The sequence below is a fragment of the Sulfuriferula multivorans genome (assembly GCF_003851125.1).
Classification (GTDB): Bacteria; Pseudomonadota; Gammaproteobacteria; order Burkholderiales; family Sulfuriferulaceae; genus Sulfuriferula; species Sulfuriferula multivorans.
On record NZ_BGOW01000020.1, the window covers coordinates 1 to 56571 of the forward strand.

The 56571-nt window shown below is 56.4% G+C and carries 59 protein-coding genes; 23 read left to right on the top strand and 36 right to left on the bottom strand.

Annotation, left to right across the window (positions count from 1 at the left end; genetic code table 11):
• Positions 1-96: 96 nt before the first annotated feature.
• The 6 genes from EI185_RS18195 to dapC form a co-directional block, all read right to left on the bottom strand.
• Positions 97-732 carry a type II toxin-antitoxin system RelE/ParE family toxin gene (locus EI185_RS18195; protein WP_223247794.1) on the bottom strand — a complete coding sequence of 212 codons (636 nt, stop codon included), beginning with the start codon at positions 730-732 and terminating at the stop codon, positions 97-99.
• Positions 733-1226: 494 nt separating this feature from the next.
• On the bottom strand, positions 1227-1400 hold the full coding sequence (locus tag EI185_RS18050) for a hypothetical protein (RefSeq protein WP_189836377.1): 174 nt from the start codon (positions 1398-1400) through the stop codon (positions 1227-1229).
• Positions 1387-1998: a hypothetical protein gene (locus EI185_RS11090; protein ID WP_124705222.1), complete on the bottom strand. Its 612-nt coding sequence runs from the start codon at positions 1996-1998 to the stop codon at positions 1387-1389. The genes EI185_RS18050 and EI185_RS11090 overlap by 14 nt, the downstream gene beginning before the upstream one ends.
• A 71-nt stretch (positions 1999-2069) precedes the next feature.
• Complete coding sequence (locus tag EI185_RS11095; RefSeq protein ID WP_124705223.1) at positions 2070-2888, bottom strand: nuclease-related domain-containing protein; 819 nt, start codon at positions 2886-2888, stop codon at positions 2070-2072.
• A 317-nt stretch (positions 2889-3205) separates the two neighbouring features.
• Complete coding sequence (dapD, locus tag EI185_RS11100; RefSeq protein WP_124705224.1) at positions 3206-4027, bottom strand: 2,3,4,5-tetrahydropyridine-2,6-dicarboxylate N-succinyltransferase; 822 nt, start codon at positions 4025-4027, stop codon at positions 3206-3208.
• Between the two features lie 12 nt (positions 4028-4039).
• Positions 4040-5248: a succinyldiaminopimelate transaminase gene (gene dapC / locus EI185_RS11105; protein WP_124705225.1), complete on the bottom strand. Its 1209-nt coding sequence runs from the start codon at positions 5246-5248 to the stop codon at positions 4040-4042.
• 31 nt (positions 5249-5279) lie between these two features.
• Here dapC and EI185_RS11110 point away from each other — a divergent pair, with 31 nt between their 5' ends.
• Positions 5280-6185, top strand: a complete 906-nt coding sequence (locus EI185_RS11110; protein ID WP_124705226.1) for a DMT family transporter — start codon at positions 5280-5282, stop codon at positions 6183-6185.
• Complete coding sequence (locus tag EI185_RS11115; protein WP_124705227.1) at positions 6182-6553, top strand: VOC family protein; 372 nt, start codon at positions 6182-6184, stop codon at positions 6551-6553. Before EI185_RS11110 ends, EI185_RS11115 begins: the two co-directional genes overlap by 4 nt.
• Before the next feature lie 3 nt (positions 6554-6556).
• Here EI185_RS11115 and EI185_RS11120 read toward each other — a convergent pair whose 3' ends face one another.
• The 7 genes from EI185_RS11120 to EI185_RS11150 are packed head-to-tail and all read right to left on the bottom strand — an operon-like array spanning position 6557 to position 14336.
• A complete protein-coding gene (locus EI185_RS11120; RefSeq protein ID WP_124705228.1) occupies positions 6557-7225 on the bottom strand; it encodes a tetratricopeptide repeat protein in 669 nt (222 codons plus the stop codon).
• A gap of 49 nt (positions 7226-7274) precedes the next feature.
• Positions 7275-9017 carry a BatD family protein gene (locus EI185_RS11125; protein WP_124705229.1) on the bottom strand — a complete coding sequence of 581 codons (1743 nt, stop codon included), beginning with the start codon at positions 9015-9017 and terminating at the stop codon, positions 7275-7277.
• Entirely contained in the window at positions 9011-10888 is a 1878-nt protein-coding gene (locus EI185_RS11130) for a VWA domain-containing protein (protein ID WP_124705230.1), read from the bottom strand. The genes EI185_RS11125 and EI185_RS11130 overlap by 7 nt, the downstream gene beginning before the upstream one ends.
• A gap of 4 nt (positions 10889-10892) precedes the next feature.
• Positions 10893-11879, bottom strand: a complete 987-nt coding sequence (locus tag EI185_RS11135; protein ID WP_124705231.1) for a vWA domain-containing protein — start codon at positions 11877-11879, stop codon at positions 10893-10895.
• Entirely contained in the window at positions 11876-12367 is a 492-nt protein-coding gene (locus tag EI185_RS11140) for a DUF4381 domain-containing protein (protein ID WP_189836378.1), read from the bottom strand. The genes EI185_RS11135 and EI185_RS11140 overlap by 4 nt, the downstream gene beginning before the upstream one ends.
• A complete protein-coding gene (locus EI185_RS11145) occupies positions 12364-13359 on the bottom strand; it encodes a DUF58 domain-containing protein (protein ID WP_124705233.1) in 996 nt (331 codons plus the stop codon). The genes EI185_RS11140 and EI185_RS11145 overlap by 4 nt, the downstream gene beginning before the upstream one ends.
• Entirely contained in the window at positions 13356-14336 is a 981-nt protein-coding gene (locus EI185_RS11150) for an AAA family ATPase (protein WP_124705234.1), read from the bottom strand. Before EI185_RS11150 ends, EI185_RS11145 begins: the two co-directional genes overlap by 4 nt.
• A gap of 170 nt (positions 14337-14506) precedes the next feature.
• Here EI185_RS11150 and EI185_RS11155 point away from each other — a divergent pair, with 170 nt between their 5' ends.
• Together EI185_RS11155 and EI185_RS11160 are read left to right on the top strand one after the other, a co-directional pair.
• Positions 14507-15316, top strand: coding sequence for a polyphosphate kinase 2 family protein (locus EI185_RS11155; protein WP_124705235.1), 810 nt, complete (start codon positions 14507-14509; stop codon positions 15314-15316).
• A 91-nt stretch (positions 15317-15407) separates the two neighbouring features.
• Positions 15408-15980, top strand: a complete 573-nt coding sequence (locus EI185_RS11160) for a cytochrome b/b6 domain-containing protein (protein WP_124705236.1) — start codon at positions 15408-15410, stop codon at positions 15978-15980.
• A gap of 43 nt (positions 15981-16023) precedes the next feature.
• Here EI185_RS11160 and EI185_RS11165 read toward each other — a convergent pair whose 3' ends face one another.
• The 3 genes from EI185_RS11165 to EI185_RS11175 form a co-directional block, all read right to left on the bottom strand.
• A complete protein-coding gene (locus tag EI185_RS11165; RefSeq protein ID WP_189836379.1) occupies positions 16024-18345 on the bottom strand; it encodes a thioredoxin domain-containing protein in 2322 nt (773 codons plus the stop codon).
• 218 nt (positions 18346-18563) lie between these two features.
• Positions 18564-18989, bottom strand: coding sequence for an alternative ribosome rescue aminoacyl-tRNA hydrolase ArfB (arfB, locus tag EI185_RS11170; RefSeq protein WP_124705238.1), 426 nt, complete (start codon positions 18987-18989; stop codon positions 18564-18566).
• Positions 18986-20209 (bottom strand): FGGY-family carbohydrate kinase, encoded by a 1224-nt coding sequence (locus EI185_RS11175; RefSeq protein WP_124705239.1) that lies wholly within the window; start codon positions 20207-20209, stop codon positions 18986-18988. The genes arfB and EI185_RS11175 overlap by 4 nt, the downstream gene beginning before the upstream one ends.
• Before the next feature lie 66 nt (positions 20210-20275).
• On the opposite strand from EI185_RS11175, the gene smc reads away from it, so the two are divergent.
• Positions 20276-23782 carry a chromosome segregation protein SMC gene (gene smc / locus EI185_RS11180; RefSeq protein WP_124705240.1) on the top strand — a complete coding sequence of 1169 codons (3507 nt, stop codon included), beginning with the start codon at positions 20276-20278 and terminating at the stop codon, positions 23780-23782.
• A gap of 20 nt (positions 23783-23802) precedes the next feature.
• Positions 23803-24000, top strand: a complete 198-nt coding sequence (locus EI185_RS11185) for a hypothetical protein (RefSeq protein ID WP_124705241.1) — start codon at positions 23803-23805, stop codon at positions 23998-24000.
• Between the two features lie 534 nt (positions 24001-24534).
• On the opposite strand, the gene EI185_RS11190 is transcribed toward EI185_RS11185, so the two are convergent.
• The 13 genes from EI185_RS11190 to EI185_RS11250 all read right to left on the bottom strand — a co-directional run bounded on the left by EI185_RS11190 (position 24535) and on the right by EI185_RS11250 (position 34410).
• The gene (locus EI185_RS11190) at positions 24535-26364 is read right to left on the bottom strand and encodes a phage tail tape measure protein (RefSeq protein ID WP_124705242.1); all 1830 of its coding nucleotides are present in this window, start codon (positions 26362-26364) and stop codon (positions 24535-24537) included.
• Between the two features lie 177 nt (positions 26365-26541).
• Entirely contained in the window at positions 26542-26865 is a 324-nt protein-coding gene (locus EI185_RS11195) for a phage tail assembly protein (RefSeq protein ID WP_124705243.1), read from the bottom strand.
• Positions 26862-27113 (bottom strand): hypothetical protein, encoded by a 252-nt coding sequence (locus EI185_RS11200; RefSeq protein ID WP_124705244.1) that lies wholly within the window; start codon positions 27111-27113, stop codon positions 26862-26864. Before EI185_RS11200 ends, EI185_RS11195 begins: the two co-directional genes overlap by 4 nt.
• A complete protein-coding gene (locus EI185_RS11205) occupies positions 27110-27631 on the bottom strand; it encodes a hypothetical protein (RefSeq protein ID WP_124705245.1) in 522 nt (173 codons plus the stop codon). The genes EI185_RS11200 and EI185_RS11205 overlap by 4 nt, the downstream gene beginning before the upstream one ends.
• Before the next feature lie 10 nt (positions 27632-27641).
• Positions 27642-28394 carry a hypothetical protein gene (locus EI185_RS11210; protein WP_124705246.1) on the bottom strand — a complete coding sequence of 251 codons (753 nt, stop codon included), beginning with the start codon at positions 28392-28394 and terminating at the stop codon, positions 27642-27644.
• Positions 28395-28402: 8 nt separating this feature from the next.
• Positions 28403-28804, bottom strand: coding sequence for a Mor transcription activator family protein (locus tag EI185_RS11215; RefSeq protein WP_124705247.1), 402 nt, complete (start codon positions 28802-28804; stop codon positions 28403-28405).
• Positions 28805-29057: 253 nt separating this feature from the next.
• Positions 29058-29555 (bottom strand): hypothetical protein, encoded by a 498-nt coding sequence (locus EI185_RS11220; RefSeq protein WP_124705248.1) that lies wholly within the window; start codon positions 29553-29555, stop codon positions 29058-29060.
• A gap of 209 nt (positions 29556-29764) precedes the next feature.
• Positions 29765-30031, bottom strand: a complete 267-nt coding sequence (locus EI185_RS11225) for a hypothetical protein (RefSeq protein WP_124705249.1) — start codon at positions 30029-30031, stop codon at positions 29765-29767.
• Between the two features lie 70 nt (positions 30032-30101).
• Positions 30102-30542, bottom strand: a complete 441-nt coding sequence (locus EI185_RS11230) for a regulatory protein GemA (RefSeq protein WP_189836380.1) — start codon at positions 30540-30542, stop codon at positions 30102-30104.
• 74 nt (positions 30543-30616) lie between these two features.
• Positions 30617-31627, bottom strand: coding sequence for an AAA family ATPase (locus tag EI185_RS11235; RefSeq protein ID WP_124705251.1), 1011 nt, complete (start codon positions 31625-31627; stop codon positions 30617-30619).
• Between the two features lie 84 nt (positions 31628-31711).
• Positions 31712-33868: a transposase domain-containing protein gene (locus EI185_RS11240; protein ID WP_189836381.1), complete on the bottom strand. Its 2157-nt coding sequence runs from the start codon at positions 33866-33868 to the stop codon at positions 31712-31714.
• 30 nt (positions 33869-33898) lie between these two features.
• Positions 33899-34195, bottom strand: a complete 297-nt coding sequence (locus EI185_RS11245; RefSeq protein ID WP_124705253.1) for a hypothetical protein — start codon at positions 34193-34195, stop codon at positions 33899-33901.
• Positions 34192-34410: a DNA-binding protein gene (locus tag EI185_RS11250; protein ID WP_124705254.1), complete on the bottom strand. Its 219-nt coding sequence runs from the start codon at positions 34408-34410 to the stop codon at positions 34192-34194. Before EI185_RS11250 ends, EI185_RS11245 begins: the two co-directional genes overlap by 4 nt.
• Positions 34411-34479: 69 nt before the next feature.
• Here EI185_RS11250 and EI185_RS11255 point away from each other — a divergent pair, with 69 nt between their 5' ends.
• The 17 genes from EI185_RS11255 (at position 34480) to EI185_RS11335 (ending at position 51323) form a co-directional block, all read left to right on the top strand.
• Positions 34480-35094: a helix-turn-helix domain-containing protein gene (locus EI185_RS11255; RefSeq protein WP_189836382.1), complete on the top strand. Its 615-nt coding sequence runs from the start codon at positions 34480-34482 to the stop codon at positions 35092-35094.
• 347 nt (positions 35095-35441) lie between these two features.
• Complete coding sequence (locus tag EI185_RS11260) at positions 35442-35732, top strand: phosphopantetheine-binding protein (protein ID WP_124705256.1); 291 nt, start codon at positions 35442-35444, stop codon at positions 35730-35732.
• Positions 35733-36371, top strand: coding sequence for a COG4648 family protein (locus tag EI185_RS11265; RefSeq protein WP_124705257.1), 639 nt, complete (start codon positions 35733-35735; stop codon positions 36369-36371).
• Positions 36372-36389: 18 nt separating this feature from the next.
• Positions 36390-37733 (top strand): AMP-binding protein, encoded by a 1344-nt coding sequence (locus EI185_RS11270; protein WP_124705258.1) that lies wholly within the window; start codon positions 36390-36392, stop codon positions 37731-37733.
• The gene (locus tag EI185_RS11275; RefSeq protein WP_124705259.1) at positions 37730-38035 is read left to right on the top strand and encodes an ApeI family dehydratase; all 306 of its coding nucleotides are present in this window, start codon (positions 37730-37732) and stop codon (positions 38033-38035) included. Before EI185_RS11270 ends, EI185_RS11275 begins: the two co-directional genes overlap by 4 nt.
• On the top strand, positions 38032-38973 hold the full coding sequence (locus EI185_RS11280; protein WP_124705260.1) for a lysophospholipid acyltransferase family protein: 942 nt from the start codon (positions 38032-38034) through the stop codon (positions 38971-38973). Before EI185_RS11275 ends, EI185_RS11280 begins: the two co-directional genes overlap by 4 nt.
• Positions 38970-39578, top strand: a complete 609-nt coding sequence (locus EI185_RS11285; RefSeq protein ID WP_124705261.1) for a LolA-related protein — start codon at positions 38970-38972, stop codon at positions 39576-39578. Before EI185_RS11280 ends, EI185_RS11285 begins: the two co-directional genes overlap by 4 nt.
• Positions 39575-41950 (top strand): MMPL family transporter, encoded by a 2376-nt coding sequence (locus tag EI185_RS11290; protein ID WP_223247795.1) that lies wholly within the window; start codon positions 39575-39577, stop codon positions 41948-41950. Before EI185_RS11285 ends, EI185_RS11290 begins: the two co-directional genes overlap by 4 nt.
• Complete coding sequence (locus tag EI185_RS11295) at positions 41943-42746, top strand: polysaccharide deacetylase family protein (RefSeq protein WP_124705262.1); 804 nt, start codon at positions 41943-41945, stop codon at positions 42744-42746. The genes EI185_RS11290 and EI185_RS11295 overlap by 8 nt, the downstream gene beginning before the upstream one ends.
• Positions 42747-42784: 38 nt before the next feature.
• Positions 42785-43474, top strand: a complete 690-nt coding sequence (locus EI185_RS11300) for a phosphatase PAP2 family protein (protein WP_223247796.1) — start codon at positions 42785-42787, stop codon at positions 43472-43474.
• 157 nt (positions 43475-43631) lie between these two features.
• A complete protein-coding gene (locus tag EI185_RS11305; protein WP_124705264.1) occupies positions 43632-45701 on the top strand; it encodes an ATP-dependent nuclease in 2070 nt (689 codons plus the stop codon).
• A gap of 322 nt (positions 45702-46023) precedes the next feature.
• Positions 46024-47223 carry a beta-ketoacyl-[acyl-carrier-protein] synthase family protein gene (locus EI185_RS11310; protein ID WP_124705265.1) on the top strand — a complete coding sequence of 400 codons (1200 nt, stop codon included), beginning with the start codon at positions 46024-46026 and terminating at the stop codon, positions 47221-47223.
• Positions 47220-48014, top strand: coding sequence for a beta-ketoacyl synthase chain length factor (locus tag EI185_RS11315; RefSeq protein ID WP_124705266.1), 795 nt, complete (start codon positions 47220-47222; stop codon positions 48012-48014). The genes EI185_RS11310 and EI185_RS11315 overlap by 4 nt, the downstream gene beginning before the upstream one ends.
• Entirely contained in the window at positions 48008-48481 is a 474-nt protein-coding gene (locus tag EI185_RS11320) for a hotdog family protein (protein ID WP_124705267.1), read from the top strand. The genes EI185_RS11315 and EI185_RS11320 overlap by 7 nt, the downstream gene beginning before the upstream one ends.
• Entirely contained in the window at positions 48478-49197 is a 720-nt protein-coding gene (gene fabG, locus EI185_RS11325) for a 3-oxoacyl-ACP reductase FabG (protein WP_124705268.1), read from the top strand. Before EI185_RS11320 ends, fabG begins: the two co-directional genes overlap by 4 nt.
• A gap of 14 nt (positions 49198-49211) precedes the next feature.
• Positions 49212-49985 (top strand): class I SAM-dependent methyltransferase, encoded by a 774-nt coding sequence (locus EI185_RS11330; protein WP_124705269.1) that lies wholly within the window; start codon positions 49212-49214, stop codon positions 49983-49985.
• Positions 49986-50000: 15 nt separating this feature from the next.
• A complete protein-coding gene (locus EI185_RS11335; protein WP_124705270.1) occupies positions 50001-51323 on the top strand; it encodes a cation:proton antiporter in 1323 nt (440 codons plus the stop codon).
• On the opposite strand, the gene EI185_RS11340 is transcribed toward EI185_RS11335, so the two are convergent.
• The 7 genes from EI185_RS11340 to EI185_RS11370 form a co-directional block, all read right to left on the bottom strand.
• The gene (locus EI185_RS11340) at positions 51282-52046 is read right to left on the bottom strand and encodes a glycosyltransferase family 2 protein (RefSeq protein WP_124705271.1); all 765 of its coding nucleotides are present in this window, start codon (positions 52044-52046) and stop codon (positions 51282-51284) included. The genes EI185_RS11335 and EI185_RS11340 overlap by 42 nt on opposite strands.
• 219 nt (positions 52047-52265) lie before the next feature.
• Complete coding sequence (locus EI185_RS11345) at positions 52266-53063, bottom strand: lysophospholipid acyltransferase family protein (RefSeq protein ID WP_124705272.1); 798 nt, start codon at positions 53061-53063, stop codon at positions 52266-52268.
• Positions 53064-53065: 2 nt separating this feature from the next.
• Positions 53066-54127, bottom strand: a complete 1062-nt coding sequence (locus tag EI185_RS11350) for a chorismate transformation FkbO/Hyg5 family protein (RefSeq protein WP_124705273.1) — start codon at positions 54125-54127, stop codon at positions 53066-53068.
• Positions 54127-55470, bottom strand: a complete 1344-nt coding sequence (locus EI185_RS11355; RefSeq protein WP_124705274.1) for an NAD(P)/FAD-dependent oxidoreductase — start codon at positions 55468-55470, stop codon at positions 54127-54129. Before EI185_RS11355 ends, EI185_RS11350 begins: the two co-directional genes overlap by 1 nt.
• A 222-nt stretch (positions 55471-55692) precedes the next feature.
• Positions 55693-55902 (bottom strand): hypothetical protein, encoded by a 210-nt coding sequence (locus EI185_RS11360; protein ID WP_124705275.1) that lies wholly within the window; start codon positions 55900-55902, stop codon positions 55693-55695.
• Positions 55886-56029, bottom strand: a complete 144-nt coding sequence (locus tag EI185_RS18435) for a MerR family transcriptional regulator (RefSeq protein WP_223247808.1) — start codon at positions 56027-56029, stop codon at positions 55886-55888. The genes EI185_RS11360 and EI185_RS18435 overlap by 17 nt, the downstream gene beginning before the upstream one ends.
• Before the next feature lie 125 nt (positions 56030-56154).
• On the bottom strand, positions 56155-56511 hold the full coding sequence (locus EI185_RS11370) for a copper-binding protein (RefSeq protein WP_124705276.1): 357 nt from the start codon (positions 56509-56511) through the stop codon (positions 56155-56157).
• Between the last annotated feature and the right edge of the window lie 60 nt (positions 56512-56571).

Consider the following 56571-nt stretch of genomic DNA (forward strand, 5'->3'; position numbering starts at 1 on the left):
CGGGCTGTACTACTTTGCGTTTGGTCATGGTTTTCCTTTGGAGGTGGCAGTCTCCTGCCTAATGACCGTTTACACAAAATTATTTACACCCTCTGGTTAAGTCCCGCTCAGTTCGAAGCGCATCTGTTTACCCAAAGCCGCTGCTGCGCTCGCCAGTGTGGTGAGCGTGAGGCTGGTGTCCGTTTCATCCAGTAAGCGATTCAGTGCAGCCCGGCTGGTGTGCATTTTTTTGGCCATCGCCGTTTTGGTCAGTTTCTGAGCGGCCATCTCCTGCGCGATTTGCCAGGCGATTACCCGCTTCACGGCGACTGCCGTCGCTTCATCAAGCATCGCCTCTTCGGCAAGGAAGTCATCGAAGGCGCTACCGACGTGTGCATTACTCATTTCTGTCTCCCTTAACTGTTTCAATCGCTCTTGTGCGAGGTTCAACTCTGGCTTGGGTGTTTTCTGCTGCTTTTTGATGAAAGCGTGCAGCAGGATCATCATCCCGCCTTCTGTCACGAACAGCGTTCTGGCAATTCTGCCATCCAGGCGCGTTCGCACTTCCCAAATGCCACCTTCCACATGAGCTACCAAAGGCATCCCGAGTGTCCAGCCAAACTGCACCGTCTTGATGTCCTCGCCAATCGCTTTTTTGCCCGTGGCTGAAAGTGTTCGCAACCAATCCCGGACGGGCTCCGTACCGGCTTCAGTTCTGAAGAACCGGACGTCGAGGCTGGGTTTTTGGCTCATACGAAAATGTACCATTATTGATACGAAATCACAAGGAAACGCGGCGGAGTAAAGCAAGCAACCGACAGACCGGATGCCTTACCTGAGCAAACACTACATTTCGGGCTGCGCAGCGATTCACCGGATGGCAACTCGTGCAGCAAATGCTATTACTTCGACAATGACACCTGTAAACGCGGCCTACCCGCAGCCATCAGCACACATTAAAAAGAGGCTAAACGCCCATTTTTTTGTACCTGTTATCTAAATCAGGATTTCGGCGAGAAGTAATCGCAGTAGCCATTCGGGCTGACCGGGCCGATTAGGATGGTTAATTTGTTGGAATGTTAGACCTGACAACGCCGTTCGCTGGCTTATGGTTAAGGCAAAAGTCAAGGCCTGACCCTGCGGTGCCTGCCTGTGCCATATGGCGTTGCTGTAGTTTGAATTAACCGGCTGGCGCGCTTTTGCGCCAGTCCGGGTTGAATGATTTGTTGGGCATAAATCTGATATGACTAGCGTTTTTTGATTTCGCTCACACAGGCAGGACAAGCTGCTCCTTTCGGGTACCGTATGTTGTGAGTAGAGCACAACATAAATGTATCTCGACTTTCAATGAGTCGCTCAGGGCGTTTCTTGATGTCGGTTGGTGCATTACCTTTCCCTTTATTGTCTTCATTGGTGGCCATTTTTATATCTCCTCTTAGATGAAAGAAACTCAACCCACATACTCATTCGATGAAGAAAATCTATACTCCACATCAGAGTACAGACGGCAATTACGATAAACTTAAGGCGATCTGAGAATTGAGATACCCACATAAGCGTAGCGATAGATGCCAATAAACTGAAACGACCAGCTTCCTCTAAGCCTAAACACAATTGCTGCTGCCACCGCCTGTGTTTGTAGGCCTCGATAGAGAATGCCCCGAATAATCCGACAGAGCTGATTAGCATGAAATATGTCGGCAATTCGATATCTATATGCTTATCTACGAATGTAGGGTTTGTGGCAATCAGCACAAAGAATGCAGAAACAGAAAATCCACAGAGTGTAAGGCTGAGAATCCTTCCAGACTCAGTGTCCCTTTCCCCCTCAGAAAGTACTTCGGACCAAAACTCATAAAACCACCAAAGCATAATAAGACGCAGAAACAGAGGAATGCTTGGCAGAGACCACAATATCCATGTCTGATCAAGTTCTGGCATTTTTAGATCGAGGTAACCATTGGTTCCAAAATAAACGATGTTAAATGCAACGAGATAACTGATAAAACCTTGATGCATTCTGTTATGCCCAACGTAAAAGTAAGGGGCTGCGCGCTTTTGCGCAGTCCCGCTTGACTGACAGGTTAGAGCTAGGCGACAAGATTGAACTCCTTTTCCAACTCTTCAAGACTGAAAATTCGAACCTCAACTGGGAATGGGGTGATTCCAATGAGCGAGTGCAATCGTTTGACGAGTTCATCGTAATCAGAACTTGGTGCATCGGTAGCCACTGCTAAAACTAATGTGAAGTTATTGCGCACCGAATCCGGCAGACGCTCTGCAGCATCAAGGATGCTATGAAATACCTCTCTAAATCTTGGTGAGATGGAGCGGGCACTTCTGAAGTACTTGACCTCGATGGCAGTGACTTTCTCGTCGTTCATTACAACGCCATCAAATATGAAAGTACGGCCAGGGGTGGGGAACCTCACATCTCGGCGCACTGACTGCCCGAACTCTTTGGAAAGTTTGTTAAGTACTAACTCCTCAGCCAACAGGTAGCGACCGCGAATGTCGCGCTGTGCATTTGTGGAGATTGCTGCGGCATCTCGCTCTGGGAGCAATGGTGCAGCATCTTTTGTTTCTTGTGCGGATTCGTTCTCAATCTCACGAACTTCATTCCTGAGTTTCTCAGCCTTCTCTGTGGGCGATGCATTGCTAAGCGATTTAAAGAAGTTTTCCTCGTTCTTAAAGTCGGAGGGTGCGTACAAAACCTTGTGATTGAAATTTAAGGTGACAAAAAACAGAACTATCAACAGTAGTGGAAAGATCATGAGGAACCAAACGTAAGTTCCTTGATTCGCATCTGTGATGAACGGCAATACGGCTGTACCGCTTATCTCTGCGATCGCCGCAAATATTGCAATGATAGTCAGAGGGTTTCGTATTGTTCCAATTTTCTCAACCATTCGTAACTTCCTCAAAAGCTCTAACGTGTTCGAGTTGAGCGACACCCCGAAGGGGCGTTAGCCGGGAGCGCAGCGAGCGGTGTGTAATTCAAAAAAATTATTGCAAATATTTGTTTTTAAATAGATTAAAATAATTCCGCCCCCTAATTCTGTCGATAAAAACACCACAGGTCAGCCACCTCGACTGCTTGATCAAGTTCGAGGCAAGCTGCGGGTGAAACACTACAGCATTCGCATGTGGACTGAATCAATGAACGGGCTCAGGCACGATTAACTTCTTCCGATAATCGCCCCCAACCCTTCAACCAAAATCAGCCTTAAATCCCCCGCAGCAACTCATTAATCCCCACCTTGCTGCGCGTCTTTTCATCCACTTTCTTCACAATCACCGCGCAGTAGAGGCTGTAGCTGCCATCCTTGGAAGGCAGGTTGCCGCTGACCACGACGGAGCCGGCGGGGACGCGGCCGTACATGACTTCGCCGGTTTCGCGGTCGTAGATCTTGGTGCTCTGGCCGATGTAGACGCCCATGGAAATCACCACGTTGTCTTCGACGATGACGCCTTCGACCACTTCGGAGCGCGCACCGATGAAGCAGTTGTCGCCGATGATGGTGGGGTTGGCCTGCACCGGTTCAAGTACGCCGCCGATGCCGACGCCGCCGGACAGGTGGACGTTCTTGCCGATCTGGGCGCAGGAGCCGACGGTGGCCCAGGTGTCGACCATGGTGCCTTCATCGACATACGCGCCGATGTTGATGTAGGACGGCATCAGCACGACGTTTTTGCCGATGAATGAGCCGCGCCGCGCAGCGGCGGGGGGCACCACGCGGAAGCCGCCGTCACGGAAATCGCGGCTGTTGTAGTCGGCGAACTTGGACGGCACTTTGTCGAAATAATTGGTGAAACCGCCCTTGATGAAGTAATTGTCTTCCAGGCGGAACGACAGCAGCACGGCTTTTTTCAGCCACTGGTGGGTGACCCATTCGCCGTTTTCCTTGGACGCAACGCGCAGGTGCCCCTTGTCGAGTTCTTCGATGACGTGGGCGACGGCGTCCTTGAGTTTGGCATCGGCGTTGCGCGGGTTGATGTCGGCGCGGCGCTCGAAGGCTTCTTCAATGAGTTGCTGGATTTCGGTCATTTTTGTTTCCTTTTAATTGGTTGAAGTGTGTTGTTCGAGTAGTTGATAAATTCTTTGTGCAGCGTCAATGCACTCGGCCAGCGGGGCGACCAGGGCAATGCGGATGAAACCCTTGCCCGGATTTACCCCGGCAAAGTCGCGCGCCAGGTATGAACCCGGCAGCACGGTGACGTGGTAATCGCGGTACAGGCTGCGGGCGAAGGCGGTGTCGTCGCCACCCGGCACCTGTGCCCACAGGTAGAACGCAGCATCGGGCATCGGCGCCGGCATCACTTGCGCCAGCAACGGTTGCACGGCGGCAAATTTTTCCGCGTACAGGCGGCGGTTCTCGATCACATGCGCCTCATCGTTCCACGCAGCCACGCTGGCCATCTGGATGGTCGGCGACATCGCCGAGCCGTGGTAGGTGCGGTAGAGCAGGAATTTGGCGAGCAGCGCCGCATCGCCCGCGACAAAGCCGGAACGCATGCCCGGCACGTTGGAGCGCTTGGATAGGCTGGAGAACACCACCAGATTTTTGTAGTCGCTGCGCCCCAGTTGCTGCGCGGCCTGGAGCGCGCCCAGCGGGGGCAGGGTTTCGTCAAAGTAGATTTCCGAATAACACTCGTCGGCGGCGATAATGAAACCGTGGCGGTCGGACAATTCGAACAGTTCGCGCCAATCGTCCAGGTCCATTACCCGGCCGGTCGGGTTGTCGGGCGAACACACATAAACCAGCTGGGTGCGTGCCAGCACGGTTTCCGGCACGCTGGCGAAGTCCATGCGGTAACCATTTTCCGGTAGTGTCGGCAGATAATGCGGTTGCGCGCCGGCCAGCAATGCCGCGCCTTCGTAAATCTGATAAAACGGGTTGGGCGAAATTACCACCGGGCTGGCGAAGCACGGGTTGATCACCGTCTGCGCAAACGCAAACAGCGCCTCGCGGCTGCCGTTCACCGGCAATATCTGGGTGCTGGCATCGGGTGCGGGAATGCCGTAACGACGGGCAATCCAGGCGGAAATCGCGTGACGCAAGGCTTCCACGCCCGCGGTGAGCGGGTAGCTCGCCAGTCCGTCCAGGTTGGCAATCAGCGCATCCTTGATAAACTGCGGCGTGGCATGCTTGGGCTCGCCGATGGAAAGATTGACCGGCGTATATTGCGGGTTCGGCGTGATGCCGTTGAACAGCTCGCGTAATTTCTGGAACGGATAAGGCTGGAGGCGGTCGAGGTATGGGTTCATGGCCGCAAACGATGGAAAAAGCGTAATTATAATGCAGCACACAACCAAGCACTCAAACAAAAACTCGTTTTTACCCGTTCTCGCGTTGCTTGCCAGCGCCACTTTGTGGGGATTGATCTGGTACCCCTACCGCCTGCTGAGCGAGGCGGGGGTGTCCGGCCTGATGGCGTCCTTCATCACTTACGGGCTGGCGCTGCTGATCGGTGTGCCATTTTATTTCAAGGCCTTGCGTACCTTGCGCGGCAGCATGGGGTTATGGCTGGCGATTGTGTTCAGTTCGGGCTGGACCAATATCGCGTATGTGCTGGCAGTCATCGACGGCGAGATCATGCGCGTGATGCTGCTGTTTTACCTGGCGCCATTGTGGACCATCGTATTCTCACGGTTGATTCTGGGCGAGCGTCTGGGGCGCGTGGGTTACCTGATCATGCTGCTGTCGCTGGGGGGTGCCGTGATCATGCTCTGGCAGCCGGACGGGCGTTTGCCGCTGCCGGCGAATTGGGCAGAATGGATGGGGCTCTCCGCCGGTTTCAGTTTTGCTCTGACCAACGTGTTGTCGCGCCGCGCCAGCCATATCAGCATCGAGGCCAAATCGCTCGGTGTATGGCTGGGTGCAACCCTGATTTCGTTGCCGTTGCTGTTGCTCAAGCCGGATTCTTTTGCAGGCTTGACGCACTTGGGCCCGATGATCTGGGGCGGCCTGGTGCTGGTGGCTTTTGCCATGCTGGGCGTCACGTTGTTGATTCAGTATGGATTGATGCACGTGGCAGCCAACCGCGCCATTGTGATACTGCTGTTTGAACTGGTGGTAGCGGCGCTGTCTGCCTATTTTCTGGCGGGCGAATTGCTGCACGGCAAGGAATGGCTGGGCGCCGCGATGATTGTGGTCGCCAGCCTGTTTTCCGGCCACATGGAACACAAGGAAGAAACGGTATGACGATTGTTACGCGCTTGCTGCATGCGTCGCTACTGGTCGATGACCTGAGCGACGCTCGGAATTTTTACGAAGGTGTGCTGGGGTTGAGCGCCAGTCCTCAGCGTCCGGAAATGAGTTTTACAGGGGTCTGGTACGACATCGGTGCATGTCAGATACATTTAATCTGCCTGCCCAACCCTGAGACGGGTCTGACGCGCCCCGAACATGGCGGGCGCGACCGCCACATCGCGCTTGCCGTCACAGATATTTCCCAACTCAAGGCACGTCTCGACAATGCCGGTGTGGCCTACACCACCAGTCAGTCCGGCCGGTCCGCGCTGTTTTGCCGCGACCCGGATGGCAATGCGCTGGAATTTGTCGAGAGCTGAGTTTCAGTGCGCGGCGATTTCCTGTTTATGCGCCATATTGATTTTGGCCAGCAGTTTGGTTGCTTCATCGCGACGCCCGCTATCGGCATCTTCACGGCCCGTGCGCGGCGGGGTTTGCAAAACCAGATGCAGATGAGAAATGGCCTGGGCATATTCGCCTTGATCGGCCAAAAAATCGGCGTAGAAATAATTCGCATCGATGCTGCCCGGATCAATTTTTAATGCCTTTTTCAGGTACTTGCGGGCTTTAGCCTTGTCGCCGAAGGAAATTGGCCAACCCGGTACCTTGGCGTACAAACTGCCCATACATGTGTAAACAGCGCCATCCAGTGCCTGCGGGTTGATTTTTTCTGCATGCAGCAGCAATTCACGCGCTTGCCTCACTTTGATCAGCGCATCCACACCGCCTTCGACTGCGGCTGTGCTGGACAGGATCAGTGCGTCCATGATCATGGCTTCGGGTGCATCGGGATAGGTCTCGAGCAGGCTGTTTGCCTGACTGATCAGCGGCTGGAATGCGGCTGCCCGTGCCTTTTTCGGCGTTTGATAATTGACTTTGGCCCAACCATGACTCAGCGCGTCAATGGCGTTCATCAGGCTGGCGTCGCTGGCAAGGGCCGGAGACGCCATGCCAGACAAGCAAAACATGGCAATGATGAACCTGGTTTTCATATTGTTATTCATAGTCCGGGCACGAATTACTGGCTACGTTAACCCCTCATTATGAATTTCTGTATAGCGGCTCCAGAGAATCGGTGTTTTTTGTTTTAACCGGTTTACCGCCCGGTTTGTGCTGGTTAAATAAACTCCACAAGACATCCCCATGCCACTGCGCCTGCGTTTTCGCATATAGCGCACCATCCAGTTGGGTAATGGCATCGGCCAGTTCAGGCTCGCACAGGCGTGCCAGGGCGGTCAGACTGGCGGGTGGCGCCTGGCGCCAGCGCTGTTTTGCCCAGGCGAGCAATTGCGTTTTCGCCTGCGCTGCATTGTTCTCCATGCAGGCTTTCCTGAATTGTTTTTCCAGCTTGCCGAGCGTTTCTTCCGATGCCGCATCGGCCCCGGCTGAAGGCGTTTTCTGGTGCGCCCGCCACCACCAAGCGAGCAGTGTGATCAGCCAGCCCAAACCGAGCAACAATGCCAGCCACGGCCACCAGCGCTGAGAACCGCTGACGAGCGCGCCGGAAGATCGAGGGACATTGCTGGATAAAGTCGTTGATGCAGGTGCTTGAGTCACGAGGGGAGCCGGGGAGGGCGGCGGCGCGGATACCTGATTCGGGCTGCCGGGGAGAACGGTGATGCTGCGCGCAGGCAAACGTGCCACCTCCGCTTGATTGGTATTGACGTTCCACCATTTGATTTCGATGGCCGGCAGGGTGACATTGCCGGCACGCGTGGGAATGTAGGCGATTTTCTGCTCGCGCGTGCCGATGATGCCGTTGCCATCCTGACCGTTTTTCAGTGTGGGTTGATCCGGGTAGAGCTTGAGGCCGTCAATTTTTCCGCTATCCATTGCCGGCAATTGTGTCGCGGTCAGGCCGTTCGCTGTAATCGTCAGCGTGCGTGTGATCGGCTCGCCCACGGTAAATTTGGGCGGATTTTCCGACCATTGCTCGGTCAGTTGCAGATTGCTGGCCGGCAGCCATTGGCGAATGTCGTAGCCGGGAGGAACCGGTTTCACCGTGAACGCGACGGATTTGGAATCCAGGCGCAGCTGGCGCGTGCTCTGGCTGAAAGGGTTGAACATGAAGCCGCCGCCATTCTGATTCGCTTCGACGACACTGCCGTCAAAGACGATTGGAGCACTGCTGAATTGCCCGCTCTTTTGCGGAAAAACAGCGTAACGCCGTTCAATCACCGAATAGGCCTGACCATTACGCATCACCTCAAACGGATGGTCGGCGCCCAGTCGTTCGACCACCGCATCCATGTTCGGGAAGGTGGGGTCGCTCAGGCTGCTGCCTTCCCCCAGACTGAGGGCGCTATACAGTCGTACGGTAAAGATGATCTGTTGCTGCACATGCACCGTCTGCGGGGTTGCGCTGACTTCCAGAAACAGATCTCTGCTCTGTTGTGCGGTGCCAGCCTGATTGGCGGCGGAGACAGTGAGATTGATCGGTGCACTGGATTGTCCCCCGATGGGGATCGCCGGAATCTGTAGCTGTCCGGCATGTTTCGCCACGAGGCTGATCTGCCACTGGGTATTGTGAGAGATCTGGCCATTGATGATCTGAAAACTGCTGCTTTTACTTTGCCCGAGCACATCGAAGTCGCGCTTCAATGCGCTCAGATCGGGTTCTCCGCTACTGCTGTCACTGCTTAGCGTGAGGTTGAACGATTCATTCATGGCGACCGGATTGCGGTCCACCTGGGCCTGTAATGAAGCCGATGCCGGTGTGCAGGACAGCACACACAATGCTGCGATCAGGAAAATCAGAAACTGATTAAAACGAGCTTTTACCATGGCTGTTTTTCACTCTGTTGAAATTGCTGGTGCTGTTTGTACTGATAAAGAAACTTGCGCCGCCACAAGCCGCCTGGGTCATCCGGGATACGCCGCAGCCATTGTTCGTCTGCCTGTTGCAATTGCTTGCGTTGCTGCGCATCGGTCGCGACTTGCGCATTGCCGGAAGACGCCGGGTTCTGGTCCGCCGCCTGCGGCAATGGCTGTGCCTGACCCTGAGCCTGTGCCGGTGCGGCCTGGTCCGGGCGCTGTGTTCCTGTCTGCCCGGATGTATTGTTCTGCTGCTGCCCGGCACCTGGCTTCTGTTTGTCCGTGTTGCCCTGATTCTGTCCGGACTGACCAGATTCATTTTTAGACTGCTGATTGCCCTGCGCCGATTGCGGCGATTGGCCTGAGGATTTTCCTTGCTGTCCGTTCTGCGAAGAGTGCTGCGGATTACCGGCGTTTTGCTGACTCTGTTGCTGGTTTTTCTGTTGGTTTTTTTGTTGTTGTGTTTTCAATAATTTTTCAACCAGATTGCGGTTGTAGCTGGCATCGCCCAGCTTGGGGTCGCGTTTCAAGGCTGCATCATAAGCTTGCAGCGCCTCGGGCAGGCGCCCCAGCTGCGCCAGCGCATTGCCGCGATTGTAATCAGCTTCGGCGGTGTCGATGCCTTTCAGGCTATCCAGCGCAGCCTGGTAATTGCCGGCGCGATAATCGGCCGCCGCACGCCACTGAGGATCATGGAAAAGTTTGGCGGCAAGTTGCGGTTGTTTGGCATCCATGGCCTGCTGCCCGCGCTGATCGTCGCGCTGCCACAGGCTGCTCCATCCAGACGCATAAACCGGGTGCGTCTGCGGCAGGATGATCAGCAGCAACACAACGAGATAGCCACGGCGGAAAGCCAGCGCGCCGAGCAGCAGTAGCGGCAGCAGCAGCCACGGGCCTTCGTCGCGCCACTGATCGCTCATCAAGCCGTGGACCTTGATATCTTGCTGCTGGCCTAGTGGGAGCTTGAATGGCGCCAGTAATGCGTGAAAATCGCTGTCGTCGGGACTCAGACGCCGGTAGGCGCCGTGGCCCTGGTGTGCAAGCGTGGCCAGGCGGGCATCGTCCAGCCGGGGAATGACTATGGCACCGCTGTCGTTGGTCACAAATCCACCCGCAGGATTCGGGATCGGCGCGCCAGTAGGGGTGCCGACACCCAATACCGACAGCCGGTGCCCGGCCTCGACCAGATGGCTGATGGCAGTTTTGAGCGAATCGGATTCGCTGCCGTTGAGGCCATCCGTAATCAGCAGCACACCGCCGTGGGCAACGCCGGCCTGCTTCAACAGTTTCTGCGCCAGGCCGATTGCACGACCGGGGTGAGAGCCCTGTGCCGGCATCAACGCGGGGGTGAGGACCTCCAGCTGGCTGACGATGGTCTGTGCATCGGTGGTCAGCGGGCTGACCACAAACGGCGCGGCTGCATAGACGATCAGCGCCGTTTCACCTTCCTTTTGCTGGTTGAGAATATCGCGCAATTTCAGTTTTGCGCGTTCCAGGCGGCTGGGTTTGATATCGGTGGCGTCCATCGAGCGCGACAAGTCGAGCACCAGCACCAGCGCCGACTGCTGGCGGAATACCGGTTGCGCCAGTTTCTGCCATGCCGGACCGGCCAGCGCAACAATCGCCAGCACGCCGCCGAGGCCGACAGCAACCATGGCCCATGGGCCTTGCCGGGCATTTTTCCCGATCAGCAGATGCGCCAGCAAACGCGGATCGACCACACGCTGCCAGCTGCGGCTGACCAGGCGCCGACGCCACATCAGCCAAAGCAACAGGATCAAGGGAAGCAGGGCGAGCAGCCACAGGGGACGCAAAAAGTGAAATGCCGAAATCATTTCCATGGCTTCATCTCCTTCGCGCAATTGGCAGCACGAGCAATCCGGCCAGCAATAGGCTGAAGGCCAGAGGCCAGTAGAACAATGTCTTGTGCGGACGGAAAGTCTGCTTCTGCTGATCGAGCGGTTGCAGCTTATCCAGGATGCTGTAGATCTGGTTCAGCTGTTCGGTGTCGCGGGCACGAAAATAGCGCCCGCCGGTTTCCTTGGCGATAGCGCGCAGCGTATCTTCATCGAGGTCGCTGGACGGGTTGACGCTTTGCATGCCGAACAACGAAGGCACCTGCATCTCACTGGCACCGATGCCGATGGTATAGATCGTGACGCCTTCCTTGGCAGCCAATTCTGCCGCCTTGAGCGGTGTCAATTCGCCCGTGTTGCTGACGCCGTCGGTGAGCAGGATCAGCACCTTGTTGCCCTGCTGCAGTTCGCGCAGGCGTTTTACCGCCAGGCCGATGGCATCGCCGATCGCCGTTTGCTCGCCGGCCAGACCGATGGCGGCCTCGTCAAGCATGTCGTGCACCGTCTTGCGGTCGAAAGTCAGCGGGGTTTGCAAATACGCTTGGGTGCCGAACAGGATCAATCCGATGCGGTCGCCGACGCGCCGGTCTATGAAGTCGCCGGCGATCTCCTTGATGGCATCGAGGCGGCTGACGCGCTGCCCGTTAATGGCGAAATCTGGGGTTTGCATGCTGCCGGAGAGGTCCACCGCCAGCATCAGGTCGCGTCCGCCGACTGGCAAGTCGATGGGGTCGCCCACCCATACCGGCCGCGCTGCAGCTGTCACCAGCAGCAACCAGGCCAAGGCGCCGATCCATGCACGGCCGCGCCACAGCGCCAGCCTGGCCGGTTTTGAAGCGCTTTCCAGGGCAAACGGATCAAGCCCGGGTACGCGCAGTGCGGCTTCCTTGACTGCATCGGCGCGCGGCAGCAGAAAACGCACCAAAAGCGGCAGCGGTAAAACGAGAAAAAGCCACGGCCATTCGAAGCTGATCATTTCTTGCCTCTCGGCAGCTTCTTCAGCCAGCGCTCGGCCAGCGCAAACAAGGCGCTCAGCGTGCCCGAATCGATAGCCATTTCCGGGCGATACGGAATGCTGGTTAACAGACACCCGGCGTCCGATTGAAACGCGGCGTTTTCACCCAGGCCGCGATCTAGGAAGACAAGCCATGCATCACCGCTGAGTGCCGCCACCTCTGCGCGGGGAAACCGGCTCACCGCTACACGGCGCAGCAGGATAGACAGTTCGCTCACCACGGCTCGATGCGTGGATTGTTGCGACGCATGCTGTTCACGCAGGCGGGTCAGTTCCATCAATGCAAAACGGCGCCAGTGGTTGCGGTTACGCAGCCGATGCACGGCATATAAAATACCCGTCACCAGCAGGACAATCGCAAGCAGCAGCCACCATCCCGGTGCCGGCGGCCACCAGGAGATGCGCGCGGGCAGATGAATATCATGCAGCTGGCTCAATGCCGGATTCATCTGCGCATCCCCAATCCGCCTCGAAGTGCTGCCAGCGGGTTTTCGGCGGTGGTCAGCGACAGCAGGGTCATGCCATAGCGGCGGCATAGCTGTTGCAGCACAGCCTGTTGCTGGATAAAACCCTCACGGTAGCGCTCGCGCAACTGCGTATCCTCGGTTGCCAGGGCCAGGAAACGCTCGCCATCGCTCACCCGGTAATGTCCGGGCGGCGGCAGCTCGGCCTCCAGCGGATCGTGGATGTCGGCGAGAATGAGATCGCTATGTCGGGATAGCCGGGCCAGATGCGCGCTTCCCTGTCCATTGAGGCGAGCAAAGTCACTGATCAGGATAATCAGGCTGCCCGGCTGCGCTACCCGGCGCAGCCGCACCAGCGTCTGGTTCAGGGCATTGGCAGCCGACAGTGCATCATTGGGAGCAGCGCGCTGTTGCCAGGCGGCATGCTTGGCAATCTGGCTCAGCACGTGCAGCAGGGCAGCTTTGCCGCGCTTGGGGCGCAGTTCGATATGCGTTGTTTCGGAGAACAGCAGGGCGCCGAGCCGGTCGCCCTGGCTCACGGCACGCCACCCCAGCAGGGCCGCCGCCTGGGCAGCGCGCACCGCCTTGAATGCGCCCTGGGTGGCAAAAAACATGGTGTGGCGCAAGTCAACCCAGAGCAGCACGGCACGCTCGCGTTCTTCGCGAAACAGCTTGGTATGCGGGCGGCCGGTACGAGCGGTGACGCGCCAATCGAGTATCCTCACATCGTCGCCCTGCATGTAGGGGCGCACCTCATCGAACTCCATGCCGCGTCCCTTGAATGGTGAACGGTAGCCGCCGCTGACTGGGGAACGAATCCGCCCGGGCTGGAGCACTAGGGATTCTGCATCGTGATGCAGGGCAATCAGGGAAGACAGGCTGACCCGTACCACGCCATCGTCTGGACTTGGCGTGCCTGCAGGAATGGAAGACCGATCAGCAAAGGCGGGCTGGTGGCGCCCGAACGCGGGAATCATGGTACCGGAATCAGGTCGATCAGTTTCTCGATAAAGTGATCGGGGGTGTGACCGTCGGCCTCTGCCTCATAGCTCAATAAAACGCGATGGCGCAGCACATCGAAAGCCAGCGCCTGGATATCTTCGGGCCCCACATAGGTGCGTCCCGCCAGCCACGCATGGGCGCGCGCGCATCGGTCGAGGGCGATCGTGGCGCGCGGACTGGCCCCCCACTGCACCCAGCTGCCCAGGTCGGCGCTGTAGGATGAAGGGTTGCGGGTGGCCAGAATAATCTCGACCAGATAACGTTCCAGATTGTCGGCCATGTAAACCTCTAGCACCTCCTGGCGCGCAGCGAGCAGGGTTTGCTGACTGAGTCTGGTCACCGGAGGCGCTGTCTTGCGCAGTTGTTGCACTGCTTCAGCGCGCGCCAGTTGCAGTATCTGTCGTTCGGCTTCGGCCTTTGGATAATCGACCTTCACATGCAGCAGGAAACGGTCGAGTTGCGCTTCCGGCAGCGGGTAGGTGCCTTCCTGCTCGATGGGATTCTGGGTGGCCATGACCAAAAAAAGTGTGGGCAACGGATAGGTCGTGGTACCCACGGTGATTTGCCGCTCCGCCATGGCTTCCAGCAGCGCCGATTGCACCTTTGCCGGCGCCCGGTTCACCTCGTCGGCCAGCACCAGATTGTGGAACAGCGGACCGCGCTGAAACTGGAACGAACCATCCTGCGGGCGAAAAATATCGGTGCCGGTGAGATCGGCGGGTAACAGATCGGGCGTGAATTGCACGCGATGAAAGTCAGCCTCAATCCCTTCACTCAGGACTTTAATGGCGCGCGTTTTGGCAAGACCGGGTGCACCTTCGACCAATAGGTGACCATCGGCGAGCAGCGCTATCAGCAGCCGTTCCACCAGGATTTCCTGACCGATGATGTGTTGCGAAACATGTTGTTGCAGTGACTGAAACGCCTGGTGAGCAAGTGAATTTCCCGACATGGCAATGGTGTCCAATTTGGTGGTGGATGCTATGGATAGCAGGACTCACGAGTTTTTAGATAGTTCCGTAACCTCGATGCAATTCGATTGCCGTTAAAAAGCTCAAAGTCCATATTTATGGCTATTATTGGGATATTCAGGCGAAGCAGAATTTTAAAAGACACTCACAAATGAACACCAAACTCTACGAAATAAAACCCGGCAACAAATTCAAGCTGAGTCAGTTCGAATCCGACGACAAGTCGCTCATCAATGGCGACAAGGATAACGCCAGGGAAGAGCTGGAAGCCTTGCGCGTCAGGCTCGAATCCCTGCAGGAATTGCTTTACGCGGAAAGCAAACACAAGTTGCTCATCGTGTTGCAGGCAATGGACACCGCAGGCAAGGATTCCACTATTCGCATGGTGTTCGATGGCGTCAATCCGCAAGGTGTCAAAGTCGCCAGTTTCAAAGCACCTACAGCGGAGGAGCTGGCGCATGACTTTTTGTGGCGCATCCACGCAAAAACACCCGCCAGGGGCGAAATCGTCATTTTTAATCGCAGCCACTATGAAGACGTGCTGATTACCCGCGTCAACGGCTGGATTGACGCCGATACCTGCAAGGCGCGTTATCAACAGATCAATGAGTTCGAAAAATATCTTGTCGAAAATGGCACCACGATACTGAAGTTTTATCTGCATATATCCAAGGATGAACAGAAACAACGCCTGATCGAGCGCCGCGATACGCCGAGCAAACAATGGAAGTTCAATCCCAGCGACCTCGCCAGCCGAGCCCAGTGGGGTGACTATATGGATGCCTATACCGATGCTATCTCCGCCACCAGCACCAGGCACGCGCCGTGGTTTATCGTGCCTGCCAATTCGAAATTGCAGCGCAATCTGGTTATTTCCAATGTGATTTGCGATACGCTGGAAGGTCTGAAAATGGAATATCCGAAAGCTGCAGAGGGGCTGGAGAAAATCGTTGTGGCGTAACATCTGGATTTCGATGCCACCCAGCATGTAACTCCCCGCTCATTCATTTGAATGAAAATCGAAAACACCAATCTATCAATCAGGAGTACGCATGACTTACAGCCGCACAACACGCATTCTGCATTCATTGATCGCTCTGACCATTACCTTTCAGCTTATTGTCAGCCTGGTGATGGAACATCCGGCAAACAAGCGACCGATGAGTCAGGCCGGCGCATTCTGGTTCGAATGGCATGAATGGGTGGGTCTGGCTGCAATGGCCGTCTTGCTGGTGAGCTGGATTTACCGGCTGGCGAATTTCAAACGCGAAGGACAAGGACAGCTGTTTCCATGGACGAATGCTGCAGGTCGCAAGGCGTTGACGACCGAAACCGGCCATTTTCTGACGTTGAAATGGAAAGCACTGGCGGATACCGGGCCGCTGGCCGGAACGATACACGGTCTGGGACTGTTGATTGCCACGGCCATGGCAGTCACCGGCAGCATCCTTTACATCGGCTTATGGCCTGATGATGTCGTGACCCCCAATGTGCACACTATGATGGAAGTTCATTCGACCCTGGCAACCGTCATGTGGATTTATCTGTATGGCCACGTGATCATAGCCTTATGGCATCAGTTCGCCGGTCATGCCAGCATCGCCAAAATGTTCAGCTGGCGTTGAGTCTTTTGTCGCATGGCTCATGATCATGGCAAGCCCATTCTTTTCACTGGACCGGTACCGCCACGGTTGCCGGAGCCAGGCACACCTTGTCGTTGCAGGCCTGGATACGCAGGCTTGCGCTAACTGGTTGTCGAAGCGCTTTTTGCGGCAATTGTCCGAATAGCGTGATACGACCCTCGTACACCGCGATACCTTGCGGCGCAAACGGGGCCTTGAACATCTGCGCTGCCGGGTATTTTATTTTCAGCTCCGGATATTCCGCGAGCAAAAATTGCGTGGGGATCAGATTGGGGTCGGAAGCCGGATTGGCATTGATGTGATAGCCCGCTTCGATATCAATGGTCACAATCAGATCGGCGCCGGTACTGGATGGCACAAGACGCGCCGTGGTGCTTACATGATCGGCGGAATTCGGAAACCCCGGCGTCGCTGTTTTGGCTGTATCTGACGAAGCCGTTTTCTGCAGCGCAGTAATCAACGGCGGCTGGTTTAGCGGAGCCAGTAGAGCGCCCCAATTGAAGGGATCCGCAGCGACTTGCGCCGACAGCGATGAGAGTTCCCGGCGCGCGGCACCTGCATAACGAGCATCGCCGGTGGCGATGGACAACTCCAGTAGCAGCACGATGGAAGAAGACTGCCCCGACGGCAGCACTGAATCCCCCTCCGCCGGAGGAGAGAGCAGTAAATCGCTCTGATCCTGGGTTTCTACAAACTGGCCATCGGGCCGGGCAAAGCGTTGCAGCATGGCATCGGCAATCTGGCGGGAACGTGCCAGCCACACGGCATCGCCGGTTTGCTGGTGCAGCGTCAGGCAGGCCTGTCCTAGCAAGGCGTAGTCGTCCAGGAAGCCGCTGCCGCCGGGGCGGCCTGCAAAGAATTGATGCTTGAGATCGCCTGTTGCCGGATCGAAAGTGTGTTGCCAAAGCCAGTCGGCATTGTGCTGTGCAACCTTGGTCAGCGCAGGATCGTGCAGCCAGTGACCGGCTTGGGCAAAACCGATGATTGCCAGCGCATTGATGGCGGTGACGATCTTTTCGTCGCGGGCGGGTTGAGTACGTTTCTGGCGCGCGCTCAGCAGCTTGTCCCGCAGTGGCCGTAACATTTCGATGGCCGTTGCCAATTGGTTTTTTTGTGCCAATTTCTGAGCCTGGTCGCGTTGCAGGCGCAGCACGTTACCCTCGGGCTGCTTATGTCCTGCTGGCGCCGGCGGCATCGGGACCAACTGATACAGCGTCAGGAAACGCTGCGTATCAGCGACCCCCAGTATCGCTTCGATCTGCTGATGCGTCCATATGTAACTGGCGCCTTCGCTGCCATCTACTTCGGCATCCTGCGCGCTATAAAATCCGCCGCCCGGTGCTTGCATCTCAGTTGTCATGTAGTGTGCGGTGCGCAACGCAACCTGCCGGTACAGCGGGTTTTTGGTGATTGCATAGGCGTGTGCATACAGACCGAGTAGCTGCGCATTGTCGTAGAGCATTTTCTCGAAATGCGGAATGGACCAGCTCGGCTCGATGCTGTAGCGATGGAAGCCGCCTCCCAGCTGATCCATGACGCCGCCTTCAGCCATGGCCTCCAGCGTCTGCGTGGCCATGCCTTGCACTTTGGCATCACGATTGAGCGTGCCGGTACTCAATAGCATCGACAGCAGCGGCGATTGCGGGAACTTGCTGGCACGCACGCCGACACCCGCATCAAATACATCGAAGTTGCTTGCGGCCTCGGCAATCGCCCTATCCCGCCATTGCTGCGGCGCCAGGGCTACCGAGCCTGCCGTAGCGGAACCGCGCTCGGTTTGCTGCAAAGCCAGATAAACCTGATCTGCCAGTGCCACAACTTCGGCGTGATCTTCAATCCAGGCATGGTGCATGCTTTTCAATAGCGCCGGGAACCCGGGCAGCTTGCCCTGATCCTGCGGCGGGAAATAGCTGCCCGCATAGAAGGGCTTGAGATCCGGGGTGAGAAATACATTATTGGGCCACCCGCCGCCACCGGTCATGATCTGAGTAGCCAGCATGTAGATGCGGTCGATGTCCGGACGCTGCTCGCGATCCACCTTGATGTTGATGAACCATTGATTCATCAGTTTGGCGATCTCCGGGTTGGAATAGATTTCACGCTCGGCCACATGGCACCAGTAGCAGGTGGAATAGCCGATAGAGACGAAGATCGGCTTGTTCTCGCGCCGGGCTGCTTCCAGCGCATCCGGCCCCCACGGGTACCAATCCACCGGATTGTGCGCGTGCAGCAGCAGATACGGATCACGGCTGTGGATCAGGCAGTTGGTATAGGTCTTGCCGTCAAACGTTACAGCGGGGGTAGTGGGTGACGGCGATGCTGTCGGCGCCGCATTTGCGCGCGTCATCCAAACTCCTGTCCCAGTCAGCAGCATCGCTAACATGAACCCGAACAGCATCAAACTGCGTCTCTGCCATATCAGTGAGCCTTGGTTATGCAACCGAACCGCATTCTGTAGGGCAAGTATCATTTTTCGCCTCGACCTGATTCTATTTATTAGCGACAGCTTAGCAGCGTCAAATCCGCCTGTTAATTATTGAAGAGGCCGGTTAACAGATCCGATGATCACCCATCCGATGGTCCCACTGACCTGCGTTGTTTTTTAGTATCGCCGTGCTTCTGCTTGCTTTCCAGCCGGCGTCTTTGCGAAGCCCGGGTCGGCTTGGTTGCGCGGCGCAGTTCGGGGACTTCGGTGGCGCGACGGATGAGTTCAACCAGGCGCACCCGTGCGTCGTCGCGGTTGCGGCCCTGAGTGCGAAAACGCTGGGCTTCGATGGTGAGTATGCCTTCCTGATTGATGCGCCGGCCAGCCAGCACGGTCAGCCGGGCGCGCACCGCCTCGGGCAGAGAAGGGGAACGAGCGACATCGAAGCGCAACTGTACCGCCGACGATACTTTATTGACGTTCTGACCGCCCGGGCCGGAGGCGCGGATAAATTGTTCCTGGATTTCGCTGTCAGGGATCGAGAGTGTGCGGGTAATGTGGATCATGGGAAGGATTTTACGCCTGCCTGGGCCAGCCTGGCCGCGCCGAATGCGGCCTCACCCTGTTGAGCCGTTTCGACGGGCACTCCCAGCTGCTTTTCGCGGATGTGGCGCCAGACTTCATTTTTGCTACCACCCCCGGCGCTGATCACGCGCCGCAATGGCGTTGCACCCAATTCGGCCAGTCTGGCATAGCCCAGGGCTTCGATGCGTGCGATGCCTTCCAGCATGCCGTGCAGGAATCGCACGTCGTCCACCGGGCGCGGTTCCAGGCGCGGCAGCAACGCCGGGGCGTGAACGGGAAAGCGCTCGCCGGGCCGGGGCAAGGGATAGTAGTCGAGCCCGCTTGGCTGGTCGGGATGGATTTTCATGCTCAGTTCTACCAGAGCGGCATCGGTGAAAAATTGGCGCAACACACCACCGCCGCTATTGGATGCGCCGCCCGCCAGCCATAAATTGCCGAAGCGGTGGCTGTATACCCCATATTCGACGGATTCGACCCGCGTCGTCGAGAGCAGCTTCAGTACCAGGGTGGTGCCCAGCGAAGTGACGGCGTCACCGGGTTGTGCAACGCCAGTGGCAATGAAGGCGGCAATGCTGTCGGTGGTGCCTGCGCGCACGATGCAGGCAGGATTGACATTGAAATGGCGTGCCGGGTGGCGGTTGATGCGGGCTAGCGGGGTGCCGGGTGGGACCACGCGCGGCAACAGTTGCGCTATCGGCAGCGCCTGTATCCAGGCCGGCCAGTCCAGGGTGCACGGGTCAAAACCGGTTTTGAGTGCGTTATGGTAATCGCTCATGCCGCCAACGCCAGTCAACAGCGCGGCCAGCCAGTCGGCCTGGTGCAGGAAATAGCGTGCGTGAACCGTGCCTGCCTGTTGCATCAGCCACATGCCTTTGGCGAGGCTGCCTGGTAATGGCACGCCATCCGTCCCCGCACTGGCACGCGTATCGTTATAGAGCAAAGCCGGTGCCAGCGGCTCCAGTGCGTCATCGGCCAGCAGCACGGTGCCGGAGGTGCCATCTACGGCAATGGCGGCCAGCGCTGCCCGTTGCGCACGTGGTATTTGCGCCAGCAGATCGAACAGGGCTGCGCGCCAGTCAGCAGTATCCTGTTGTTGCGGAACAACATATTTGACGCTTGCCTCGAAAGCCACGCCGCCGGCAGCATTGATGACACAGGCTCGCGCACCCGATGTGCCAAAATCCAGTCCAAGGTAAAACATCAATCGCGTCCGATTCAGGTAAAATTACAAAAATATAAAAACCATTCTCGCATCACTTCGTAAAAATTGCGTTTAACCGCCATCAAACTTGCCGGGTTCAAATCCTTTGTTGACCCCACTCACATCCCCATTGTCGGCCAGATGGTCGGTGTGGTGGGACCGAATGGCTGCGGCAAATCCAATGTGATCGACGCGGTACGCTGGGTGCTGGGTGAATCGCAGGCCAAGCAGTTGCGCGGCGAATCCATGCAGGACGTGATTTTCAACGGCTCCGGCACGCGCAAGCCGGTGTCGCGGGCGTCCGTTGAACTGGTGTTCGACAACAGCTTGGGGCGCGCGGCCGGACAATGGACGCAGTATGCCGAAATATCGGTCAAGCGCGTGTTGAACCGCAACGGCGATTCCAGTTACTACGTCAATAACCAGCATGTGCGGCGCCGCGACCTGACCGATATTTTCCTCGGCACCGGCCTCGGCACCAAGACTTCCTACGCCATTATCGAGCAAGGCATGATTTCGCGCATCATCGAAGCCAAGCCGGATGAGTTGCGCGGCTTTCTGGAAGAAGCGGCAGGCATCTCCAAATACAAGGAACGCCGCCGCGAGACCGAATCCCGGCTGAAGGACACACGCGAAAACCTGCTGCGCGTGGATGACATCCGGCGCGAACTCACCGAACAGATAGTCCGTCTGCAGACGCAGGCGCTGGTGGCGCAGCAATACCTTGCACTGCAAACCGAACTGAAAAACGCGCAGCAAATGCTGTGGCTGGTCAAAAAACGCGACGCGCAGGCCGCGCGCGAACGCTTTACGCGCCAGATCGAGGAGACGGGCAGGCAAATCGAGGCGCAAACTGCGCAATTGCGCCAGACCGAGCTGCAAATCGAGGAAACCCGCACCGCGCACTATGCCGCCACCGATGCACTGAACACCGCGCAGGGTGATTTTTACGCTGCGTCTGCGGAAGTCTCGCGACTGGAGCAAAATTTGCGCCATCTCGCCGACACGCGTGCGCGCCTGGCTGCCCAAATCCATCATCTCACCGAACAGCGCGACAGCCTGGAAAAACAGCACAACGACATGGCTGCCAGCCTGACGCAATGGCAACAACGTTTGCAGGACACGGACGCCGCGCTGGCAGACGCCGAAATCGAATCTGCCGAGGCCAGCAACACGCTGCCCGAGGTGGAAAGCCTGCTTGCCGATACCCAACGGCGTGTTGCCGATTTGCAGCGCGAACTATCGCTCAGCGAACAATCGCACCAGATCGACGAAACTCATCACCAGCACAGCGCAAAAACCCTGCAGCAGCTGGAATCGCGCCATACTCGCCTGACTCACGAGCAGCGCGGCCTGCCTGAGCCCGACCGCGTGGCGCTGGGCACCGCCGAGGCTGAGCTCGAAACCATTACCGAGACATTGGAAAATCTGCGCGAACAGACTGACGCGGCCCAGCAGCATCTTCCAGCGCTGGAAGCTCAGCGCCAGCAACTGCGCGCGCAACTGGAAAATGTCACGCGCCGCCTGCATCAGGCCGAAGGCCAACTTGCCGGCCTCAACAAGATTCAGGCGCATCTGGATGCCGATACCAAATTGGATGGTTGGCTCAATCGACACCAGCTCGCCTCGCTGCCGCGTCTGTGGCAACAAATCGAGGTGGAAACCGGCTGGGAAACCGCTCTGGAAGCGGTTCTGCGGGAACGCATCAATGCACTGGCGGAACCCGGCTCGAATGTATCCAGTGTCCTCAATGACATTCCTCCCAGCCGCGTGAGTTTTTATGATCCGCACACAGTGCCAGCCACTTCCGCCAGTACCCTGCTGCCCACACTTGTGGATAAAGTGCGATGGAAAACAGGGCAGGGCGGGGCACTGGCGGACTGGATAGGCGAAGTTTATGTGGCCGACACCGCAGCGGCAGCGCTGGCGTTACGCGATCAATTGCCTGCCCATGCTCAGCTGGTATGCCCGGAAGGCCACATATTCACGCGTCATACGCTGAGCTTTCATGCCGAACAGTCCGCCGTGCAAGGGGTGCTGGCAAGACAGAAGGATATCGAACGGCTAACCGTCGAGACGGAAGAATCGGCGCTGCAAAAGGAAGCACTGGCTGAACAACTGGCACAAAGCGAAGATGCGTTGCGCCATGCGCAACAAAATCTCAGCGTCTTGCGCAACCAGTTCAACCAGACCCAGCAACGCCAGCATCAATTGCAGATGGACACAATGCGCGCGCAACAGGCGCTGGAGCGCGTCACCCAGCGCAGCGCACAAATTACCGCCGAACTGGCCGAAGTAGAAGCACTGATGGAACAGGAGCGTATTGAACAGCAGGCCGCCAGCGAACGCTTACACGAGCACCGCACCCAGGCTGGCTTTGTACGCGAGCATCTGGATGATGCGCGACGCGCGCGCAGTGATGCTGAAAACCTGCTCAACCAGAAACGCGAAGCGCAGCGTTTAAGCGATCGTAAATTGCAGGAAATTCGCTTTACGCTGCAATCATGTGACAACAAAATCAATGACCTGAATAACGCAATTAAACTTAATTCAGAGAACAAAAACCGACTCAGCGAACAACTGGCTCAGCTTGGTATCGAGCAAGCCCGCATCGACGAATCGGACCAGCAAGCAGCCCTGCAACAAGCTATTGCCGAGCGCCAGGCACAAGAACATGCGCTGGCCTCGCGCCGCAATGAACTGGAAGCCGCCACCGCCCAATTGCGCACGCTGGAAGAAGCGCGCATGCGCCTCGAACAAGGCTTAACTCCCTTGCGTAACCGCATGGAGGAATTGCGTTTAAATGAGCAAGAGTCACGACTACTTGAAGTGCAATGTGAAGAACAACTGAGCGCTTTGCAGGCAGATGAAGCCAGCCTGCTTGCCAGTCTGGAAAAGGGTGCCAAAGTCAGCGGACTGAATGCAGAAATTGCGCGACTGGGCAGCGCGATCGAAGATCTGGGCGCTGTCAATCTGGCTGCACTGGATGAACTACAACACGCGCAGGAGCGCGAAACCTATCTGATAGCGCAAGGTGACGATCTGAACCAGGCCATCGCTACTCTGGAATCAGCCATCCAGAAAATCGACGCTGAGACGCGCGAATTGCTCAAAACCACGTTTGATACCGTCAACCAGTCCATGTCCGAGTTATTTACCACGCTATTCGGCGGCGGCCAGGCGCAACTGATTTTGACCGGAGAAGAATTGCTCGACGCCGGCGTGCAGGTGTTTGCCCAGCCGCCCGGCAAGAAAAACAGCTCGATACACCTTTTGTCGGGCGGCGAAAAAGCCCTGACTGCGCTGTCGCTGGTGTTCGCCCTGTTCAAGCTCACTCCGGCGCCATTCTGCCTGCTGGACGAAGTGGATGCCCCGCTGGACGACAGCAATACGGAGCGTTACGCCCGCCTGGTCAAGCAGATGTCCGAGCACGTGCAGTTCCTGTTCATCACGCATAACCGCATCACCATGGAAGCCGCGCACCAGTTGATCGGCGTCACCATGCAGGAATCCGGTGTTTCGCGCACAGTGACCGTGGATCTGGAACAGGCTGCCAATCTCGCCGCCGCTTGACCACCCTATGGAATTGACGCATGACCTATGAAGAGTACCTGGACGAAGTCACCACGCTGATTACTGAATTGTTCGGCCTGAGTGATGATGCGGCGATCAAGCTGGTCATGCAGGCTCAGGCGGATGATTTTTTCGTCCAGCACGATGAAGTCCCGGCGCTGCGCAACCAGGATCAAGCTCAGCGCGATGCAACATCCATTTTCAAGCGCAAGGTGTGACAAGCAGCGGTACAAGGTGCGGTAACGCACAGATCACGCCGACTTAAAAAGATAAGCTTGCCAAAAGTTTCGCAAACGAATTTTAATATGCTGAGACAAGCATTGGCGGTATTGTTGAGCGCAGACGAGCCAGGAAAAAGCCGCCCTGTTCGCCATCCATAACTTCGCATAATGTATATTATGTTAAATAATGTAATTTATTGAAGCGATGTGGATCCAGCGAGTAAAATGCGTGACGGCGGACACATGGTCTGAAACATCGGGACACATGGAATGAAACATTCCAAACCGTCTGTCCATGTGCAAAGCTACTTAACACCCTGTGCCAAATAGCGCGCAAATAACAAGGCCGAGAGATACTCGGCCTTTGTTTTACTGCTACCGCCTGCGCGGCTCTGTGGCCGTGGTTTGCGGTTTCCCCATGTGTGCCATATTGCGGGCGCATCCAAGGTTATGGCGCACTTCTCGCCTTGATTGCATAGCCCAGCGGACCCCAGTCCGCTTAAATTCGAATCATTGGTATCGGTTTAACAATCAATGCCGCTTTGCCTGGCTGGCGTTGTGGCCGTTGACCACGGTAGCGACCTGCTTGCCGTCGATGTGGATATTGATGGTTTGCTTGGCGTGCGCAATGCCATCGAGCACTTGCTTGAGCTGCTGAAAATCATAGCCCTTGGTGGCATTCACCAGCGAATCCCCGCCAAACGCGCGCAGCTGCTTGTCGATCTCGGCACGCTTCGCTTTGCGTGCCTCGTCATCCATGCGCTGCTGCTCCTGGAGCTTGGACAAGCGCTGGTATGCCTCATGTGCCTGATAGGCAGAATAGGCGACCGTCGCTGCAACCGCAACGGGTAGGCCAGCGGCCACCAATGGCAGCGCTTTGGCCGCCTTGGTTGCTGTACCGCTGCCGCCAGGCACGCCTGGAATCGCAGGTACGCCGGCGGGCTTCGGCCCCGAAAATAGCCGCCCTATGCCAGCCGCCGCTGTGAATGCGCCAACTGCAACAGTTGCGGCATACAGCGCAGCAGTGAATCCAGGGAAGGCTTCAGCGCCTTTGTTAACGCCGTCCAGTAAAAAACCAAGCGGCTTATCGAGTGCGCCCAATGTATCCATCGCCGCCAAAGCTTTCTTATTGCCTACCTGCTCGGCTTTGTAATCCAGGGTGTCGGCAACCGTGCCAAAACTGGTTTCCCCTTCCTTGCCATTTTCAGCCGTTACCGTTTTTTTGATCTGTCCATACTTGTCTTTTTGCTGAATCATGGCGATCAAGGCCATAAGCGCCTGGCGATCCTGCACGGTGTTACCAATACCTTTTGCCATCATGAGATCGGCCATCGCACCATAAGTATCGCCTTGCTCTGTCCCCGTTTGCTTTTCGGATTTAGCCCGAAGCTCCAGATATTTCTTGTCTTTTTCACCAACGGTACTGACTAACGCGACAAATGCGTCGAGTGGGTTCATTCCTTTCGCACGTGCAGCAGCCAAGCTGCCGGATAGATCAATCCCGAGTTTTTTAAAATCTTTGGAAGTATCTTGGGAGTTGATCTTGGCCAGCAGATTAACCAAATTATTGCCCGCCTCATCAGCACTACCCGCAGTGATGCGCGATACTTGATTGGCAGAAACAAGTGCTTCAAATCCCTTCATCCCCTTCATGCCCTGACCGCCAGCCAATGCCATCTCTTGAGGCAGCCATTTGGCCATGTCATTGAGCTCGAATCCGCCCTCCTGCCCGCCCTTGATTGCCTTTGATAACATCGCTGGAATTTGCGCATCTGTAATTCCCATGCTCTGCTTGGCAGCAATCACGATCTTGGCAAGGTCCTGGGGATCGGCCCCTGTTCCAGTAGCGTATTTTTGCAGCGTTGGCAGCAGGCTAAGCGAGCTGTTAATGCCAGCCTGGCCCTGACCCATCGCGCCCGAACCGATCAATTCATTCAGTGTTTCCGCCGCCTGTTCGGGCGTCCCGCCACCTTGCTTCACAGCACTGCGAATGGCCGCATCCATTTTGGATTTACCAGCAATCCTGCCAGCCACATCACGGTCGGAATAAGCAGTATTGGCCATAATCGCCAGGCGACGGTCATAAGCCATCGGACGTTCAGCGGCGCTTTTCAGTACATAGCCGCCTGCGAATGCAGCAGCACCAACCTGGCCCACTTTTTGTAACACCGAAATAGATGCCTTGGCAGCGCCCTGCATGGAACGCAAGGCTGCTGTCATACGCTCGATCGCGGTGGGTTTGATCCGCCTCGTGGCGTTAGCAATCCTATCCATGGATTTCGCCACGTTGCTGGATTCCTGCTGCACGGATTTCATGGCGGACTTCAAGCCCACGCTCATCTGGTCATTGAGCTTGAGCAATAGCTGCAATTCCAGGTTATTTGACACGCTTTTTCCGCCTTGTACTGGTGTAGGTTTTAGTATTTCCGTCTGATGACGGATTGCTGCGCGGGCCCGACAGCACGTCTATGATCGCTGCCGCGTGAGCCTCGGTTAACAGGTGTGGATCGGGATATCCATGATGACGCAGCACCATCTCTAACTCGGTGTAAGGCTTGAGCTTTGACTCAAGCCTTTCTGCTTTTTTCCAACCTCATCCTGCGCGGCGAAGATCGGTTCGATGTCATCTTCTGGCAACGCCAGCAACAACTCGCCTGTAATCTCTTGCTTTTCCAGCGTACCGAGCGATTCAATCTGTGCGGCCGCCTTGAACATACGCAAGCGCAAATTGGATGATTCGGGTCCGGCGGTTTCGATAGCTTCAATAGCGTCGGCAATCGTCGGGGCACGCATCACAAAATCGCGATGCGTAACGCCGTCGCGCTCTACTCCAAAATTCAGCGAACCATTGACCGTAATCATTCAATCACCTCGCGTAGCCCAGCCGGGCGAATCGTAAATTTCTTCATAGTTAAAGCCTCGCTTACCTTGTTGATGATTTCACAGCGAGTGGCCTTGGAATGCTCCACAGACGCCGCAAGACGATCAGCCAAGCTGGGCCCATCGCCATATAGAAACTTTGATAACGTGGGGTTCCCAAGCTCGGACAGCTGCTTTCCGAGTTGACCAACCGCCGCGAGCTCCAGGTGCAGTCTACGGGTGCTGTTCATGCGACAGCACCCACTGCTTCACAGAAGCTGCACCCAGCCACGGTTTGATAAAGGTGGATGCGTCGGAGATGCCCCAAAGCGTTTTGGCAGGCTTGCCATTCATGCTGCTGTGCCTGGTCAGTCGGCCCATTCATGCCCGCGAGAGATTCAGAGAAACTGGCGTCCCCTTTCGTGTATTCGGCCATATGATCAGGATTCCGCTTGAGGTAATCGAATATGTGTCCCATCGCCTCTTTCACTGGCAATTTTTCATGCGCCGCATATTCGTAAACCCACTCCGCCAATTCAAGTTCTTCCGGCGTGAGTACAACACCATCGGGCAACTTCACGGTGCTCATGTTCCTGGAGCGGCCAAAGGCCCTTCCAATGGCTCTGTCACGTTCCCATGCCGCGTCGATTTCGCTTGGCGAACGGCGTTGTACGGAGGCCAGCTTGTCAGCCAGGGCACCGAGTTTGTCTGCATGCTGGCCTGCCGTGAGTTTCTTCTGCTGGGTCGGCTGGGCAAAGGTCAAGACCATGATCCACTCCTTAAATCAGCGTAACGCCGCTTGCCCGCAACTCTTCCAGCAAGTCATCAGCGGCTTGGTTGGTCGCGCCGCTGACGTATGCCAGGGAGTCGCTAAAAATGGAATCCGGCCAGTTCGGATTGAATTGCCCCTCACAAGCGGGAAGCTGAAACACAGGCAGGTTGATTGGCACGCCGCCACTGATGATTCCTGCCGGTTTCAAGCCCTTGCTCTTGAGCAGCCCATCCAGCGCGGTCAGGCGCAGATAAGCCGCTTTTACCGCAAGCGCTGCCTTAACATATTCACGGCAAGTGGTTTCAGCCTGGTTCATCACCACGGCGCGAAGAAGGCTCGTATCCCTGCTATGCAGGGCATGCAATTTCCCCTGGGCTTCTGCCAATTTGCGCTGGAGGCCGGCAACCGCTTGCGACGCTTCATTCGCAATGCGCTTTGCTGTTGCCAAAGCTTCTTGGTGAGCCTTTTTCTCGGCCTCGCTCTTCGTATCGAAAGCCTGTACCTCGCCGTGAGTTGCCTGGCCGACAGCTACGGCAGCCAATAGGTCTTCACGGGTGCGGGAGAGATGCTCGATGCTCGGCACAGCGGCCGCCGCTTCGCGGACTTCTCGCTGCTTGGTGGCGATCAAGTCTTCGAGGTTGATGATGGTGTTGCCCAGGCATTCGATATCTACCTGGTGAGCCAGCAGCAGGGAAAGCTCGGGCTGCTTGCTGGTGGCTTTCTGGCCGTTATTCCCGGCCGTTTTCGGTGTCATGTTCATGGGGATTCTCATTTTGGTGATTGATTTAAAATCTCTCGGATGCTTCTTTCTGTCAGCCGATACTTGAGGGCAAGTTGGCGGTGCGATATGCCCAACGCGCGATCAGCAAAAATCAGCGTGTTACGCTGCCGGATAAGCAGCTTGACGCCACGGGGAATTTCCACGGACAAACCGCTAAATTCCCCTGCCAATTTTTGCGCGATTTCCTGCCCCAGCAATTGGCACAAGGGATGTTCTGGCTTGATCGTGGCCGGTAGGTACAGGCGTGTTCCGCCGTATTGCGTAACCAGCTTGGCGGTGGCTTCTTCGCCGATAAGCTGACAAACGTCCTGAAAGACGCCAATGTAATTAACTGCCCGGGCTCGGGGTAAAACAAAACTTCGCATGCCGTTCCCATCGCTTCGATTCATGGCGGTATTGTTTCCGCATGAGGGCGTTGGGTTAAGGCGGAAATCCTACCGGGAAGGATTTCCGCCTATTGAGGCGGGGAGGATCGGGAAGAGAATGAGGACTGGCGCGCCGTGTTTCTGTCTACCACCTACCCTTCCCGGAGGCAGAACCGTCAACGGCGCGCCTTCTCAAAGGCTGGTTTGGCGGGGCTACTGCTTCGTTAGATTTACTGGTCATCAATCAGAATATCAAGCAATCCCCCCCGCCGGGGGGTCACCGCTTCCCATCACTGTCACTTGCCATTTCCAGGGCACGCCCAAGATGGCCGTTCACAATTGCCAGCAGCGCATATAAATCATCCCGATTAACCATGTCCAGACCCGACTCATTAGCTGGCACGTACGCGGTCGGGACAAGCAGGCCCTTGATGGCATTCATCGCGCGGTGAGTTTCATGGGCTGCATCAATGGCGTCAATATGGCGTCTATCAGAGCTTTCCTGCATTTTTTTGCGTTCCTGCCACTCCAGGTCGGCTTCTGAATTCATCTCGACCAGTATCTCAAGAAGATCTTGTCGCGCTGCGGGATCTCCGTCCGGTATTGCGCTGGGCTGGATTGATTTGGCTCGCTGCTTGAATTCCAGCAGGTCAGCCAACCCGGTACGGTGGTTGCGGCTGCATTTGTCACCAGCATCTGTAATGCATTCTGGAGATTGGCTGGCAGAATAAACTGGGGCGTCTGTTTCGGGCGTTGTGGTGGTACGGTCAGTCATGGATATTTACCTGGTAAGTGGTTGTATTTTCCGCTTCACGCTATAAAACGGGTGAACGGAACCGTGTAGGTTGGGTAGACCGGATACAGACCTTCCTCGCCTGTTGCGTTAAAAACGCCAGAAAAGCCCATTAAAGCGTTTTTACTGTTCCAGACCATCTCGGCCTCAACCTGTAAAAACACCCCCGTTAACCACCCGTTAAATTGCGTCTAATGCGGTGTTTTATTGGCCTCTTGCCTTGGTCTGGCTATTTCCTTGTCAGCACCCAAACCATGGCCATCTAACACGGCATCAAAAAAGGGCTTGCTGAGGATTTCCAGCAGTTGCGCGATCCCGTCGAAGGTGCTCTCATCGAGATGATCTTTGTCAACGTTGCGCATTAGGTCGCCCAGTGCGGCCAGCCCAGCAGTGGCGTTTTCCATGCTATAGAACAGTTCGCTGTTGATGGATACTTCGTTACGCTTTACTTCACTCATCTTATTTCTCCTTGGTTGCACGTTCGTTTTTTCGTTCAATCCAGTTACCCAATGCTGCAATGACACGCTTTTACTTTTCGCGCTTGTTTTGCTTGTATCTCAGCCACCTTTCCAGTCCGTTCATGATGTTCGAAATGCCGTCACGCGTGAGAAAACGCGGGTTTTCCACCTTGGCGATTCTCTTGCAGAAGGTGACAAAGGCGGGATCATCGGGCTTGCCGGTCAAGCCGCATTTTTTCGCCAGCCCCAGGGCGGCGCTCCATTGCCTTCGGGTGGGCCGATCCGGGCCGCTGCCGCCTGGCGGCGAGGTGACAGCCCCGGCTTGATCCAGTGCGCCCAGGTCGCGCAATTCATCAGCAAGGGCGGATAGTTCAGCCTCGCTGCAATCCTTGCAGCTGCGCTTGCCGGTGTGCCTTTCCAGCCAGGCGCGGTATAGATCATCCTCCCAGCCAAGGCGCTTTTGGCCGATTTTGATAAGCTGGATCAGGCGGTTTTTCCCGGTTCGTTTCATTCCATTTGTCCGCATGCTTACGCCCCCCTAACCTTTTCTCTTATCGATTAATGCCGAAAATTTAACTGGTGGCATCACCAGCCCCTCAAGGTTGATATGTCGATAACGTCGAAATCAAGTAGCGAGCGCTTAAAGCCGGATACCATAGCGCGCAACTGGCCGGGCCCCGTTCCACGTTCCACGCACCATTCACGCTCTTCCTTGCCCGATACACCCCAGGCTGCCATGACAAGATCAATGTCGTGTTCGGTAACGCTTTTGACCTCCACGCGCCATTCCTTCATGCGGCTCAATAGCTGATCGTGTTTGCCGCCTGATATGCGCCGGTACACCTCGCCATTGTTGAGTAAGGCAATGCCGAATAACCCCTTGTCCACATAGCGGCGCAACCCATTCACGATACGAATGCCGTGCTCGAGCTTGGCGTCCGCGAGATGTTGTGCTTCATCAATAATCAGTATTCCGCCTAGGCCGCGCGTCTTTTCTTCTATGTGGAAATCGATCTCGAAGTCATTCCTTGACTTGTCATGGCGGTACTGACTATCCACATTTGCAGCAATCATCGACAAAACAGCCCTGGTCGTCAGCCCGAATTCACTCAACCCAACAGACCAGACAGGGCAATCCAATCCTTCCTCCTTGCGACAGCGGTTTATATATTCATCCAACGCCTGTGTTTTACCCGCGCCAGCCGGTACGCATATATCGACCATCGCCGGTACGCGGCGCGCCATCTTGAAACCCTTGAAAACTGATTGCATGACACTAGTTTCGACTCGACCCGGATTACGTTTTTTTTCTTCCATGCGATCTGCATCAAGCCCTGCAAAGTATGTTTCCAGGACGCTTTCTATTTTGTCTGCCATAGACTGATCGCCAATGCGTCCGCGACTGCCATCGCGCCACCATTCGGGATTGGCTGCCCATTTTTCCAAGTGTCCTGCCACAAATGCTGGCCCGGCTTCATTCGCGATCCGTTCCAGCGTGAAGCCGTTTGATATTTCATCAATCATGCGGTTTTTAAGCCGCTCCCATCGTTCAAGGTCAATTTCCTGTTTGATCGGATCATCTATTTCAGATAGCATTTGAACTCCTCTCTGTTTCACCAGCGCCAGCGGGTTTCCGTCCCGCAAAACGCACCAAAAAGCACTGCCAACGCCGTCCAGGTTTCAGCCTGTACGGCGTTTTCTCTCGCCTTCCTCCTTTCTTGCATCGTTTTCTTCCTTGATCCGTTGCAACTCTTCGCGGCGGCCTTTCTCGGCTTCACGCTTGCGCGACGCCTCCTTTTCCGCGGCTTCGCGCCTTTCCGCTACAGCGCGCGCCAAGGCTTCCCGACGTTCCGAAGTCGCGGCATCCGGCCCGGCGCCTTTCAGCTCAGGAGGCGCGCGCCGGGCTTCGATCAACGGTGCGGACTGCGGGATACCCAAGGGGTTAAATGCTGATCCAGGCGCGGGAAGTGCCAGTGGCGATGCGGCATTGATGGCCTTTAGGGTGCCCTTGACGGGTTTCATGTACCCATTTTTTGCCTGAACGTGCGCTGCCGCTTGCTCGCTTGCCCCGGTAAACGGTAGGGCATCAATCGGCTTGCAGTCACATACATGGACATCGCCGTCATACACGGAGACCTGTGCAGCGGGGTTATCCGGGTGATACCAGACAGCATATTTTTTATCACGAGCAGCCAGAGACAGGGCCGCGAATTGCTCGCTCCAAAATCGCTTCTTCCCGTATCCCTCAATCTGGAATTCAAATGTCGCTTCGGCCTTGTCCGGTTTCACCATCTTGACGGCCATCAACAGCAGGCGCATATGGGCAGGATCGGGCTTGCGGATATCGGCGGTCGGCAGCATTTCCGCGTAAACTTCGGCCGGGGTGCGATTGTTCATGCCGTTGCCACGGTGCTTCTTTTCCATGTTGAAGTGGTGGAGCGCCTCTGCCAGCAAGGCACCAAGCAGCGCAATCGGCGCGGGCTTTTTCCCGTTGCAGTCTTCCGGTTTGGAAACCGTGTCCTTGCCAACGTAAGTGCCTTGAAACTCCTGGCGCTTGTCGAGATTGTCGGCAACCCACCTCCAAAATGATTCAATCGGCTTATCTCGCCCCCTGCCCGGTGGCGACCATTCCATTTTTACGCCCATTTGTGTTGCCACGCCCACAGGCTCAAACGGTTTCACGCCCCAGCGATAGCGGGTTTTCTGTTGACCGGTAAAAGTCTTGTTCGCATACTCCCGGCCGTTGTCGATCTTACATTTTCTCGGCACGGCGCCGCAGTTTTCAACCGCATCGCGGAAGCAGGCCATTACTAGTTCACCGCACGGGTCTTTGTAGCCCTTGGCCGATAGCACCAAACGGGTTCGCACCTCCCGCCATACCACGACAAACGGGCGGCCTGTGCTGCCATCTGGCCATTCACACCTTACGTCCATCCGGCGACCGTCCGATTCCCACATTTCATGCAACGCAAGGCTGCTGTAATCCCGCTCTACCGTCGGAAAACTCGCCTCTAGCGCCTTTGGTCCCTGCCTGCCCAGGATCACCAGCGGGGCCGGTTCGGCTGCCAAGCGGCGCGATACCGTTTTGTTACTGGGGATCATCCACCCCTTACCCTCGCCTTCCTTGCGCGCTAGGCGGACAAGAACAGAGGTTTTGGTTTCGCTCGTTGTCAGGTGCCGTGCCAGAATCCATTCGTAAGCCTCCTCGGTGAATTCCGCGTCCTTACCCTGCCCCACATAGCGCGGGGCCAACAGCGGCAACCAGTTTTCACGCGGATGCCCATCAACCCGGACGCGATAGCGCCAAAGCGTGGCCTTGGACGCGCCGAATTGCGCCTTGATTGAAGCTACCGCCATTTCAACGGAAACCCCTGAATCACGCATTTCATAAAATGAGTCAACGGCAGCCAGTGCTGCTTCGGCGCGGCGCTTAATCTTGCTGCCGTGCTTTTCGTAGGCAGCCCACAACAGGCTGTATTCCTCGGCAGACTCGACGATGTTCGGGTTACGGTGGGTTTGCTTCCTCACCAGCGTGGCCACCGGGCCAGATTGCAACGAAACTATGCTGTTCGGATTGATAAAAGGATTGACCTTCAAAGCTTCGATTGCCTGGCTGGGCGTGCTGGCCTGTTGTTTTGCCCATTCCTGTTGCGCTTTTTTGGTCAGACTGGAAAGGAGGATTTGGTAACTGCCGCGCCCGTCGGACTCGTCTTTTCTGGCGGTGTATTTGCCGGCTTTGACGTGACGTTGTAGAGTTTTCTTGGAAATGCCAGAAAGTGAGGCGACTTCACTTGTGGCAAGCCAAACCTCATTACCCTGAATATTTGCGTTATCCATATGATTCATTGTGTTTTTTTGTATGTCGCCTCACTGAGGCGATTGAGGCGACATTAGGGTTGTGGATTTCGCCTCAAGTCGCCTCACGTCGTGGCATGCTTTTCCGGCTTCTGTTTTCCCCTCGTTGAAGCGTCGCCAAATTTGCCAACCGCGATCATTGCCTGAAAAATAGGCATCGAATTCGACTGTCCCAGCCCGGTAAGGAACGTGGATACGGCGGCCTTCAATCTTGAACAGCAACACGTCAATAGCCCCCTGGCGATACACGATGCTTCGCTTGTCTCCATGAGCAAGGGCGGCATCCACAATTGCTTCGGCGCGGCTCATGATTGCGGCCCCTCGACAATCTCGCCATGTTTGATACCCAGCAAAACTGCGGCTTTGTGACTAACACCAATGCGCGCTTTCCGCCGATCGTTTAGCACTCCGTAAACCACGCTAGGCGGTAAGCCGTGATCTTTCGACCACTTTGAAATGCTAATTCCTTTGCTGGCGAAATCTGCCAGCACGTCTTCGCGGGTTTTAAGCTGTTTCGTTTCCATATAGCCTCCTGTTATGATGGGTAATCACATAATACGCATATGCGTACATTATGTACGAAATGTACGCATATGCGCACATTCGGTCAAGAGGTTTTTATGCCTGATTTTGGTAAACGGCTAAGGCAAGAGAGGCTGCGCCTTGGCTTCAGCCAAGCAATGTTTGCTGAAGCTTGCGGAATTAAAAGGACAGCTCAAACAACTTACGAGTCCGGGAAGCGCTCCCCGGATGTGGATTACCTTGAAGCGGCCGGAAATCTTGGCATTGATATTGATTACGTTATATTCGGTATTCCAAATCCAGAAACGCCTGTGGATTGTCCGTTTGTTCAGGAACAGCATCTTGATTTGCAATACGTTTTTACGCTACAACATTGCCGGGATCATGCGGCGGGGGAAGGTTTAACAAGCTCACCTATGGCCGTTCGATGGTGGAAGGCGTGCGATGAATGTCCGAAAAACCCGATTAAGCACGGCCTTCCTATTGCACAGACACCAGCGGATATAGACTGGCCTTTGCTCCTGGCATTACTAGAAGGGCTGGAAACGGCATTGCTAAGGGCGGGGCTGGCGATGGTGCCAGCGAAGAAAGCCCATGCCGTTGTAATGCTCTATCGCGCCTTCAAGGCCAGCGGCAAGGTCGATCAGAAGATCATTGAAGAAGCGGTCCAATTGGCAGCAGGCTGAGAGTTGCACCAGGTGGTTGTTTGCGTGGTGGTCGAATATGTCATTGCATAGCCAGGCGAACCGCCAGCCGTGCTTAACGGTCACTCTTTGTGGGGTATTTGGCACAACCAATAGCAGCAAGCTACCATTTTCATGCTATTTTTTGTTTCATACCGTCTGACTATTTAACCGAAAACCGCTAAAATGTTTCAAACCTTAAAATGCGCTTACCTTGGGCTGAACTCAATATCCACGGACATCCCGGCTTATCCCTAGTCTTCCCACTTTTGTTTCAAATGATATGTCCCCCCCCAAACACCTGTCTGCTCTACTGCTTCCGACACTTACACATTACGATTCTTAATACTATGCAAGATAATCATAAACCACCTGTATCCAGTACCGCCGAGTTGCAACATGAAGTTGCTGAACTGATGATTGAATGCTTGAACCTTGAAGTCGCTGCAGATCAAATCTCCGCTGATGCCCCCTTGTACGGTGAGGGCCTGGGTCTGGACTCCATTGACGTGCTGGAAGTCGCGCTGATGGTATCCAAGCGTTATGGTCTCCAGCTGCGTGCTGACAGTGCCGACAATCAGCATATTTTCAGCTCGCTGCGCAGTCTTGCAGACTATATCGCAACGCAGAGAACCCGCTAAATGATGTTCCGCGTCCTGCGCTGGCTGGGCATTGCTGCGCTGGTGATCGGCTATTCGGTATTGGCTCATTACACCAATGAATCCGCAAGCAACCCTAATTTGGGTGCATTGGTAGCCATTGCTCCGGTAGCCTTGATTGCACTGATCCTGGCCTGGCGCTCATCTCGGCGTATCGTGATGCTGGGCGTGCTGGTACTGGCGTGTGCCGCGTTGTGGTTTGGCTGGTCGACGCTGGAACACCATTTCGGCCTGGTTTACTGGCTGCAATATATGGCTATGCAGCTCATCCTGTTCATGACTTTTGCCCGCACTTTGATTGCCGGACGTCAACCGCTGTGTACCCGTTTTGCAGAAGCCGTGCATGCGCCCTTGACCCCACAGCACGAAAATTATGCACGCCAGGTGACCGTAGCCTGGACCCTGTTTTTTGCCATGATGGCGTTGATTTCGACTTTGCTGTTTTTTCTGGCGCCGCTGGCCGTATGGTCGGTTTTTTCCAATTTTCTGACCATCCCGCTGGTTGCGTTGATGTTCATTGCCGAATACTGGGTGCGCAGATGGGTATTACCCGATTCTCAGAATATGCGCATCCTTGATGCGGTGCGTGCATTCCGGAATCACTCGGCGCGCCCACGCTAGTCTGACGTAGCCTTGATCATGTCACGATTTCCGCTGGTATCTCACGTCTCCCCTGACAGCATTATCGCCTGGCGCACCGAGGGTGCCGTCACGCTGCGGCAGTTCCTCACCGAAGTCAGCCAGCTTGCCGCCCGGTTTCCCGCGAGGGGGCATCTGCTCAATATGTGCAGCGACCGTTACCGCTTCAGCGTGGGTCTGGCGGCCGCTATTGTGACCGGCAAAGTCAGTCTGTTGCCGTCAACCCACACACCGGAAACCGTGCGCCAGATCAAGGTTTTTGCCCCGGATGTGTTTTGTTTGACGGATAGCGATCTCTGCACGGTGGACCTGCCGTTACTGCGCTACCCGGTCATGAGCGGGAGTCAGGCTGAAGCATTTGCCATTCCGCAAATTGACGCCAGCCAGCGCATTGCGGTGGTATTCACTTCAGGCTCCACCGGTACGCCGCAACCGCATCCCAAAACCTGGGGTGCGCTGGTCAGCAGCGTGCAGGCCGAGGCAGCGCGACTGGGACTGCTGCACAATATCCCTCACACACTGATTGGTACCGTACCGCCGCAACACATGTACGGATTTGAATCCACGGTACTGATGGCATGGCATAGCGGCAACGCCCTCAGCCATGCGCAGCCGTTTTACCCGGCCGACATTTGTCAGGCGCTGGCGGCTGTGCCCACACCGCGCGTGCTGGTCTCTTCGCCCGTGCATCTGCGCGCCTTGCTGGATGCGGAGTTGGCATTGCCGGAGCTGGCACTGGTGGTATCCGCCACTGCTCCGCTGTCTGCCCAGCTGGCGCAGGACGTCGAGGCGCGTTGCCATGCGCCGCTCATGGAAATCTATGGCAGCACCGAAACCGGCCTGATTGCCACCCGCCGCCCTGCCCAAAGCGAGGAATGGCGCCTGCTTCCCGGCATAAAATTGATTGCGGATGGCGACAGCGTGTGCGCTTGCGGGGGTCACATCGAGACCATGATTGCGATGGGCGACATGCTGGAACCGGTCTCGGACGAGCATTTTTTACTGCACGGGCGCCTGGCCGATCTGGTCAATATCGCCGGCAAACGCCATTCGCTGACCAGCCTCAATCACCTGCTCAATTCCATTCCCGGTGTCGTGGACGGCGCCTTTTACATGCCGGATGAATCCGGCAATGGCCACATTACGCGGCTGGCGGCTTTCGTGGTGGCGCCGGGGCTGCAGGCGCCCCGTCTACTCGCAGCCTTGCGCGAACATATCGACCCGGTTTTCCTGCCGCGGCCATTATTGTTTGTCGAGGAATTGCCGCGCAACCGCACCGGGAAACTGCCGCGCGCAGCATTGCAGGCTCTGTTTCAGGCACATGCCGCACAAAAATCCGCATGAATAACGCCATTCACTGGACCGTCCCGCTCGATCATCCCGCCTTTGCCGGCCATTTTCCAGGTACGCCCATCCTGCCCGGCGTGGTGCTGCTGGACACAGCGCTGCACGCCATTTCTGAGACGAGTGGAATCGAATTAAATGATTGCGAGATCAGCTTGGTCAAATTTCTAAGCCCAGCAAATCCGGGCGATGAGCTGGTGCTCCAGCACATCGTTTCAGCCGGCGGCGTCATCCGTTTCGAAATCGCCGCCGGTACACGCAAAATAGCCAGCGGAAGTATTGTGGCAAAATCGTCTGCATGACCACTCGCTCGACTACCGACCACACGACCTGGGCGCACACACCGGAGCGCAGCAATATGCTGATGCTGCGGATCATGACGTGGATTTCCCTGCGGCTGGGGCGGCGTATTGCACGCGGGGTATTGCACCTGATCGCCAGCTATTTTGTGCTGTTTTCCCCCGGCAGTCGGCGCGCTTCCAGGAATTACCTGCAGCGCGCACTCGACCGCCCGGTCCGCTGGACGGATATGTACCGGCATTTTTTTACTTTTGCCGCCACCATCCATGACCGCGTCTATCTGGTCAACCGCCGCTTCGACCTGTTCGATTTTGAGGTGCATGGCGAAGACACGCTGCGTCGCCTGATCGCCGACGGCAATGGCGTGTTCCTGATGGGGGCACACCTGGGCAGCTTTGAAGTGATCCGCGCGCTTGGCCGGAAAGATACGGATTTGCGCGTCGCCATGGTCATGCACGAAGATAACGCCCAAAAAATCAATGCCATGCTGGCGGCTATCAACCCTGAAGCGGTACAGGATATCATCGGCCTGGGCCACATCGATTCCATGCTCCAGGTGCGCGAGCGGCTGGATGAAGGCTGTGTCGTCGGCATGCTCGCCGATCGCACTCCAGGCAATGACACCCTGTACCCGGTGAATATTCTCGGCGCCCGCGCAAACTTGCCCATCGGACCGTTTCGCATGGCGGCGTTGCTGCAACGGCCGGTGGTCTTCATGACCGGCCTGTATCTGGGCGGCAACCGTTACGCCATCCATTTCGATACGCTGGCGGATTTTTCGGACGTTCCTCGAGGTCAACGGGACGCTGCCCTACAGACGGCCATCTGTCGTTACGCAGCACTGCTCGATCAATATTGCCGCAAGACTCCCTATAACTGGTTTAACTTTTTCGATTTCTGGCAGACCGCACCCACAACCATGCCTCCAAAGTCATCATGATTACAACACCGCCCTCCTCCCTTTCACTGACTGCCTCCACTCGCCTGCTCGTGGTGCTGGCCATGATGTTATTGCCTGCGATAAGTCACGCCGCCAACTGGGATATCGACCAACTGATGCAGGGGTTGGCGCAAATTCGCACCGGCCAGGCCAGTTTTGTCGAAAAGAAAACCATCGCCATGCTCGACCGGCCGGTGGAATCGTCCGGCGAACTGTTTTACAGGGCGCCTGACCATCTGGAAAAACGCACCCTCAAACCCAAACCTGAATCCATGATTGTGGATGGCGGCAAGCTCGTCATCGAACGCGGACAAAAGAAATATCGCCTGCAACTGGAGGATTACCCTGAGCTGGCTGCTTTTATCGACAGCATACGCGGCACGCTGGCGGGTGACCGCAAGGCGCTGGAGCGTAATTATCGACTCAGCCTGGACGGCACTGCCGAACACTGGACGCTGCAACTTGTACCCATCGATGAAAAAATGCAGGCAGTGGTAAAACGCATCCAGATCGCCGGGGTGCGGGACGCAGTGCGCAGCATGGAAATCACCCAGGCCGACGGCGACAGCTCGCAGATGCTGATCGAAAAAATGGCTACGCCGTGAAGCGCACGCGGATAGCAATAGCCCTGTGGCTGGCGTTTATCCTCGCCTGCGGCATCATCATCAGCCGCACCCAGTTCACCACCGATCTATCGGCATTTTTGCCGCGCAGTCCCACCCCGGAACAACAATTGCTGCTGGAGCAGATACGTGACGGCCTCGCCTCGCGCCTGATTCTGGTGGGCATTGAAGGTGCCGATGCGCCCACCCGTGCCCGGCTTTCCAAACAGATCGCGCAGCGTCTGCGCGCTGATCCTGCCTTTGTCAGCGTCAATAACGGCGAGCCGGTCAGCGCCGAGCGCGACCGGGCTTATCTGTTCAACCATCGCTACCTGCTGAGCCCGGCCGTGACGCCCGCGCGCTTCAGCGTGGAAGGCCTGCATGCCGCGCTGAGCGACAGCATCGACCTGCTCGCTTCGCCCGCAGGCTTGCTGGTCAAATCCATATTGCCGCGCGACCCGACCGGTGAAATGGTGCAATTGCTCGACCAGCTCAACAGCGGCACGCATCCTCAACTGGTCGATGGGGCATGGGCATCCCGTGACGGGAAACGTGCCCTGCTGCTGATGCAAACGCGCGCTTCGGGTTCCGATACCGATGCACAGCAACGCGACATGGCCGCCATCCGCCAGGCGTTTGACGCGGCGCCCAGCGCAACCCCGGCCGCCAGATTGCTGATGACCGGGCCTGGCGTATTTTCGGTCACGTCGCGCGATACCATCAAAAGCCAGGTCACCCGTCTGTCCATCATCAGCGTCGTGCTAATCGCGACGCTGCTGTTACTGGTCTATCGTTCTTTCACCGCGCTGGCACTGGGCTTTTTGCCTGTCATCAGCGGCGCGCTGGCAGGCATCGCTGCCGTCAGCCTGGGCTTCGGAACGGTGCACGGCATCACCCTGGGATTTGGTACCGCCCTGATCGGTGAGGCGGTGGATTATTCCATCTATCTGTTTGTGCAATCAGAACGGGGCGGTTCCGGCCAGCAGGACTGGATCAAGCGTTTCTGGCCCACCATCCGTCTCGGCGTGCTGACTTCGATATTCGGCTTTGCTTCGCTGTTGCTGTCCGGCTTTCCGGGTCTGGCACAACTCGGCCTGTATGCGATAGCCGGTCTGATCGCGGCCGCTACGGTGACCCGTTTCGTGTTGCCGCATCTGCTGCCGAAAAACTTTCGCATCCATGATGTATCGGCCATCGGCGTCGGCCTGTCCCGTCTGGTACAGCGTGCCGCTGCACTGCGCTGGCCGGCCGTGCTACTGCTTCTGGTTGCCTGTGCCGTTCTCTTTGCGCACCACAACAGTTTATGGAATGACAAAATATCCGCGTTAAGCCCGGTATCGCAAGCCGATGTGGCGCTGGATGCCAGCCTGCGCGCCGACATGGGTGCACCCGATGTGCGATATCTGGTGGTGGTGTCCGGCGCGAGCCGCGAAGCTGTATTGCGCTCCGCCGAACAGGTTTCCACCGTGCTGCAAAAGCAGGTCGATCAAGGCGCTCTCGCCGGATTTGAAAGCCCCAGCCGCTATCTGCCCAGCACGGCAACGCAACGTGCGCGACAGGCCAGCCTGCCCGCCTCTGCCGTGCTGGAAACGCGCCTTGCCCAGGCAGTTCAGGGATTACCGGTGCATGCGCAACTGTTTGCGCCGTTTCTTGCCGATGTCGCAGCCGCGCGCAGCCAGCCTTTGCTGCAAGCGTCCGATCTTGAACACACCTCGATGGCCATGGCGGTGGATGCCCTGCTCATTCGCCAGGACCGCCACTGGAGTGCCTTATTGCCGCTTACTGCAGCCAAGGATACCGGCATCAATGCCGACCGAATTCGCGCCGCGCTGGCCGCCACCGGCTTGCCCAATGTCCTGTTTGTGGACATGAAAGCCGAGTCCGACCGCCTGTATTCCGGCTATCTGCATGAAGCCATCCTGTTATCGCTCGGCGGTCTGGTCGCCATTATCGGACTGCTGCTATTTGTTTTCCGCTCGCCCATGCGCGTGTTGCGCATCATCGTTCCGCTGGCGGCCGCAGTCATCACCGTCACGGCGGGATTGGCCGTACTGGGTCAGCAGCTGATTATTCTGCATCTGGTGGGGTTGCTGCTGGTGGTTGCGGTCGGCTCCAATTACGCCCTGTTTTTTGACCGGCCCGATGACCCGCTTCCTGCGCAGACGGGTGCCTCGTCTGAACAACCGATAACCCACACCATCTCGCCGCGCACCCTTGCCTCGATGTTGTTCGCCAACCTGACTACCGTCGCAGGCTTCGGCCTGCTGGCGTTTTCCAACGTGTCGATATTGCAAGCCATGGGTGCAACCGTGGCGCCGGGCGTCATCCTTGCGCTGATCTACTCCGCGATTTTTGCCAGGAAAGCCCATGCCTGATACACGCTGGCGCCCGACACCACTGATCCGCGCGACCCTCGTGCTGCATGCGCTGGCCCTGCTGGCAGTGCTTGTGGAACCGGGCCAATGGCGCTGGGCGTTGGGAGCCGTACTGGCCAATCACGCGCTGCTTACGCTGCTCGGGTTGTGGCCGCGCAGCCACTGGCTGGGGCAGAACTGGACACGGCTGCCTGCCGCCGCCATGGCCAGAAATGAAATTGCCTTGACCATCGACGACGGCCCCGATCCGGTCGTCACGCCGCAGGTACTGGACATGCTGGATCGCTATGCCATCCAGGCCACTTTTTTCTGCGTCGGAGAAAAAGCCACACTCTACCCGGACTTGTGCCGGGATATCGTGCGGCGCGGCCATGCTGTGGAAAACCACAGCCAGCATCACCGTCATCACTTTGCGCTGCTGGGGCGTTCCGGTTTCACGCGTGAATTGCAGGCCGCGCAGGATACGCTCACCACGATTACCGGCCAGCGCCCACTGTTCTTCCGCGCGCCAGCTGGCTTGCGCAATCCATTTCTCGACCCGGTGCTTGCCCGGTTGGAGCTGCGTCTTGCCAGCTGGTCGGCACGGGGTTTCGACACCCGGATCAGCGACATCGAGCGCGTTAAAAACAAGCTATCACGCGGTCTGCGTGCGGGTGCTATTTTACTGGTGCACGATGGCAACGCTGCACACACATCCGATGGCGTCCCTGTTATTCTTGCAGTGCTTCCCGCTGTCGTGGCTACCGCCGCAGCTGCCAATCTGCGTTTTGTCACCTTGCGCAAAGCGCTTGCATGAATCGCGCCCATATTGGAGCAGCCGATGGAGAACAAACCTTGAGCGCAAGTAAGCAGATGCCCTGGTACCGCCAGGCGGCAGCGGTTTTCCCCAGGCATGCATTTCTCAAAGCTATCGGAACGACGCTTTTCATCGGCGTGTTTTTCGGCGCTTATTTCTATCTGCTCAAAGATCCGGCCTACCCAACCACGGTAATGCCCGTCATCTGGCTGGATCAGCTGATTCCCTTTCAGCCCGGGACTTTGTCCGTGTATATATCACTGTGGGTGTATGTTTCCATCCCCCCGGCATTCCTGGCAACGCGGCGCGAACTGTATGGTTACGGCATGGCGATGGCCGCAACCTGCCTTGCCGGGCTGATCGTTTTCTATTTCTGGCCCACGGCAGTGCCCGCGGCCAATATCGACTGGGCCCGCTATCCCGACGTGGATTTCCTTAAAAGCATGGATGCTGCGGGCAATGCCTGCCCTTCGCTGCACGTCACCACTGCGGTTTTTTCGGGTATCTGGCTTCATCACCTGTTGCGCCGCTTTGGCGCACCGCTGTGGGTACTCAGCATCAACTGGATATGGTGTATCGGCATTGTCTATTCCACCATGGCCACGCGCCAGCATGTGGCGGTGGATGTGTTGGCCGGACTTGCGCTGGGGGTGCTGGCTGCTTACCTGTCATTGCGACAGCGCGCGGACGCGGGCGTCATCGGTAAAGTCAGCCGCCCATCCATTTGATCCGAACCAACCACTGAAATTTGTTAAAATCCTCCTTTACTTGCTGATAGATTGCTAACCCATGTATCCGTTGCCCCGTGTTACATGAACGGGTGGATATTACCTAATAGGCTGAGAGTGGTTTTCGAAGAAAAATAACGATGATATCGAGGTCGACATGCACATAAAAGCGTTACACATAAAAAATTTCCGCGCAATCGAAGATATAAATGTCGATTTCGATAACCGTGTAAATATCATTGTCGGACCAAATGCCGTAGGAAAGACAACTGTCTTAGAGGCAATTAGATTAGTCAAAGCATTACTTTTCCCACGTACTCAGAACGAAAGCATGCAAGCACTTTTCGCTCTAGGTGCAGCCTCGCCACACCTTCCTCAACAGATCACAATTCCAGCCTTGGCTCGGAATCCAAGTACTCCAGTAGTAATTAGTATTCGATTTGAATTGAGCAAAGACGAAATCACGTGGCTAGAAAACTCTGTCCCCATAATTGCAAGAGGAATTATTCAAGGAAGGATGGGACAAGCCTTCTCAAACCCAACGACGCTGATTAACTTCCTTGGAACTCCTCAAGGGCAACAGGCAATAGAGGCGGCGCAAAAGGAAGTAAATTCAGCAATAAACGATTCCAAAAACGATGGTAGACAATGTCGAGTTGAATTAACGATCTCGCCAATGACAGGTCCACAGTCGACTGATAACCCCGTTTGGCCAACGCTCTTAGCTATGCTCGATCAGCGCCATCCGCCGGGTTTGACTAGTTTTAGCTACTTTCCCGCCGACAGAGCATTACCCCAAGGTGAGCAGCCCGTCCAATTAGGCATGGCGGATGCTCAAGCACAATTGGAATCTCATAGTTCTCAGCCGCAAACGAAATATACAAGGCTAAAGAATACAATATTTAGCGCGATGATTATGAGTGAAAGTGGGCGAGAAGAGCTGACTGCGGAATTTGAACGCATATTTCAGGGCATTTTAAAGGGGCGGCGCCTCAAAGGATTTGGGCTTAATCATATTGGCTTACTTTCTATACTGGTCGAAGATACTGAAACAGGCCGGACCTTTGAGATCGATGGAATGAGTAGTGGAGAAAAAGGCCTTATCCTCACCTTTCTTCTCATCGAAAGATCGGTTGCTCAAGACGGCTTGATATTACTAGATGAGCCGGAATTGCACCTTAACCCTGCGGTATGTAAGGACCTTTTATCTTTCCTCGTTGATGGTTATGCAGTTCGGAAGAATTTACAGGTGTTTGTGTGCTCTCATTCGCCAGAAATTCTGGCAGGAGCTTTCGATAATGACGAATGTTCGCTTTACCACCTTGAATCTGAGCTGATGCTCACTAAGGTCCGTCGTCAAGATCACACAGTAATTGCCGAAGCACTGCGACGTCTAGGGACTTCAGAAAGCGAAGGGCTTTTATTTAACGGCACAATTTTCGTCGAAGGAATCGATGACGTAAGCCTATTAGAGGCTGGATTCAGCTCTATTCTACGCAGGTATAAAATTAAGGATCTTGGTGGACGGCGCGAGATCGAGAAGGAAATTAAACAGCTTCAAGATGCTGAGAATAGGGGCACAGAATTATCATCTCGCTATTTTATTTTTGATCGAGACGAATTACCAACTGATCTCAAAAACACCAAGTCAACAAAGATACTTCAATGGGAGCGTAGATGTTTAGAAAATTATTTACTCGACATCGACATACTTACTGATTTATTTATGAATAGTGAAGTCGTTAAGAACCCACTAAATAACTTAGGCGAAGTACAAAAAAAGCTTCGCGAATTGGCATTTGGGCAGCTAGATGATTTCGTCGCCAAGCAGATTTATTCGAGATACCAATATATTGATCCTGGTATCCGTGCAACGGAAATCCAAGGGAAAAGTTTGAACAATATCGCCGAGTTACTTCATGAGCGTCTGCTTAAAATAATGAACCAATACTCGACAATTGATGAGAGCAATTGGACGAGCGACTTTCTAAAAAAATGTTCAGAAGAACGTCAAAACTTGACCTCTGTTTGGGAGGCCAAGTGGTTGAACGAGTGTGATGGAAAAAGACTTTTTAACGAGATTTGTCAGAAAGTTCAACCAAAAATGGGGCCAAAAAAGTTCAAAATCCGAGTCATGAACGAAATGCGATTGAAACCGTCTGAAAATTGGCGTGCTATCAATAGTCTTCTCAGCGACCTACTGGCCAAAAATAGCGAAACCAAGTGACGTTTGTCGTACTCATTAAGCGGTTCTGTATTTGCTATTCGCTTTCGGAAGACTTGCTTGGCTTTCCCCTGAGCAATTGAACGTTTCCCTCGGGTATATGATAAGTCAAATAGAAATTTGGAATTGCCAGTGCCTAGATTTGTCTGAACCGGCGAGCCAACCACAATTCGAAAGCTGGGCGTCTGCTGTTAGCAACAGTCACCGTCCGCAAGAGGCCGCAACTAGTCGTTGGAGTGAAGGTTTTTACCCCCAACGCCCCAAGCTCCCACCTTCAACTTTTTTTGTTAACAGCTTGCTTTACTTACGATAGGCTTATTTTTCATTGAACTCGCTTTGGCTTTCCCATTTCACCGCGACCAGCAGCATCGGTCGTGGCCTCGGCCAGACACTCGCCGCGCTGCACCAGCGCCGCGCCGGACTGACGCCGTGCGCTTTTGATACGGTGGATCTGGAGACATTCATTGGCGAGGTCGCGGGCGTGGATGAAGTACAACTTCCCGCGCACCTGGCTGACTATGATTGCCGCAACAACCGCCTCGCGTTGCTGGGATTGATGCAGGACGGCTTTGCCGATGCGGTGCATGCTGCCATCGCAAAATACGGCGCGCAACGCATTGGCGTGTTTCTCGGCACCAGCACTTCCGGCATTCTGCAAACCGAACTGGCTTACCGGCATCGCGATGCGACGACCGGTGCATTCCCCGCTGATTTTATTTATGGCACGACGCACAATACCTTTTCCGTTGCCGATTTCACGCGCCATTATTTTGGCTTGTCCGGCCCGGCGGTGGTGGTGTCATCGGCGTGTTCGTCGAGTGCCAAAGTATTTGCATCGGCGCGCCGCATGATGGCAGCCGGGCTGATCGATGCAGCGCTTGTGGGCGGTGTGGATTCGTTATGCCTGACAACGCTGTATGGCTTCAACTCGCTCGGCCTGATTTCCGAACAGGCATGTCGCCCATTCGATGCGCAACGCAATGGCATCTCGATTGGCGAAGCGGCTGCCTTCGCGCTTCTGGAGCGCACCCCGGAATATCTGGATGCCGATGCTGTGCTGCTGCTCGGAACAGGCGAATCCAGCGATGCCTATCACATGTCGTCACCGCACCCGGAGGGTCTGGGCGCGCGCATGGCGATGCAGGATGCGCTGAAAATGGCGGGTTTGAAACCGGCTGACATCGACTATATCAATCTGCACGGCACCGCGACCCAAAGCAATGATGCTGCGGAAGGCAAGGCTGTGACTGCCATATTCGGCGCGGGCACGCTGTGCAGTTCCACCAAGGGTGCAACCGGCCACACCCTGGGCGCTGCCGGCGGCGTGGAGGCGGTGATTTGTGCGCTGGCGTTGCAACACGGCTTGCTGCCCGCCGGGTTGAACACCCGGCAACTCGATCCCACGCTGGATCTCGATTACCTGCTGGAGAATCGTGAGCAGCCGGTGAAGCATGTGCTCAGCAATTCGTTTGGATTCGGTGGCACCAATTGCAGCCTGATTTTTGGTCGGGCGGACAATTCATGATACTGACTGCATACATCGAAGGTATCGGCCTGCTCGGCCCTGGCCTGGACAACTGGCCAGACAGTCAGGCTGTGTTGGCCGGGCAAGCTCCCTATCAGCCGCACAAGACAGTCCTGCCACCCCCTGCTTTGCTGCCGGCGGCAGAACGCCGGCGCAGCGGTGCGATTGTCAAACTTACCCTGGCGACCGGACTGGAAGCGATCTCAGCCGCTGGTCTTGATGCGGCCAGTCTGCCCAGCGTGTTTTCTTCATCGGGCGGCGATGGGGAAAACTGCCACGCCATCTGCGAGATGCTCGCCTCGGATGATCGGCAAATCTCCCCGACGCGCTTTCATAATTCGGTGCATAACGCTGCGGCCGGGTACTGGAGTATCGCCACCGGTGCGATGACCACCTCATCGGTGCTGTGCGCTTTCGATGCCTGCTTCGGCGCGGGCCTGCTGGAGGCGATCACCCAGGTGGTGGTGGATAACACGCACAGCGTTTTGCTGGCGTGTGACACCTCTTACCCGGAGCCGCTGTACAGCGCCCGCCCCATCCCCGATGCATTTGGCATTGCACTGGTGCTGGCGCCGCAACGCAGCGCACAGGCATTGGCGCAAATCAGCGTCAGCCTGACGGATGCCAGCGCAGACCGGCTCGACGACGCCGCGCTTGAAAGCCTGCGCAGAGCCATTCCCGCCGCGCGTGGCTTGCCACTGTTGCGCGCTATCGCATTAGGGCAAGACCGGCATGTAGTGCTAGATTACCTCGATAACACGCGCCTCGACGTGGCAATTACCTTATGCTGAATCAAGTCCTGGACCACGCCTGGATTGCCAGCCATATTCCGCACCAGGGCAGCATGTGCCTGCTGGATTGCGTGGAGGCATGGGATCAGCAGCGTATTCAGTGCCGCGCCTTTAGCCATCGCGCTGCCGACAATCCGTTGCGTGCTGAGGGCCAGCTCGGTGCCGCTTGCGGTATCGAATACGCGGCCCAGGCCATGGCCGTACACGGTGTCTTGCTGGCGCCGCCAGACAGCAGCCGCGCGCGGGCCGGCTATCTGGTCAGCGTGCGCGGCACACAGTTGTATGTGCCGCGGCTGGACGACATCGCCGCCGATCTGTGGGTGGAGGCCACCTGCATCACGCGCAGCGAAAACAATATTCTTTACCAATTCAGCGTCAGCGCAGCAGGCCGCCTGCTGCTGGATGGGCGCGCCGCCGTCGTACTCGATGCTGACGCACTCACATCCACTTCAGGAGATGTACCATGAAAAACGCTCTGGTTACCGGCGGCAGCGGCGGCATAGGCGCGGCCATCTGCCGCCGCCTCGCTGCCGATGGCTGCCATGTCTACATTCATGCCCATCATGGACTGCAAGCCGCACAGATGCTGGCCGATGACATTTGTGCCGGCGGTGGCAGTGCTCAGGCGCTGGCATTTGATGTGACTGACAGCACAGCGGTAGCCGATGTACTGACCCCGCTCGTCGAACACCAGCCGATCCAGATTCTGGTCAACAATGCCGGCATCCATGACGACGCCGTGTTCCCCGGCATGCGCGCCGAGCAGTGGCACCGGGTGATCGACGTATCCGTCAACGGTTTTTTCAACGTCACCCAGCCGCTGATGATGCCGATGATCCGCAGCCGCTGGGGACGCATTATCAATGTATCTTCCATCGCCGCGCTGACCGGCAACGCGGGCCAGGTCAACTATTCTGCCGCCAAGGGCGCGCTGAATTCGGCGACCAAATCGCTGGCCCGGGAAGTCGCCAGCCGCGGCATCACCGTCAACGCGGTGGCTCCCGGTATTATCGACACCCCGATGAGCGAATCCGCGTTCGACGCCCAGGACATCGCACGCCTGGTGCCGATGAAACGCGCGGGTACCCCCGACGAAGTTGCCGACCTGATCGGCTTTCTCGCCACGACGCAGGCGGCTTATATCACCGGGCAGATTATCTCCATCAACGGCGGCATGATTTAACGGTGAATGACGACATGAATACACCCACCCCAGCCCCGGTGCATGCACCGCACATCCCGCTCACCGATTACTACCAGACCGAGCAGGACCGGCAAGCTTATCTGCGCCAGATTTTTGACAACACCGCGCCGGATTACGACCGTATCGAGGCGATGCTGGCGTGGGGTTCCGGTTCCCGCTACCGGCGCCAGGCGCTGATTCGCGGCGGCTTGAAGCCCGGCATGAGGGTGCTCGACGTCGGCGTCGGCACCGGCCTGGTTGCAGCACAAGCCTGTATGCTGGCCGGTGATCCCGCCCTGGTTACCGGAGTCGATCCCAGCCCCGGCATGATGGCAGCCAGCAAGCTGCCCAAGACCATGGTGCTGATGGAAGGCCGGGCGGAATCCCTGCCTTTTCCCGACAATCATTTTGATTTCCTGAGCATGGGCTATGCACTGCGCCATATCAGCGACCTGGGCGTAGCGTTTACGGAGTTTGAACGGGTACTGAAGCCGGGTGGCCGTCTATGCCTGCTCGAAATCACCCAGGCGCAAAGCCGTGTTGGGCAATGGCTGCTCAAAACCTACATGCGCGGCGTAATACCGCTGCTCACGCGATTCATTTCCAGACAGAAGGATACCGCGACGATCTGGCGTTATTACTGGGATAGCATCGAAGCCTGCGTTCCCCCCGAACAAGTCATGGCAACGCTAAGCGCGGCAGGACTGACCCAGGTTAAGCGCCATCTGGAGGTCGGCATATTTTCAGAATATCAGGCGATCAAGATCAATCCCGGCCAGCCTGGCTGATTGCCCGCAAAAACCATGACGACAGCCGCTCACATCGCCGCGCATAAAACCGAAGCACTGTTGTTTTTCACCCTGCTGCAACTCACCGTGATCGTGCTCGCTGCGCGCATCGGCGGTGGCATTGCGTTGCGCATCGGGCAATCAGCGGTGGTCGGTGAAATCGTGATCGGCATCCTGCTCGGGCCTTCGCTGTTCGGGCTGCTTGCACCCGACGTATTTCAGTATGTATTTCACTCCGGCGCACCGGAGCCGATGCAGATGCTGTCGCAAATCGGCCTGGTGCTGCTGATGTTTCAGATCGGCCTGGAATTCGATTTTTCGCACCTGGGCGAAAGCCGCAACCGCAGCGCCGTGATGTGGGTGGCGGGCGCCAGCCTGGTTGCACCGTTTGCCCTGGGTTTTGCGGTCGGCCAGATCAGCGCGCCGATACTGTCCCCCGGCGCACATGCGTTGGGGTCTGCGCTGTTTGTAGCGACAGCTTTCTCTATCACGGCACTGCCGATACTCGGGCGCATCATGATGGAATTCGACATGACGCGCACACCGATTGGCGTTATCGCCATCAGCGCGGCGGCGATCAACGACGTCATCGGCTGGCTGCTGCTGGCGCTCATCACCACACTCACACTGTCCGATTTCGTTGCTGCCAGTTTTGCCCTCAAAGTGGTACTGGTACTGGGATTTTTCCTGCTCAGCTGGTTTGGCGTACGCCCGATCATGAAGCGCATCCTGCATCGCTGCGATGCACGCTCGGGCGCGCTCTCGCACAACCTGCTCGGCATCGTGCTGGCGGCCATTTTCCTGTCGGCGATGACCACTTACCAGCTCGGCATTTTCGCCATCTTTGGCGGGTTCATGATGGGTGTGTTGCTGCATGACGAACACGCTTTTGTACGCACCTGGAAGGCGCGCATCAGCCCGTTCGTGATGGTGTTTTTCCTGCCCATCTTTTTTACCTATACCGGCCTGCGCACCAATATCGGCAGCCTCGACAGCGCAGCGGCCTGGGGCTGGTGCGCGCTCATCGTGTTCCTCGCCACGCTGGGCAAGTACGGCGGCGCCTACCTGGCAGCACGTATAGCGGGGATGAGTCATCAGGAAGGCAAAGTCATGGGCATCATGATGAACACCCGCGCGCTGATGGAATTGATCGTGATTAACGTCGGCTACGACCTCGGGGTGATCTCGCAGCAGATGTTCACCATACTGGTGATCATGGCGATTTTCAGTACCGTGATTACCAGCCCGCTATTGCGGCGCTGGCTGCCGCGTATCGGTATCCCGGTGCCATCGCGTTCAAATGCGGCCGAGCGCACGGCGCATGAGCAACACGGGTAAGCGCAGCACGAAGCCCAGAAACAGTCGCGTGTGCATCCAACTCAATAATACGTTGTCGCGCAGGTAGCGGAAATGCGACACGCCGCCCTCCTCCGCGCGGTAGTAGCGCACCGGGGCAGGCAGATTAACCGGCCTGACCCCACGCCAGCATAAGCGCACCACCGCCTCGGGATCAAAGTCGAAGTGGCGCATCCATGGCTGATGGCGCATCACCTGCCGCAATGCTGCAACCGGATACACGCGAAACCCGAACAGCGAGTCGCCAATGCCTGCCCACAGCGTTTCCAGATTGGCCCACCAGTTGGAAACACGCCGCCCTTTCACACGCAAGCCCGGTGCACTGGCATCGAATACCGGCACGCCCAATATCATCGCGGCTGGCTGGCGCGCGGATTCCGCCATGAACGCCGGGATACGCTCGGGCGGATGCTGGCCGTCCGAATCCATGGTTAATACGTGACTGAATCCCGCCGCAGCCGCCTGCTCCAGGCCATGCAGCACCGCCGCGCCCTTGCCCTGGTTGCGCGGCAAAATGATCACGTGCAGGCCGGCATCCGCTGCTGCCATCGCCAGCAATCCCTCGGCGCTGCCATCGTTGCTGCCATCCACCACCACCCACACCGGGGTCCAGTATTGGCGTGCCGCGCGCACGGTTTCATAGACTTTGGCACCGGGGTTATAACTGGGAATGAGGACGAGATGCGTGGTCGAGGCAGCAATCATGGCGGCGAATAAACCTAGAAAAAGTCAGCCACAGAGAACACAGAGTTCACAGAGGGAAAAAATCGGCTACCGTAAATATCAGCCTTACCCATCCGGTGATCGGGAAACGGGGTAGGCAGGGATGGGCAGTTTTATCGCCCAACTCGCAAAAATACGCAGAACCAGTATTCTCTCTGTGTTCTCTGTGAACTCCGTGGCTTGCATCTGTAATTTTTAGGATTAGAGCTTACGGTCAGCCTGCGCGGGCAGCGAGTTGGTCGGGTAAAACGCCGAGCCTTGTACCAGCTCATGCGCAAAGTAGTGTTCCAGTTCAGCCATGAAATTCTGGGTATGCTGCGGTGGATCAAAGCGCCGCCCCAGGCGCACCCGGTAATGGATCGGCATCGGCGGTTTGCGGAACAGCGGCCAGCCTTTGCTCAGATACGCCGAATCGGTTTCTATCAATACCGTCTGTACGGGCACCTGTGCATGATGCGCGATCAGGCCGATACTACCCTTGAGCGGATTGACCGGGCACGAGATGGTGCGGGTACCTTCCGGGAACAGCAGCAGATGGCTGCCGCTGTCAAAGTCCTGCACTGCCTGCTGCACCATGCGCCGCACCGGCTCATTGCGGATGTAGCGCGCCAGCCGTGCACCTGCGCCGAGAAAAATATTGTTCATCAGATCGGCCTTAAGCACGCAGGCGACATTCGGCAAGCGCGAAATCACCATCACCGCGTCCAGCAGGCACGGATGATTGGGCGCAATAATCAGCGACGGTTCATCGCGCAGCGCATCCAGCGCCTCCAGGTCGAAGCTGCAGCGGCGCGACACGCTCAGACTGGCAAGATACAAGCGAAATCCTGCCATGATGACGTAACGCCCCAGCGCCTGGCCTCTGCGCGCAGACAGTAATGGGTAAACAATTATCGCTATAGGTGTCCATGCCAGACACACCACCCCCAGCCAGGCCAGACCGAGATACAGCACCAGGTAATCGTAGGCATTCAGCAACACACGCAATACGGCGCGCATGATCAGTCCCGGTTGCCGGGCATGAACACAAACGGATGCCCTGCCGTGGCCTCGATTTCCACCAGCAGATCCTGGCGGCAGACATCAGCCTGCAGGTAGATTGCATGGGGTGCAGTACCGACTATGCGCTCAAGTTCGTTGCGAATCTGCGCCAGGTCGGCGGCGTGGCGTACATATACCTTGTAATGTAGGCTGGCCAGATCGAACTTCGGCTGGCTCGCACGACGGTTGGCCTGCGCCAGCACGGCCTCGATATTGGCCATGGTTTCGCGGGTTTGTGCCACGACATCGGTAGGGTGCAGGGTGGCATGGCCGACAATGCTGGCGGTGCCGGATACAAACAACACCTCGGCTTGTCCCAGCCGTACCAGACTGGCACGCGAGAATGTCGGGCTGCGCGGGCCATATTCCTGCGGATATTGATAGGCGCTGATCTGGCGCGGGTTTTCAATGTTCAGCGGCGCCACGCGTCCGGCCAAAAAGGCGATGGTCAACGGTCCCTGCGCCGAACCCAGCGCACACGCGGCAGGAACATTCCCCACCACATCGCGTCCGTGAGCCAGGAAAGCATCCTGCCGTCCCTGGTTGAACTGGCGATAGCGCTCCAGCCCGAAGCTGTGGGCGTTGATGTCGGCAATGTAATTCCAGAAGCGAAACAGATACGGGTAACGCAGCGTGTCGAGCAGCGCAAACACCTGGCGATAGGCCGACTCGGTGGCCTGCTGCAGCGGCGTTTTGTCAGCGCCGGTTGCAAACATGGTTTCGGGCAAAACAATCACGCCGAACAACACATCATCGTCGTGGCGATAATGGATGGCGCCACATTGGCCCTGGGTCAGCTGACCGCTGCCGTGCCAGACTTCGCAGATGGAATCGCCGTCATCCAGTCTCTGCATGGGTACGCGCATGCATGGAACATCCATGCCCGCTTGCATTGGGCTCTCGCCAGCATCCGCAGAAAAGCAGAGCGCGCCCAGCACGCTGTTTTTCCACTGTGCCGGTTGTTTCAAAAACGCTGCAATGGACAGGTTTGCGCCATGCAGGGGCGATACCGTATCGCGCATCAGTTCACCACTGCACCAGTTTCATCCATCGCCCGGATATTGTGTTTGCGCATCCGCCATGCATGCAACGTGCGCCTGAAATTGAGCAAGGATGCCGTGTAATACAGTCCCTTGAAGATCAGCAACGGGCCATGAATCGGGGTCTTGCCAAACACGTCGCCGGCCAGCACCGAGAGCAGCGCTTCCTTTACGCGGAAAATGTTGCGCGGCCCCATGAACATATTGCGCATGGTGGGGTTGGTCACCCGGTAAATAAACCAGGAAAACGCCTGCGGACCAATCCGCATCGTGCGGTCGAATTTCTTCAATGCAGCCGCCGCCTGCCGCGGATGGCGCAGGCAGGTGTCCACGGTATCGGCACCGACAAAGGCGCTGTGCATGGCCAGCATCACGCCGGAAGAAAACACCGGGTCGATAAAGGTGTAGGCATCGCCGAGCAGCAGATAATTGCTGCCGTGGGTATGGTCACATACGTAGGAAAAATTGCCCGTGGCTTCAACCGGCGAGGTTAGCTGCGCGTGTTGCAGCCGCTCGCTTAACGGCGCACACAGGGCGATGGTTTCCTGCAAAAACTGTTCGAGCGGTTTTTTGTTGCGGGTTTTCAGATAATACGGCCAGGTCACCGCACCGACGCTGGTCGTGCCGTCGGCCAGCGGAATAAACCAGAACCAGCCATGCTCGAACCAGAAAATGGTGATATTGCCCTCTGCCTTGCCAGCGTTGCGCTCGGCGCCTGAAAAGTAGCCGTAAATCGCAGTACTGTTGTGTTTCTTGTTGCGCTGCTTGGCTTTGAAGCGATTGCCGAGAAAGGTATCGCGGCCCGATGCATCCAGCACAAAACGCGCATGCACGGTTTCAACACTGCCGTCATCATGGCGTGCCTGTATCAGCGCACCTGCGTTATCAGGCAGGAAATCGACGTCCTCCACCTGGCAGCCTTCCACCACCCGGGCGTTTTTGCTGCTGGCGTTGCGGATCAGGATTTCGTCAAACTCGGCACGCCTTACCTGGTAAGCCATGGGCATGGATTTGTCCATGGCATCGGCGAATTCGAAAGTCTGCTTGTGGTCATGCCAGGGCGAGACGAATTCCGCGCCCCATTTTTCCATGCCGATGGCCTTCACCGCATCGGCCACGCCCAGCTTTTCCAGCAGCGGCAAATTGGCAGGCAGGAGTGATTCACCGATGTGGAAACGCGGATGGTGCGCCTTTTCCAGCAGGGTCACGCGATGGCCGCGCTCGGCCAGCAGTGCAGCGGCTGTCGAGCCCGCCGGACCACCGCCGATGACCAGTACATCGCAATCTGAAGTACACCTGACGGATGCCGGGGAGGAAGTGTTCATGGTTTAACCTGGCTTGCTATTCATCTCCCCGAATTGTATCGCATCGCCCTGCTAATCATGTGATTTAGTCATGCTCAGGTAAGGGGGCTGGTATATCCGCGATGAAAGATTGCGAGAATGGCTGGTGTCCGGTTGTGGCGGAACAAATCAGCGCGATGGCTTACCGCATTATGTATATCCCGATCCCGGCATGACACTGAGGCTACATTTTGGCAAAGATTTTTACGCTGCCAGTTCAGGAATGAAGGCAAAGTAGGCGTTAAGCATATAAATACCGGAGAGGATTAACAATGCAGCCCCCACGATCTCGAATGCATGCTGGGACTGGCGCAACGATTTCAGGCTCTCCAGCCAACCGATCTCCCAAGCGCCCAGGGTGATCGCTGGAAAAGGGAGTTTGATCCATCCGGCCACATCAAACCCAGTGAGCATGTTTGATGAAACGAATACGCTGCAAGGCGCTGTCGTTATAAAGCCGATATCCTGCAGGGGTTTTAGCTGCCGGCGTGATTAAACTTTCTTTTTCATAGTAACGCAGCGTGTCGACGCTGAAGCCAATTTATTTGGCCACTTTACCGATGGTGTACATGAGACTCTCCATTCCCCGTAGCCAATATAAACCTTGGAAAGGTCAAGCCATGGCTAAAGCCGCAATTCCATGCGGCTTTCTTGTGTCTTAACCAATTATTTGGCGGGCGTTATCTTGGTAATGACGTACTGCCCTTTGTTGCTCTCGGATAGTTCGAAGTCGACATGCTGTCCCGGTTTTAGCATCGCCAGGCCCTGCTTGTCGCTGACCTTGAAGCTCATGGTCATCCTGGGCCAGTTGAGGCTGGGTATTGCTTCATGGGACAGGTTTACCTTGGCTTCTTTTATATCCACGCTGTTTACTATGCCTTTGGCTTTATGGGCTTTGCCAGCGGTGGCTGGAGGTGCATCCATCTTCATGCCGGCCATATTGGGTTTATCGGCGGCAACCGCTGGCATCGTGATCAATGCGGCCAATGCAGCAGGAACGAGTATGAAATGCAGTTTTTTCATGATGATTTCCTTTTGAGTGAATGAACTTTAAAACCCAAGCGCTTCATTTTCTTCTTTCTA

Bases quoted from the DNA above. Each gene is read 5' to 3' on its own strand.
- EI185_RS18195 (WP_223247794.1), bottom strand. From the start codon at position 732: ATGAGCCAAAAACCCAGCCTCGACGTCCGGTTCTTCAGAACTGAAGCC.
- EI185_RS18050 (WP_189836377.1), bottom strand. From the start codon at position 1,400: ATGGCCACCAATGAAGACAATAAAGGGAAAGGTAATGCACCAACCGAC.
- EI185_RS11090 (WP_124705222.1), bottom strand. From the start codon at position 1,998: ATGCATCAAGGTTTTATCAGTTATCTCGTTGCATTTAACATCGTTTAT.
- EI185_RS11095 (WP_124705223.1), bottom strand. From the start codon at position 2,888: ATGGTTGAGAAAATTGGAACAATACGAAACCCTCTGACTATCATTGCA.
- dapD (WP_124705224.1), bottom strand. From the start codon at position 4,027: ATGACCGAAATCCAGCAACTCATTGAAGAAGCCTTCGAGCGCCGCGCC.
- dapC (WP_124705225.1), bottom strand. From the start codon at position 5,248: ATGAACCCATACCTCGACCGCCTCCAGCCTTATCCGTTCCAGAAATTA.
- EI185_RS11110 (WP_124705226.1), top strand. From the start codon at position 5,280: ATGCAGCACACAACCAAGCACTCAAACAAAAACTCGTTTTTACCCGTT.
- EI185_RS11115 (WP_124705227.1), top strand. From the start codon at position 6,182: ATGACGATTGTTACGCGCTTGCTGCATGCGTCGCTACTGGTCGATGAC.
- EI185_RS11120 (WP_124705228.1), bottom strand. From the start codon at position 7,225: ATGAAAACCAGGTTCATCATTGCCATGTTTTGCTTGTCTGGCATGGCG.
- EI185_RS11125 (WP_124705229.1), bottom strand. From the start codon at position 9,017: ATGGTAAAAGCTCGTTTTAATCAGTTTCTGATTTTCCTGATCGCAGCA.
- EI185_RS11130 (WP_124705230.1), bottom strand. From the start codon at position 10,888: ATGGAAATGATTTCGGCATTTCACTTTTTGCGTCCCCTGTGGCTGCTC.
- EI185_RS11135 (WP_124705231.1), bottom strand. From the start codon at position 11,879: ATGATCAGCTTCGAATGGCCGTGGCTTTTTCTCGTTTTACCGCTGCCG.
- EI185_RS11140 (WP_189836378.1), bottom strand. From the start codon at position 12,367: ATGAATCCGGCATTGAGCCAGCTGCATGATATTCATCTGCCCGCGCGC.
- EI185_RS11145 (WP_124705233.1), bottom strand. From the start codon at position 13,359: ATGATTCCCGCGTTCGGGCGCCACCAGCCCGCCTTTGCTGATCGGTCT.
- EI185_RS11150 (WP_124705234.1), bottom strand. From the start codon at position 14,336: ATGTCGGGAAATTCACTTGCTCACCAGGCGTTTCAGTCACTGCAACAA.
- EI185_RS11155 (WP_124705235.1), top strand. From the start codon at position 14,507: ATGAACACCAAACTCTACGAAATAAAACCCGGCAACAAATTCAAGCTG.
- EI185_RS11160 (WP_124705236.1), top strand. From the start codon at position 15,408: ATGACTTACAGCCGCACAACACGCATTCTGCATTCATTGATCGCTCTG.
- EI185_RS11165 (WP_189836379.1), bottom strand. From the start codon at position 18,345: ATGACGCGCGCAAATGCGGCGCCGACAGCATCGCCGTCACCCACTACC.
- arfB (WP_124705238.1), bottom strand. From the start codon at position 18,989: ATGATCCACATTACCCGCACACTCTCGATCCCTGACAGCGAAATCCAG.
- EI185_RS11175 (WP_124705239.1), bottom strand. From the start codon at position 20,209: ATGTTTTACCTTGGACTGGATTTTGGCACATCGGGTGCGCGAGCCTGT.
- EI185_RS11185 (WP_124705241.1), top strand. From the start codon at position 23,803: ATGACCTATGAAGAGTACCTGGACGAAGTCACCACGCTGATTACTGAA.
- EI185_RS11195 (WP_124705243.1), bottom strand. From the start codon at position 26,865: ATGATTACGGTCAATGGTTCGCTGAATTTTGGAGTAGAGCGCGACGGC.
- EI185_RS11200 (WP_124705244.1), bottom strand. From the start codon at position 27,113: ATGAACAGCACCCGTAGACTGCACCTGGAGCTCGCGGCGGTTGGTCAA.
- EI185_RS11205 (WP_124705245.1), bottom strand. From the start codon at position 27,631: ATGGTCTTGACCTTTGCCCAGCCGACCCAGCAGAAGAAACTCACGGCA.
- EI185_RS11210 (WP_124705246.1), bottom strand. From the start codon at position 28,394: ATGAACATGACACCGAAAACGGCCGGGAATAACGGCCAGAAAGCCACC.
- EI185_RS11215 (WP_124705247.1), bottom strand. From the start codon at position 28,804: ATGAATCGAAGCGATGGGAACGGCATGCGAAGTTTTGTTTTACCCCGA.
- EI185_RS11220 (WP_124705248.1), bottom strand. From the start codon at position 29,555: ATGACTGACCGTACCACCACAACGCCCGAAACAGACGCCCCAGTTTAT.
- EI185_RS11225 (WP_124705249.1), bottom strand. From the start codon at position 30,031: ATGAGTGAAGTAAAGCGTAACGAAGTATCCATCAACAGCGAACTGTTC.
- EI185_RS11230 (WP_189836380.1), bottom strand. From the start codon at position 30,542: ATGAAACGAACCGGGAAAAACCGCCTGATCCAGCTTATCAAAATCGGC.
- EI185_RS11235 (WP_124705251.1), bottom strand. From the start codon at position 31,627: ATGCTATCTGAAATAGATGATCCGATCAAACAGGAAATTGACCTTGAA.
- EI185_RS11240 (WP_189836381.1), bottom strand. From the start codon at position 33,868: ATGGATAACGCAAATATTCAGGGTAATGAGGTTTGGCTTGCCACAAGT.
- EI185_RS11245 (WP_124705253.1), bottom strand. From the start codon at position 34,195: ATGAGCCGCGCCGAAGCAATTGTGGATGCCGCCCTTGCTCATGGAGAC.
- EI185_RS11250 (WP_124705254.1), bottom strand. From the start codon at position 34,410: ATGGAAACGAAACAGCTTAAAACCCGCGAAGACGTGCTGGCAGATTTC.
- EI185_RS11255 (WP_189836382.1), top strand. From the start codon at position 34,480: ATGCGCACATTCGGTCAAGAGGTTTTTATGCCTGATTTTGGTAAACGG.
- EI185_RS11260 (WP_124705256.1), top strand. From the start codon at position 35,442: ATGCAAGATAATCATAAACCACCTGTATCCAGTACCGCCGAGTTGCAA.
- EI185_RS11265 (WP_124705257.1), top strand. From the start codon at position 35,733: ATGATGTTCCGCGTCCTGCGCTGGCTGGGCATTGCTGCGCTGGTGATC.
- EI185_RS11270 (WP_124705258.1), top strand. From the start codon at position 36,390: ATGTCACGATTTCCGCTGGTATCTCACGTCTCCCCTGACAGCATTATC.
- EI185_RS11275 (WP_124705259.1), top strand. From the start codon at position 37,730: ATGAATAACGCCATTCACTGGACCGTCCCGCTCGATCATCCCGCCTTT.
- EI185_RS11280 (WP_124705260.1), top strand. From the start codon at position 38,032: ATGACCACTCGCTCGACTACCGACCACACGACCTGGGCGCACACACCG.
- EI185_RS11285 (WP_124705261.1), top strand. From the start codon at position 38,970: ATGATTACAACACCGCCCTCCTCCCTTTCACTGACTGCCTCCACTCGC.
- EI185_RS11295 (WP_124705262.1), top strand. From the start codon at position 41,943: ATGCCTGATACACGCTGGCGCCCGACACCACTGATCCGCGCGACCCTC.
- EI185_RS11305 (WP_124705264.1), top strand. From the start codon at position 43,632: ATGCACATAAAAGCGTTACACATAAAAAATTTCCGCGCAATCGAAGAT.
- EI185_RS11315 (WP_124705266.1), top strand. From the start codon at position 47,220: ATGATACTGACTGCATACATCGAAGGTATCGGCCTGCTCGGCCCTGGC.
- EI185_RS11320 (WP_124705267.1), top strand. From the start codon at position 48,008: ATGCTGAATCAAGTCCTGGACCACGCCTGGATTGCCAGCCATATTCCG.
- fabG (WP_124705268.1), top strand. From the start codon at position 48,478: ATGAAAAACGCTCTGGTTACCGGCGGCAGCGGCGGCATAGGCGCGGCC.
- EI185_RS11330 (WP_124705269.1), top strand. From the start codon at position 49,212: ATGAATACACCCACCCCAGCCCCGGTGCATGCACCGCACATCCCGCTC.
- EI185_RS11335 (WP_124705270.1), top strand. From the start codon at position 50,001: ATGACGACAGCCGCTCACATCGCCGCGCATAAAACCGAAGCACTGTTG.
- EI185_RS11340 (WP_124705271.1), bottom strand. From the start codon at position 52,046: ATGATTGCTGCCTCGACCACGCATCTCGTCCTCATTCCCAGTTATAAC.
- EI185_RS11345 (WP_124705272.1), bottom strand. From the start codon at position 53,063: ATGCGCGCCGTATTGCGTGTGTTGCTGAATGCCTACGATTACCTGGTG.
- EI185_RS11350 (WP_124705273.1), bottom strand. From the start codon at position 54,127: ATGCGCGATACGGTATCGCCCCTGCATGGCGCAAACCTGTCCATTGCA.
- EI185_RS11355 (WP_124705274.1), bottom strand. From the start codon at position 55,470: ATGAACACTTCCTCCCCGGCATCCGTCAGGTGTACTTCAGATTGCGAT.
- EI185_RS11360 (WP_124705275.1), bottom strand. From the start codon at position 55,902: ATGCTCACTGGGTTTGATGTGGCCGGATGGATCAAACTCCCTTTTCCA.
- EI185_RS11370 (WP_124705276.1), bottom strand. From the start codon at position 56,511: ATGAAAAAACTGCATTTCATACTCGTTCCTGCTGCATTGGCCGCATTG.